General features: G+C 67.0%; 56 protein-coding genes, 1 tRNA gene, 1 pseudogene and 1 riboswitch (2 of these 59 cut by a window edge). Of the genes and pseudogenes, 27 read left to right on the forward strand and 31 right to left on the reverse strand.

Features of this window, described 5'->3' with window-relative positions:
* Nucleotides 1-335 carry the 3' portion of a phosphate ABC transporter ATP-binding protein PstB gene (gene pstB, locus E3T48_RS09380; protein ID WP_134523800.1) on the forward strand. 445 nt of this gene lie to the left of the window's left edge, so the window shows 335 of its 780 coding nt (coding positions 446-780); the start codon falls outside the window, past its left edge; it ends in the stop codon at nt 333-335.
* An 8-nt stretch (nt 336-343) separates the two neighbouring features.
* Here pstB and E3T48_RS09385 read toward each other — a convergent pair whose 3' ends face one another.
* From E3T48_RS09385 to E3T48_RS09400, 4 genes are all read right to left on the reverse strand, one after another.
* A complete protein-coding gene (locus E3T48_RS09385; RefSeq protein ID WP_134523801.1) occupies nt 344-1,231 on the reverse strand; it encodes an aminodeoxychorismate lyase in 888 nt (295 codons plus the stop codon).
* Between the two features lie 23 nt (nt 1,232-1,254).
* Nucleotides 1,255-2,139 carry an anti-sigma factor gene (locus tag E3T48_RS09390; protein WP_134523802.1) on the reverse strand — a complete coding sequence of 295 codons (885 nt, stop codon included), beginning with the start codon at nt 2,137-2,139 and terminating at the stop codon, nt 1,255-1,257.
* Nucleotides 2,136-2,732, reverse strand: a complete 597-nt coding sequence (locus E3T48_RS09395; RefSeq protein ID WP_134523803.1) for a sigma-70 family RNA polymerase sigma factor — start codon at nt 2,730-2,732, stop codon at nt 2,136-2,138. The genes E3T48_RS09390 and E3T48_RS09395 overlap by 4 nt, the downstream gene beginning before the upstream one ends.
* Before the next feature lie 251 nt (nt 2,733-2,983).
* The gene (locus E3T48_RS09400) at nt 2,984-3,613 is read right to left on the reverse strand and encodes a DNA-directed RNA polymerase subunit beta (RefSeq protein WP_134523804.1); all 630 of its coding nucleotides are present in this window, start codon (nt 3,611-3,613) and stop codon (nt 2,984-2,986) included.
* 108 nt (nt 3,614-3,721) lie between these two features.
* Here E3T48_RS09400 and E3T48_RS09405 point away from each other — a divergent pair.
* A tRNA-Lys gene (locus E3T48_RS09405) sits at nt 3,722-3,794 on the forward strand.
* 54 nt (nt 3,795-3,848) lie between these two features.
* Here the strand turns inward: E3T48_RS09405 and E3T48_RS09410 are convergent.
* Nucleotides 3,849-5,129, reverse strand: a complete 1,281-nt coding sequence (locus E3T48_RS09410; protein WP_134523805.1) for a GAF domain-containing protein — start codon at nt 5,127-5,129, stop codon at nt 3,849-3,851.
* 207 nt (nt 5,130-5,336) lie between these two features.
* On the opposite strand from E3T48_RS09410, the gene E3T48_RS09415 reads away from it, so the two are divergent.
* The 3 genes from E3T48_RS09415 to E3T48_RS09425 all read left to right on the forward strand — a co-directional run bounded on the left by E3T48_RS09415 (nt 5,337) and on the right by E3T48_RS09425 (nt 7,513).
* Nucleotides 5,337-5,720, forward strand: coding sequence for a hypothetical protein (locus E3T48_RS09415; protein ID WP_134523806.1), 384 nt, complete (start codon nt 5,337-5,339; stop codon nt 5,718-5,720).
* A gap of 19 nt (nt 5,721-5,739) precedes the next feature.
* The gene (locus E3T48_RS09420) at nt 5,740-6,912 is read left to right on the forward strand and encodes a cation:proton antiporter (RefSeq protein WP_134523807.1); all 1,173 of its coding nucleotides are present in this window, start codon (nt 5,740-5,742) and stop codon (nt 6,910-6,912) included.
* A gap of 148 nt (nt 6,913-7,060) precedes the next feature.
* Nucleotides 7,061-7,513: a hypothetical protein gene (locus tag E3T48_RS09425; RefSeq protein ID WP_166789685.1), complete on the forward strand. Its 453-nt coding sequence runs from the start codon at nt 7,061-7,063 to the stop codon at nt 7,511-7,513.
* A gap of 7 nt (nt 7,514-7,520) precedes the next feature.
* On the opposite strand, the gene E3T48_RS09430 is transcribed toward E3T48_RS09425, so the two are convergent.
* The 3 genes from E3T48_RS09430 to E3T48_RS09440 all read right to left on the reverse strand — a co-directional run bounded on the left by E3T48_RS09430 (nt 7,521) and on the right by E3T48_RS09440 (nt 12,469).
* Nucleotides 7,521-8,750 (reverse strand): GAF domain-containing protein, encoded by a 1,230-nt coding sequence (locus tag E3T48_RS09430; RefSeq protein ID WP_134523809.1) that lies wholly within the window; start codon nt 8,748-8,750, stop codon nt 7,521-7,523.
* Between the two features lie 129 nt (nt 8,751-8,879).
* Nucleotides 8,880-10,169, reverse strand: coding sequence for a DUF445 domain-containing protein (locus tag E3T48_RS09435; protein ID WP_134523810.1), 1,290 nt, complete (start codon nt 10,167-10,169; stop codon nt 8,880-8,882).
* 356 nt (nt 10,170-10,525) lie between these two features.
* Entirely contained in the window at nt 10,526-12,469 is a 1,944-nt protein-coding gene (locus E3T48_RS09440; RefSeq protein WP_134523811.1) for a primary-amine oxidase, read from the reverse strand.
* A 153-nt stretch (nt 12,470-12,622) separates the two neighbouring features.
* Here E3T48_RS09440 and E3T48_RS09445 point away from each other — a divergent pair, with 153 nt between their 5' ends.
* The 3 genes from E3T48_RS09445 to E3T48_RS09455 all read left to right on the forward strand — a co-directional run bounded on the left by E3T48_RS09445 (nt 12,623) and on the right by E3T48_RS09455 (nt 15,989).
* Nucleotides 12,623-13,219: a TetR/AcrR family transcriptional regulator gene (locus E3T48_RS09445; protein ID WP_134523812.1), complete on the forward strand. Its 597-nt coding sequence runs from the start codon at nt 12,623-12,625 to the stop codon at nt 13,217-13,219.
* Nucleotides 13,220-13,333: 114 nt separating this feature from the next.
* The gene (locus tag E3T48_RS09450) at nt 13,334-14,302 is read left to right on the forward strand and encodes an AraC-like ligand-binding domain-containing protein (RefSeq protein ID WP_134523855.1); all 969 of its coding nucleotides are present in this window, start codon (nt 13,334-13,336) and stop codon (nt 14,300-14,302) included.
* Between the two features lie 187 nt (nt 14,303-14,489).
* Nucleotides 14,490-15,989 carry an APC family permease gene (locus tag E3T48_RS09455; protein WP_134523813.1) on the forward strand — a complete coding sequence of 500 codons (1,500 nt, stop codon included), beginning with the start codon at nt 14,490-14,492 and terminating at the stop codon, nt 15,987-15,989.
* A gap of 38 nt (nt 15,990-16,027) precedes the next feature.
* Here E3T48_RS09455 and E3T48_RS09460 read toward each other — a convergent pair whose 3' ends face one another.
* Nucleotides 16,028-17,026 (reverse strand): aldose 1-epimerase family protein, encoded by a 999-nt coding sequence (locus E3T48_RS09460; RefSeq protein WP_134523814.1) that lies wholly within the window; start codon nt 17,024-17,026, stop codon nt 16,028-16,030.
* 9 nt (nt 17,027-17,035) lie between these two features.
* Nucleotides 17,036-17,890: a DeoR/GlpR family DNA-binding transcription regulator gene (locus tag E3T48_RS09465; RefSeq protein ID WP_134523815.1), complete on the reverse strand. Its 855-nt coding sequence runs from the start codon at nt 17,888-17,890 to the stop codon at nt 17,036-17,038.
* 85 nt (nt 17,891-17,975) lie between these two features.
* Between E3T48_RS09465 and galT the strand changes: the two genes are divergently transcribed.
* Together galT and galK are read left to right on the forward strand one after the other, a co-directional pair.
* Nucleotides 17,976-19,199: a galactose-1-phosphate uridylyltransferase gene (galT, locus tag E3T48_RS09470; protein ID WP_134523816.1), complete on the forward strand. Its 1,224-nt coding sequence runs from the start codon at nt 17,976-17,978 to the stop codon at nt 19,197-19,199.
* Nucleotides 19,196-20,356, forward strand: coding sequence for a galactokinase (gene galK / locus E3T48_RS09475; RefSeq protein ID WP_134523817.1), 1,161 nt, complete (start codon nt 19,196-19,198; stop codon nt 20,354-20,356). The genes galT and galK overlap by 4 nt, the downstream gene beginning before the upstream one ends.
* Before the next feature lie 10 nt (nt 20,357-20,366).
* Here the strand turns inward: galK and E3T48_RS09480 are convergent, their stop codons facing one another.
* Entirely contained in the window at nt 20,367-20,843 is a 477-nt protein-coding gene (locus tag E3T48_RS09480; protein WP_134523818.1) for a YbaK/EbsC family protein, read from the reverse strand.
* A gap of 174 nt (nt 20,844-21,017) precedes the next feature.
* Between E3T48_RS09480 and E3T48_RS09485 the strand changes: the two genes are divergently transcribed.
* From E3T48_RS09485 to E3T48_RS09510, 6 genes are all read left to right on the forward strand, one after another.
* The gene (locus E3T48_RS09485; protein WP_134523819.1) at nt 21,018-21,911 is read left to right on the forward strand and encodes an alpha/beta fold hydrolase; all 894 of its coding nucleotides are present in this window, start codon (nt 21,018-21,020) and stop codon (nt 21,909-21,911) included.
* Between the two features lie 324 nt (nt 21,912-22,235).
* Nucleotides 22,236-22,682 carry an OsmC family protein gene (locus E3T48_RS09490; protein ID WP_134523820.1) on the forward strand — a complete coding sequence of 149 codons (447 nt, stop codon included), beginning with the start codon at nt 22,236-22,238 and terminating at the stop codon, nt 22,680-22,682.
* Complete coding sequence (locus E3T48_RS09495; protein WP_134523821.1) at nt 22,682-23,056, forward strand: hypothetical protein; 375 nt, start codon at nt 22,682-22,684, stop codon at nt 23,054-23,056. The genes E3T48_RS09490 and E3T48_RS09495 overlap by 1 nt, the downstream gene beginning before the upstream one ends.
* Nucleotides 23,053-23,754, forward strand: coding sequence for an ArsR/SmtB family transcription factor (locus tag E3T48_RS17615; RefSeq protein ID WP_134523822.1), 702 nt, complete (start codon nt 23,053-23,055; stop codon nt 23,752-23,754). Before E3T48_RS09495 ends, E3T48_RS17615 begins: the two co-directional genes overlap by 4 nt.
* Before the next feature lie 148 nt (nt 23,755-23,902).
* A complete protein-coding gene (locus tag E3T48_RS09505; protein WP_134523823.1) occupies nt 23,903-24,499 on the forward strand; it encodes a recombinase family protein in 597 nt (198 codons plus the stop codon).
* Nucleotides 24,500-24,506: 7 nt separating this feature from the next.
* A complete protein-coding gene (locus tag E3T48_RS09510) occupies nt 24,507-25,163 on the forward strand; it encodes a helix-turn-helix domain-containing protein (RefSeq protein WP_241986751.1) in 657 nt (218 codons plus the stop codon).
* Nucleotides 25,164-25,351: 188 nt separating this feature from the next.
* Here the strand turns inward: E3T48_RS09510 and E3T48_RS09515 are convergent, their stop codons facing one another.
* Nucleotides 25,352-26,260, reverse strand: a complete 909-nt coding sequence (locus E3T48_RS09515; RefSeq protein WP_166789686.1) for an NADP-dependent oxidoreductase — start codon at nt 26,258-26,260, stop codon at nt 25,352-25,354.
* Between the two features lie 108 nt (nt 26,261-26,368).
* On the opposite strand from E3T48_RS09515, the gene E3T48_RS09520 reads away from it, so the two are divergent.
* Together E3T48_RS09520 and E3T48_RS09525 are read left to right on the forward strand one after the other, a co-directional pair.
* Nucleotides 26,369-26,782, forward strand: coding sequence for a winged helix-turn-helix transcriptional regulator (locus tag E3T48_RS09520; protein ID WP_134523825.1), 414 nt, complete (start codon nt 26,369-26,371; stop codon nt 26,780-26,782).
* 49 nt (nt 26,783-26,831) lie between these two features.
* A pseudogene (locus E3T48_RS09525) lies at nt 26,832-27,104 on the forward strand (helix-turn-helix domain-containing protein); the annotation flags it as partial.
* Between the two features lie 262 nt (nt 27,105-27,366).
* On the opposite strand, the gene E3T48_RS09530 reads toward E3T48_RS09525, so the two are convergent.
* Nucleotides 27,367-28,215 (reverse strand): type II toxin-antitoxin system HipA family toxin, encoded by an 849-nt coding sequence (locus E3T48_RS09530; RefSeq protein WP_134523827.1) that lies wholly within the window; start codon nt 28,213-28,215, stop codon nt 27,367-27,369.
* Nucleotides 28,216-28,392: 177 nt separating this feature from the next.
* Entirely contained in the window at nt 28,393-28,662 is a 270-nt protein-coding gene (locus E3T48_RS09535; protein WP_134523828.1) for a helix-turn-helix domain-containing protein, read from the reverse strand.
* A gap of 215 nt (nt 28,663-28,877) precedes the next feature.
* Here E3T48_RS09535 and E3T48_RS09540 point away from each other — a divergent pair, with 215 nt between their 5' ends.
* Complete coding sequence (locus E3T48_RS09540; protein ID WP_166789687.1) at nt 28,878-29,384, forward strand: DUF4395 domain-containing protein; 507 nt, start codon at nt 28,878-28,880, stop codon at nt 29,382-29,384.
* A gap of 792 nt (nt 29,385-30,176) precedes the next feature.
* The gene (locus E3T48_RS09545; protein ID WP_134523830.1) at nt 30,177-30,728 is read left to right on the forward strand and encodes a GNAT family N-acetyltransferase; all 552 of its coding nucleotides are present in this window, start codon (nt 30,177-30,179) and stop codon (nt 30,726-30,728) included.
* Between the two features lie 384 nt (nt 30,729-31,112).
* Here E3T48_RS09545 and E3T48_RS17620 read toward each other — a convergent pair whose 3' ends face one another.
* Nucleotides 31,113-31,271 (reverse strand): tyrosine-protein phosphatase, encoded by a 159-nt coding sequence (locus E3T48_RS17620; RefSeq protein WP_134523831.1) that lies wholly within the window; start codon nt 31,269-31,271, stop codon nt 31,113-31,115.
* A gap of 91 nt (nt 31,272-31,362) precedes the next feature.
* On the opposite strand from E3T48_RS17620, the gene E3T48_RS09555 reads away from it, so the two are divergent.
* On the forward strand, nt 31,363-31,950 hold the full coding sequence (locus E3T48_RS09555) for a helix-turn-helix domain-containing protein (protein ID WP_134523832.1): 588 nt from the start codon (nt 31,363-31,365) through the stop codon (nt 31,948-31,950).
* 12 nt (nt 31,951-31,962) lie between these two features.
* Entirely contained in the window at nt 31,963-33,246 is a 1,284-nt protein-coding gene (locus E3T48_RS09560; RefSeq protein ID WP_134523833.1) for an MFS transporter, read from the forward strand.
* A gap of 99 nt (nt 33,247-33,345) precedes the next feature.
* Here the strand turns inward: E3T48_RS09560 and E3T48_RS09565 are convergent, their stop codons facing one another.
* Together E3T48_RS09565 and E3T48_RS17245 are read right to left on the reverse strand one after the other, a co-directional pair.
* Nucleotides 33,346-33,753: a RidA family protein gene (locus tag E3T48_RS09565; protein WP_134523834.1), complete on the reverse strand. Its 408-nt coding sequence runs from the start codon at nt 33,751-33,753 to the stop codon at nt 33,346-33,348.
* 147 nt (nt 33,754-33,900) lie between these two features.
* Entirely contained in the window at nt 33,901-34,677 is a 777-nt protein-coding gene (locus E3T48_RS17245) for a GNAT family N-acetyltransferase (protein ID WP_241986752.1), read from the reverse strand.
* Nucleotides 34,678-34,880: 203 nt separating this feature from the next.
* Between E3T48_RS17245 and E3T48_RS09575 the strand changes: the two genes are divergently transcribed.
* Nucleotides 34,881-35,357 carry a hypothetical protein gene (locus E3T48_RS09575; protein WP_134523835.1) on the forward strand — a complete coding sequence of 159 codons (477 nt, stop codon included), beginning with the start codon at nt 34,881-34,883 and terminating at the stop codon, nt 35,355-35,357.
* A 201-nt stretch (nt 35,358-35,558) separates the two neighbouring features.
* Here E3T48_RS09575 and E3T48_RS09580 read toward each other — a convergent pair whose 3' ends face one another.
* From E3T48_RS09580 to E3T48_RS09590, 3 genes are all read right to left on the reverse strand, one after another.
* Entirely contained in the window at nt 35,559-36,443 is an 885-nt protein-coding gene (locus E3T48_RS09580; RefSeq protein WP_134523836.1) for a hypothetical protein, read from the reverse strand.
* Between the two features lie 385 nt (nt 36,444-36,828).
* A complete protein-coding gene (locus E3T48_RS09585; RefSeq protein ID WP_134523837.1) occupies nt 36,829-37,779 on the reverse strand; it encodes an aldo/keto reductase in 951 nt (316 codons plus the stop codon).
* Between the two features lie 303 nt (nt 37,780-38,082).
* Nucleotides 38,083-38,451 (reverse strand): hypothetical protein, encoded by a 369-nt coding sequence (locus E3T48_RS09590; protein WP_134523838.1) that lies wholly within the window; start codon nt 38,449-38,451, stop codon nt 38,083-38,085.
* 219 nt (nt 38,452-38,670) lie between these two features.
* Here E3T48_RS09590 and E3T48_RS09595 point away from each other — a divergent pair, with 219 nt between their 5' ends.
* The 3 genes from E3T48_RS09595 to E3T48_RS09605 all read left to right on the forward strand — a co-directional run bounded on the left by E3T48_RS09595 (nt 38,671) and on the right by E3T48_RS09605 (nt 41,014).
* On the forward strand, nt 38,671-39,300 hold the full coding sequence (locus E3T48_RS09595) for a class I SAM-dependent methyltransferase (RefSeq protein WP_134523839.1): 630 nt from the start codon (nt 38,671-38,673) through the stop codon (nt 39,298-39,300).
* Between the two features lie 117 nt (nt 39,301-39,417).
* On the forward strand, nt 39,418-40,152 hold the full coding sequence (locus tag E3T48_RS09600) for an NYN domain-containing protein (protein ID WP_134523840.1): 735 nt from the start codon (nt 39,418-39,420) through the stop codon (nt 40,150-40,152).
* 313 nt (nt 40,153-40,465) lie between these two features.
* Nucleotides 40,466-41,014 carry a gamma carbonic anhydrase family protein gene (locus E3T48_RS09605; RefSeq protein ID WP_134523841.1) on the forward strand — a complete coding sequence of 183 codons (549 nt, stop codon included), beginning with the start codon at nt 40,466-40,468 and terminating at the stop codon, nt 41,012-41,014.
* 31 nt (nt 41,015-41,045) lie between these two features.
* On the opposite strand, the gene E3T48_RS09610 is transcribed toward E3T48_RS09605, so the two are convergent.
* From E3T48_RS09610 to E3T48_RS09660, 11 genes are all read right to left on the reverse strand, one after another.
* Nucleotides 41,046-42,743: a flavin monoamine oxidase family protein gene (locus E3T48_RS09610; RefSeq protein ID WP_134523842.1), complete on the reverse strand. Its 1,698-nt coding sequence runs from the start codon at nt 42,741-42,743 to the stop codon at nt 41,046-41,048.
* Nucleotides 42,740-44,242, reverse strand: coding sequence for an amino acid permease (locus E3T48_RS09615; protein WP_134523843.1), 1,503 nt, complete (start codon nt 44,240-44,242; stop codon nt 42,740-42,742). Before E3T48_RS09615 ends, E3T48_RS09610 begins: the two co-directional genes overlap by 4 nt.
* A gap of 423 nt (nt 44,243-44,665) precedes the next feature.
* A complete protein-coding gene (locus E3T48_RS09620) occupies nt 44,666-45,568 on the reverse strand; it encodes a nitrilase-related carbon-nitrogen hydrolase (protein ID WP_134523844.1) in 903 nt (300 codons plus the stop codon).
* Between the two features lie 146 nt (nt 45,569-45,714).
* Nucleotides 45,715-46,599, reverse strand: a complete 885-nt coding sequence (locus E3T48_RS09625; RefSeq protein WP_134523845.1) for a bifunctional methylenetetrahydrofolate dehydrogenase/methenyltetrahydrofolate cyclohydrolase — start codon at nt 46,597-46,599, stop codon at nt 45,715-45,717.
* A gap of 175 nt (nt 46,600-46,774) precedes the next feature.
* Nucleotides 46,775-48,073 carry a serine hydroxymethyltransferase gene (gene glyA, locus E3T48_RS09630; RefSeq protein WP_134523846.1) on the reverse strand — a complete coding sequence of 433 codons (1,299 nt, stop codon included), beginning with the start codon at nt 48,071-48,073 and terminating at the stop codon, nt 46,775-46,777.
* Nucleotides 48,074-48,115: 42 nt separating this feature from the next.
* A riboswitch (ZMP/ZTP riboswitch) is annotated at nt 48,116-48,205 on the reverse strand.
* A gap of 6 nt (nt 48,206-48,211) precedes the next feature.
* Nucleotides 48,212-48,568: a monovalent cation/H(+) antiporter subunit G gene (gene mnhG / locus E3T48_RS09635; RefSeq protein WP_241986753.1), complete on the reverse strand. Its 357-nt coding sequence runs from the start codon at nt 48,566-48,568 to the stop codon at nt 48,212-48,214.
* A complete protein-coding gene (locus E3T48_RS09640; RefSeq protein ID WP_134523847.1) occupies nt 48,565-48,828 on the reverse strand; it encodes an MrpF/PhaF family protein in 264 nt (87 codons plus the stop codon). Before E3T48_RS09640 ends, mnhG begins: the two co-directional genes overlap by 4 nt.
* On the reverse strand, nt 48,828-49,418 hold the full coding sequence (locus tag E3T48_RS09645; protein WP_134523848.1) for a Na+/H+ antiporter subunit E: 591 nt from the start codon (nt 49,416-49,418) through the stop codon (nt 48,828-48,830). Before E3T48_RS09645 ends, E3T48_RS09640 begins: the two co-directional genes overlap by 1 nt.
* Nucleotides 49,415-50,974 carry a Na+/H+ antiporter subunit D gene (locus E3T48_RS09650; RefSeq protein WP_134523857.1) on the reverse strand — a complete coding sequence of 520 codons (1,560 nt, stop codon included), beginning with the start codon at nt 50,972-50,974 and terminating at the stop codon, nt 49,415-49,417. The genes E3T48_RS09645 and E3T48_RS09650 overlap by 4 nt, the downstream gene beginning before the upstream one ends.
* A 5-nt stretch (nt 50,975-50,979) precedes the next feature.
* Nucleotides 50,980-51,426 carry a sodium:proton antiporter gene (locus tag E3T48_RS09655; protein ID WP_134523849.1) on the reverse strand — a complete coding sequence of 149 codons (447 nt, stop codon included), beginning with the start codon at nt 51,424-51,426 and terminating at the stop codon, nt 50,980-50,982.
* Nucleotides 51,423-54,377 (reverse strand): Na+/H+ antiporter subunit A, encoded by a 2,955-nt coding sequence (locus E3T48_RS09660; protein WP_134523850.1) that lies wholly within the window; start codon nt 54,375-54,377, stop codon nt 51,423-51,425. Before E3T48_RS09660 ends, E3T48_RS09655 begins: the two co-directional genes overlap by 4 nt.
* Nucleotides 54,378-54,602: 225 nt before the next feature.
* Here E3T48_RS09660 and E3T48_RS09665 point away from each other — a divergent pair, with 225 nt between their 5' ends.
* A protein-coding gene (locus tag E3T48_RS09665) for an amino acid permease (protein ID WP_241986756.1) crosses the window boundary here: on the forward strand, nt 54,603-55,195 show its start. The gene runs 925 nt beyond the window's last position; only the first 593 of its 1,518 coding nucleotides appear in the window; its start codon is at nt 54,603-54,605; the stop codon falls past the right edge of the window.

Consider the following 55,195-nt stretch of genomic DNA (forward strand, 5'->3'; position numbering starts at 1 on the left):
GCCTCTCCGGCGGGCAGCAGCAGCGCCTCTGCATCGCTCGCGCGATCGCGGTGCAGCCCGACGTCATCCTGATGGACGAGCCCTGCTCGGCGCTCGACCCGATCTCGACCCTCGCGATCGAGGACCTGATCGAGGAGATGAAGGCCGACTATACGATCGTCATCGTCACGCACAATATGCAGCAGGCCTCGCGGGTCTCGGACCGCACCGGGTTCTTCAACATCGCGGGAACCGGCAAGCCGGGCAGGCTGATCGAGTACAGCGACACGACGACGATCTTCTCGAACCCGAGCATCCAGGCCACCGAGGACTACGTCTCCGGCCGCTTCGGCTAACCCGCCGGTCAGGCTGTGCGGGCGAGGAGGTAGGCGTTGAGGGACCGGGTCAGGTCGACGTCCGTCCGGCACGGCTGGTCGTCTATTGCTGTGACGGCCACGGCCAGGCGCACGCTGGAGACCAGCCAGACCGACCCGGCGTGCCTCAGTTCCTCGACCGTGACGTCCCGGTACTCGGTCTTCTCCCCGGCCCCCTCCAGATACTCGAACACGCTCTGCTGGGTCGTGCCGTGCAGGATGGCGCCGCTCGGCGCCGGGGTGACGTAGACGCCGCCGGACCGGATGATCACACTCGACGTCGGCCCCTCCATCACGTAGCCGTCGTGGGTGGTGAAGATCGTGTCGTCGGCGCCGCGACGCCTGGCCTCGCGGATCGCGGCCATGTTGATGGCGTAGCTGAGCGTCTTCGCGCCCATCAGCAGCCACGGCGCCTGCTCGGCCACCCCGCGGGGGTAGCCACGGTCGAGGGTCACGACGCGAACGCCCCGCTCCCGCACCGCGCGGTAGTCGGGGGCAGCCGTGGCGTGCAGCCACGCCGTCGGGGCCGGCCCTGACTCGACGCCGCGGCTGAGCACGAACTTGAGCGCGAGTTCGCCCTCACTGGGGATCCGGTCGACGGCATAGGCGATCGCCGCCCGCCACTGTGCGGCGTTGGGCACGGGCAGTTCGCAGATCTCGGCTGAGTTGCGCAGCCGGCTGATGTGCGGTTCGACCTCCTGCGGGTGGCCGTTCACCACGCTGAGGGTCTCGAAGATGCCGTCGCCGCGCTGGGTGCTCAACTCGCCCACCCGCAGCGCCGGTGCGGTCGATTCCATCTCGTGGAAGGTCTCGGCGAAGTCGGTACGGGTGGAATCCGCGGGAACCGGGTCGATCAGCAGGGTGAAAGGCAGCGTCATACCCCGAGCCTACTTCGATCGAATCAGGAACTCTGGATGGCGATAATCGGGTCGGTCGTCGGCTGCCTGGAGCCGCCCTTGGGCTCGACCGTGACCCCGATGAGGTCGCCGAACGTCATGCTGCCATCGAGCACGCGCCAGACCGTTCCGGTGCCGGAGGAATCGAAGGTGCCGGCCGACACCGGTCCTTTTCCGCCGATGTACCAGAGCTGGTAATCCTTGTCGGAGGGCAGCGCCGGCAGGTCGTCGACCAGCAGCGCGGAGAGCTTGCGTTCGACGGACCAGACCAGGGTGGCCTTGTGGCCGTCTGCGGTGGTGGTCGAGGCGCGCTTGGAGTCCGGCGCCGAGTTGATCTGGGCCAGCCCGGCCGCCTGCTGCTGCTGGAACTGGTCGGAGTTGAACGCCTGGCCGGCGAACGCGCCACCGACGAAAAGTGCTGCGGCCGCGGCGGCCGCCGCGAGCATGCCGACCGGTCCCCGGAACCACCGCTGCCTGGCCCGCTCGGACGCGGTGCCGCGTGAGGGCGACACCGTGGGCGTGACGGAGCCGGCGGATGCCTCGGCAGGGGTCTCGACGGCATCCGGCGGCACCGAAGCGGGCCCGGCAGCGGAGGCGGCCGGGGCGGCCGCCGGAGCCTGAAGAAGGGGAAGTTGCGGGGTCGAGGCGAGCCGAGCCATCAGCGACGCCTTGACGGCGGCGGACGGCTGGACCGGCGCGGTGGCCAGACCGAGGGCCACGGCGGTGTCGCTGAGCTCCGCCGCCTCGATCCTGGCCTGTTCCGACGATGCGAGGTGGGCCTCGTAGCGGGCAGCCTCGTCGGGGTTGAGCGCGTGGAGGGCGTAGGCGCCGGACAGTTCGCCGGGGTTCTCGCCCCCGTTGTCGACGCGGTTGTTTCCTGAGCCGGTCATGATGCCACGCCCAATTCGTCCCTCAGGCGGATCATGCCGTCTCGAAGGCGGGTCTTCACGGTGCCGAGCGGGATATGCAGGCGTTCGGCGACTTCGCTGTGACTGAGACCACCGTAGTACGCGAGGCTGATCGCCTGGCGTTGCAGTTCGGTCAATCGGGACATCGCCTTTTCCACCCTTTCATGCTCGATTCGTGTTTCGACGGTTTCGGACACGTTGTCGTACTCCACCGCGAGATCGCGGATGCCGATCTTCGTGTCCCGGTCGCGGCCGGCCTGGGACGACCGGATTCGGTCGACCGCACGCCGGTGCGCCATGGTCAGGATCCAGGTCGAGGCACCGCCACGCTGAGCCTCGTACCGCGACGCCGACTGCCAGATCTCCAGGAAGATCTCCTGGGTCACTTCTTCCGACTGCGCGTGGTCGACCAACAGGCGTTTGACCAGACCGAGCACCCGAGGGGCCATCTGGTCGTACAGGTCTCCGAAAGCCGCTTCGTCTCCCCGGGCCACGCGGCCCAGCAGCTCCTCCTTGGAGGCAGGAGCAGTCGACTCAAGGTCGAAGTCGAAGTCAGCAGTCATGAGACCTAGCATGTCAGGTCTTTTCCCGTTCCATGACTAGGGTTCGGTGCCGAACCCGGCTCGGATTGGTGGAAAGACGAATCAACGGCGAAGTGAACTCGGAGTGAAGGCCGGGCCGCAGAACGCCTCTCGGCGCGAGGCCGCTCGGAGCGGCGAATATTGGAGCCCGGGGTTACTGCGGCCCGACCAGCATCCAGTGTAAACGACGACCCCGGATGTTTTGTTCCCCGCATCCAGAGACCGCCGACCCGGTCACACCCGAATCAGTCGAGGGACTGGCTGCGCCACAGCCGGGCGCACGAGCCGAACTCCTGGGCCGTGGTGGAGAAGCGGAGGGCGCGGGTGGTGAGCTCGGTGGAACGCGCGGGCTCGGTGTTCTCATAGTCGTCGGCCACGCTCGTGCAGCCGATCGAGACGACCCGGCAGAAGGCCGCCGCGCGGTCCAGGGCCACGGCGAAGTCACCGGTGAACACGCCGCGGAGAATCTGGTCGGCCAGGGCGATGATCTCGGCGGGCCCCGTCGGGACCGCGACGCCGGCCACAACCGGGTCGATCGCCACGGTGACCTCGGTCCCGCGCTGGTAGAGCAGGGCGGTGCCCTGCGGGTCCTGGCGGATGAGGAGCCGCACCAGGTAGATCCGCCAGAGCGCCCCGGGGAGGCTTCGGGGGGTCGCGCTCGCCCACAGTTCGGCGACGGCGTCGATGCCGTGCTCGTCGGTGTAGGCGACCAGCCGGTCGACGACCGCGGGATCCGGGTCGTTGCGCACCCGGGCGAGGAGCGCGTGGGCCGTCTCGTGGGCGACCCGGCTGATCGAGGCCGGGTCGTCACCGCCCTGGAAGGACTCGAACTTGCTTCCCGAGAACTGGGTGGGCTTGTGAAAAGCGTCGGCCATCTCATCCTCCTGCGGTTCAGATCGGCACCGCTGCCCCGACGTTCGCGGGACGCAGTTCAACGGTACCCAGAAAACCCGCGCGTGAATCCACGCTAGATTATTAACCGCGGGCCTCTAGCTCAGTTGGTAGAGCAAAGGACTTTTAATCCTTGGGTCGTCGGTTCGAGCCCGACGGGGCCCACTTGTGTCGCGGTCGGGGTGCGCGAACGCCGGATGCCACCGGCACCCGCGTGAATCAGGCGTGGCTGGCCTGCCGGGCCAGCTCGCTCTGAACCGTGAGAGCGAGTTCGCGAAGCAGAACCAGGTTGACGTCCGCCTCCGCACGCGGCTCCGCCCCGAACACGCACAGGGCCCCGATCCGTTCGCCGGAGGGAGACTCGATCGGGAACCCGGCGTAGAACCGAACCTCCAGCCTGCCTGCGGCAGTCGGACCGGTGCGGAATCGTTCATCCGCCCGGGCGTCGGGGATGACCGTGGCTCCCGATTCCCTGATGACGAGGGTGCAGAATGAGTCGGCACGGGGCAACTCGCCGCGGTCGAGCCCTGCGGTGCACGACATCCTGACCCGCTCGGCGCCTACGATGCTGAAGGATGCCCCGTCCGCGCCGAACGAGGTGAGCGCAAGCTCGACGATCGGGCCGAGGAGTGCCTGATAGTCCGGGTCGGGCCGGTCGAGTTCATCGACAGCGCGTTGCCGCCTCGCCTCGCTCCGCAGTGCGTCAGGCTCCGACGGATCGGCCTCCCCGCTCTCGTGCCGATGCAGCGCCGGATCGAGGGCGGGCGTCAGGACGGCGGCCAGCAACTCGGCCCACTGCTCGTACACCGGGGCCGCCCGGTAGTCCTGGTACTGACTGCGCTCCGGCAGATCGGGCGCGATCGACAGCAGAGTGGCGCGCTGCATCGGCGCGCACACCGCTCGGGTGATTCGGTTCAGGCGCTGCGCGTGCCGCTCGGCGAGCGTGCCCAGCACGGAGTCGAAGATCGGAATGGAACGGATGCCCGAGGCCTCGACGATGTAGACCTGCGTGGTCTGGGAGGTCGAGCGCTCCAGCCGTGCGAGCAGGTCGGCAACGGCGCGCCGCCACAGGCTCGTCGCCGTGTAGAAGACGGCGTCGCCGACGCCGAGGAACACGACGATCGCGTCGTAGCGGCAGAGCCTGGCCCCGTCGAGGGCGCCGACGGCCGACCCGATGAGCATCTGGGGGTCGGCAATGACGTCGACGTCCGCCACGCGGCCGGTCCGCCGGGTCAGCGCCCTGGCGAGTGCCCCCGGTACGCCCAGGTCGTGGCTGAGCACTCCCCAGCCGACCAGCGGCCCGCTGCCGAAAAGCAGCACCCGGTCGGAGTCGAGGCCGGCGGAGTGGGCCTGGGGCGCATCCGAGGGCCGGGGGATGTTCTCCAGGTCGCGGAAGTTCAGGATCACCCAGGCGCGCATCAGCGGCGCCAGCGCGAGTCGGAACGGAGCGGATGCCCAGCCGTCGAACGGGTGGGCCGGCCACCGAGTCATCTTCGCCACTGAGCGTCCCCCGCCTCGGGCCTGTCCAGGCAGTCTGCCCATGTCGCAGTCAACCACTCGAGCCGCTCCCCCGCCAGCCCACCTTCGGGGAACGCGGACGGCCGGATTCCGGCCGGTCCCACTACGCTCGAGCTATCGACCAGATGGTTTCGACCCGGAACGGGCTGGGACGTGCTTCAGAACGACGAGACACGAGGAGAGGTCAGAATGTCCAGAAAAGTGAAGTGGCTCGGCCAGCCCGACGCCGAAGACTTCCCGAAGGCGGCGAACTACCTGCATCTGCTGGTCAATGACGGCGCCGTCGATGCCACCGTCGGCGCGCTTGAAGCGGCCCCGCTCACGCACCAGAAGGCCAAGGACATCCTCCGGGCCAGCGGCCTGCCGCTGCTCGATGCCGCCGACCCGCACGTGGCCACCTACCTGAAACAGATTCGCGACGGCGTGAGACTGTCGCCGATCCTGCTCGTGCGCGGCAATCTGCCCGCCGGGGTGCCCCTACACATCGCGGACGGCTACCACCGGGTGTGTGCCACGTACCTGACCGACGAGAACACCGACATCCCCGTGCGGCTCGCCGACCTGACGCTCTGAACATCGGAACCGGGCCGAGATGACGTTCCAGACCCTGGCGATCATCTCCGTCGTCGCCCTGCTCGGGCCTCTGCTCGCCATTCCCCGCCGCTGGCGCCTGCCGGTGATGCTCGGACAGCTCCTGGCCGGGATCGTCGTCGGGCAGAGCGGCCTCCGGCTGGTGGACTCGACCGACCCCTCGATCACGCTGTTGGCCGACGTGGGATTCGCGTTGATGATGTTCGTCGCCGGAACCCACGTTCCGGTGCGGGACGGTCAGATCCGCTCGGCGCTCGGGAGGGGGGCGGCCAGGGCGACGGTCACCGCGCTGCTCGCCGCCGGGCTCGGGACGGGGATCGCCATGCTCTTCGGCATCAACCACGCGCCGCTCTACATCGTGCTGCTCGCCTCGTCGTCGGCCGCCCTGGTGCTGCCGATCATCGACTCCCTGCGGCTGAAGGGGAGCCCTGTGCTCGAGGTCATCGCGCAGGTCGCCCTCGCCGACATCGCCGCGATCGTCGCCCTGCCGCTGGCGATCGACCCGCCCAACGCCGGACGGGCCGCGGTCGGCGCGGCCGCGGTGGCCGCCGCATCCGTGCTGCTGTATCTGGTGCTCTCCCGACTGGAGTCGACCGGGGCCCGGCTGCGGCTGCACCGTCTGTCGGAGTCCCGCAAGTTCGCGTTGGAACTGCGCATCCAGCTCGGGATCCTCTTCGCGATGGCGGCACTGGCCGTCTACAGCCACGTGTCGATCATGCTGGCCGGGTTCTCGTTCGGGCTGGCCGTCGCCGCCGTCGGCGAACCGAGACGATTGGCCAGGCAATTGTTCGCCATCGCCGACGGATTCCTCGGCCCTCTGTTCTTCGTCTGGCTCGGCGCCTCCCTCAACCTGCTCGACCTCCTGACCCGGCCGCAGATGATCCTGCTCGGCCTGGCGCTGGGGGTCGCCGCCATGCTGGCTCACGCCGTCACGCGCCTCCTCGGGCTGCCGCTGCCTCTCGGCCTGATGTCGGCCGCGCAACTCGGGGTGCCGGTGGCCGCGGTCACGATCGGAACCCAGTCGAAGCTGCTGCTGCCCGGCGAGGCCGCGGCACTGATCCTCGGAGCCCTGGTCACGATCGGGGTCTCCGCGATCGCGGGCGGGCGGTCGGTCACTCCCGCGGAGACGGAGCCGGTTTCCCCGTCGCGGACTCCGGAGGTCACGGCGCCCTGACCTGCCGAGGCCGTATTCGCGGCTCAGGGAGCACAGCCTGAGGAATTCCCGGCGGGCGTACAGCGTTGATGCGGTCAGTGTTCGGGTTTCCCGCTCATACTGCAGAGCAGAACGGGCACGGCCCGGCGACGAACCAAGGAGGTCGCACGTGGAAAGAGTGAATGAAGAGGTAGAGGTCAACACCGGAGTGATCGAGAAGTACCGGCGCCACGGCAACGGGCGTGGACTGGTCTCCCCCGCCGCCCGGGTGCACGCGAGCGCGTTCGTGTCGAGCACGGCCTATGTCGAAAGCGGCGCGCAGGTCAGCGCCGAGTCATGGATCGGACCGGGGAGCTGGATCGATCACGGGGCCGTCATCGGGTCGAAGGTCTTCGTCGGGCAGAACGTGCACGTGGGCGCGGACGCGCAGGTGGGAAACGGAGCCCGGCTGGGCAGTCATTCCCGAATCGGCCGGAACGCCCGCGTCCCGGCCGGCGCCGTTCTCGACCGGGACCTCCGGGTGCCGGACAACGCGGTGGCCGCCGTCACCGTGTCGCGCGCGGCCCACGCCGCGCGCCGACAGGCCGACCTGCCGGGGACCGGGCTCCGCTCGGCCGCCTGATCCGGCGTCAGGTGGGGCTCGGCGGATGCTGCAGCTCGCGCTGGACCATCAGCGCGAGCTCCCGCAGCAGGACCAGGTCCACCTCTCCGTCGGGGCGAGGCTCCGGGTCGAAGACGCAGAGAGCGCCGATCCGCTCCCCCGACGGGGATTCGATCGGGAACCCGGCGTAGAACCGGATGTGCGGCTCGCCGACGACGAGCGGGCTCTCCCGGAACCGATCGTCGAGCAGGGCGTCCGCGACCACCATCGGTTCCGGTCCCTGGATCGTGACCGTGCAAAAGGAACTGCTCCGCGGCACCTCGTCGAGGTCGAGGGAGACCCTCGCCTTGTGCCATTGCCGGTCACGGTCGATCACGGTCACCGCCGCGGAACGGGTGCCGAACAGGATCCGGGCGATATCGGCGATGCGGTCGTACCGTTCCTCCGGCGCCGTGTCGAGGATGCCGAGCCGGTCGACCGCGTGCTGCCGCATGGCCTCGCGGGTGGCAGCATCCCTCAGGACAAGAGGGGTGCCCTCCTGGGCGAACGCAAAACGCTCCGTCTCCAACTCAGGCACCATCGATGTCGCCAACAGTCCCGCCCAGTGGGCGTACACCTCCGGGGAACGATAGCGATCAGAGGTGGGCGGCGGCGCACCGTCGAAGGGCACGAAGGTGGCGCGCGGGACCTCGGCGCAGATCGCGGCCGTGAACCGGTTGAGCCCACGGGCGTGACCGTTGGCCACGTCGCCGAGCGGGCTGTCGAAGATCGGTATCGACCGGATCGGCTGGACTCCGGCAACGAAAACCCGGGTGCTGCCCGAGGAACTCCGGACCAGCTGGTGCAGAAGCCTGCCCAGCTCGAGCCGCCACACCCGTTCGGACGCCAGGGTGACAGACTCGTTCACGCCCAGGGTGACGACGATCGCGTCGAACCGCGTCAGCCTCAGGTCGCCGAGTTCGGCGAGTGCCGTGACCGACGTCATCCGGGGCCGGGCGACAACGTCGACGTCGACTCCTCGCCCGGTTCGCGCCGAGATCGCGCGCGCCAGCGCCCCGGGCAGGGCGAGGTCGTGGCTCATCACGCCACGGCCGACCGCCGGCCCGGAGCCGAAGATGAGGACGCGGTCGGAGTCGACGCCGGCTGAGTGCGCTTGCGGGGCATCCGTGGGCATCGGGATGTTGCTGAACTCCCGCTCGGCGGCCATCGCCCACGCGCGCATCGTCGGCGCCAGCGACCTGCGGATGAGTTCGTGCACCGAGTCCTCTTGCGGGTCAACACACGAGGGAGGTCCACGCGGGTTGGCCCAGTATCCCCCATCGGACGAAATTGTATGCAATTTGTGGCGAGTGTCGCCGCCGGCAGGCCCGGCCCAGTTCAGTTCAGATCAGATCAGGGACACGACGGCTTGCGCGGCCGCGAAGATGGCCAGTCCGGCGAGGGCACCGACGACCGTGCCGTTGATGCGGATGAACTGCAGGTCCTTGCCGACCTGCAACTCGATCTTCTCCGAGGTCTCGGTCGCGTCCCACCGTTCGACGGTCTCGGTGATGACACCGGCGATCTCGTGCCGGTAGCTGCGCACGAGGTGGCTGGCCGAGTCGGCCAGCCACCGGTTGATCCTCGCGCCGAGGGCGCCGTCGCTCTGCAGCCGCGCGCCGACCTCGATCACGGTCGAGCGGATGCCGGCGCGAAGCGCGCTCGCCGGGTCACCGAGGGAGTCGGCCAGGGAGGCCTTGACCGACTCCCACGTTTCCCCGGCGAATTCGCGCAACCGGGCGCTGTCGAGCAGCTCGAGCTTGAGCGTCTCCACCCGCGTGATCATGGCGGGATCGTGCTGCAGGTCAGCCGTGAGTTCGACGAGGTAGCGGTCGATGGCGCCCCGCAGCGGATGGGCGGCATCCGTGCGGACAGCGTCGAGGAAGGCGAGCACCTCCCGGTGGGCCTTGTCGTCGACGAGCTTGTCGACGAAACCGGGCAGCCAGCCCGGCAGGCGCTGCGACACGGCCCGGCCGAAGGCCTCAGGGTGCGCGACCAGCCAGCCCTGGGCGCGCTCCAGCAGCAGATCCACGACGGCGTGCTGCTGCCCGGACTCGACCAGGCGTTCACCGACCCGCCCGATCGGAGGTGCCCAATCGGCCTGCAGAAGGTGTTCGCGGGCGACGGTCTCGATCAGGTCCTTGATGGCGTCGTCGCTGAGCAGTTCGAGCAGCCCGGTGCCGGCCACCGCGACCTCCTGGGTCAGCCGGGCTGCGTTATCCGGTGACGTCAGCCACGCGCCCAACCTCCGGGACACGCCCATCGACTCGAGTTTGCCGCGCACGACGGCCTCGGAGAGGAAGTTCGTCTCGACGAACTCACCCAGGCTCGCGCCGATCTCGTCCTTGCGGCTGGCGATGATGTTCGTGTGCGGGATCCGCAGTCCCAGCGGGTATCGGAACAGGGCGGTCACCGCGAACCAGTCCGCCAGCGCGCCGACCATGCCGCCCTCCGCGGCCGCGCGCACGTATTGCAGCGCCGGGTAGCGGTCCTGAAGCGCGAAGGCCACGGCGAAGACGACCGCCATGAGAAGGAGCAGGCCCACCGCGAGCCGTTTCATCCGCACGAGGGCCGTCAGGCGGGCGGCATCCGACGGGCTCAGGCGTGGTGGCGCCGGCGCCAGGGCGTGTTCGGTCATCTGTGTTCCTCCCCGTCGCGTTGCTGCCGGTCTGGCCATCGTCCCAGCCTGCCCGATCAACCCCAGACTGCGAAACCGGCGGTCGGTTCACTCCGGCCGGGCCCGTCGGAGCCCGCCCGAGCCCGCCCGAGCCCGTCGAGCCCGTCGAGCCCGTCGAGTGTGTTCCGAATTCAGGAGAACAGTCCCGATTCGAGGCGGCGGCGGGCATCCGTCGCACTGTTCCGGGCTCTACACCTGAATTCGGGACGAAAACCTCATGGACAGACCCACCCGCCGGAGGGTCGACTTCTGAGGGTCGACTTCTGAGGGTCGACTTCTGAGGGTCGACTTCTGAGACAGGAACAGGCTACCGATGGTCAGCGGTGGCAGTGGTCCTCGCCCGCGGCGGCCGGGGTGCTCGCCGGCACGTCGAGCACCGGGCTGCGGTCGAAGAAGCCCTCCGGCTTGAGCTTGAACCCGGCTGTGTCGACCGGCATGATCGGCCAGTCTTCGATCCGCGGGTAGTGGGTGAGACCGAAGGTGTGCCACAGCACGATGTCCTGCCCGTCCAGGTCACGATCCGCCGCCATGTAGGCGGGAAGGCCGGCGCCACCCGCGTGCTGGTTGACGAAGTCCCCGGTGGGGTAGCGCTCGTCCTCGGCGAAACGGGTGACCCACAGGTCCCTGGTCGCGAACGCCGCCCGGCGCGCCACCGACGAGTCCTCGTCCGCGAGCAGGGTCGGCTGCCCCTGGGGGTAGAGCTTGTAGCCGACCGGCTCGCCGAGGCGGTTGAGCACGTTCGGGTTCGAGACGAGCCAGGTGCGGCCTCGGCGCATCTCGGCCTCGCGCACCCCGTCGGCCTCGCTGGCCAGCACCGTGCGCTTGCGGCTGAAGGCGTTCCCGCGTTCGTTGCCGACTCCCATCGGCACGCGCACCGCCTCCTCTTCTTCCACCCGGTTGGTCAGGCCATCGACGGCCATGTCCAGCCGGGCGCTGAACAGGTGCTGGTGGAACGGGGCGCCGAGCCCCGGGGCCAGCTCGGAGGCATACGGGTAGCCCTTGCCCGGGTACGCGCTGGTGAAGACGATGCCGGTGGCCTTCGCCTCGAACTCGATGGTGCCGTCGAGGTAGAGGTACCAGTAGAAGCCGTAGTCATAGTTCCCGATGGTCGTGAAGAAGGAGATCACCAGGCGACGGTTGCGGCGGGTGTACTCGATTCCGGTCCAGAGATCGCTGTGCTTGGCGAGGATGCTCCAGTCCTCCTCGTGCATGCAGATTCCGTTGCGGATCTCCCGGGGGTTGCCGAAGCCGTCCGTGATGACGGGGCTGAGGTAGGTGATCTCCCCGAGGCAGTCGCAGCCGAGCTCGAGCGAATTGGCGTACTGGCCGACCAGGTACTCACCGGTGTCGAAGTAGTTCTGCCAGGACCGCACGGGCGACGGGTCGCCGTAGGGCACGACCATCTCCGCGATCGACGCCCGGCGGATGATCGACCGGCGCACCCCGGCGTCATCGAAGCCGATGTTGTGCAGCACGACGCCCTCGCGCACGTCGAAGCCCACATCGAGGCTCCATTTCTCCCACTCGACGTGGTTTCCGCCGGTGACGGTGAAACTCGGGCCTTCCGGCTGGGTGATCTCGATCGGCTTGAGCGTCTCGCGCAGCGGACCGGTGAGCGCGGGGTCGGTGTAGTTGCCGTGCTCGGCGGGGATCGGCACCACGCCGTAGTCGATGACCTGGTCCACGGTCTTGCTCACGATGTCGACGTAGGCGACCAGGCCGTCGATCGGGTGCGCCCACGGGCTGTCCTCCGGGAACTGCTGCACGAAGGCGAGTCCGCGCAGGATGCGACGGCCCTTCTCCTCCGGATACTCGAACACGCCGGCCGACAGCGGGGCGACCCGCACGGTGGCGACGTCCAGCCCGCGCGCGGCGAGCGCGGCCAGCCAGCGCGCGTCGTTAGCGAGGAGCTCCTCGACCGCGCCGAATTCCTCCTCGAGCACGGGCAGCTCCCCCGTGACCGCGGTGTCGAGCTCGATCACGGATTCGACGGCCCGCCGGGTCGCCGAGACCGTGACGTCCCGGGGTGCGGCGCCGGAGATGTCGTGCAGGAACGCCCGGAAGCGCCGGTTCGGCTCGCCGGACTCGGCTCCGCGCGGAGGGTCGAGCAGGCCCAGGTAGGCCACCCGCACGCTCTCGCCGAGCAGGCCGGCCTCGCCCAGGATGTCCCGGACCGACTCGAGTTCGGCGGCCGTGGTCAGCGCGTGCGCACCGTTCAGGGGAGGCAAGGCCGTGGTGGGGTCGGTGGAGGCGAGTGTCATGGGAACCCTTTCGAGGTTGTGGGCCGGGCAGGTGGATGCGCCGGGCATCCAAATGCGTCACTGCATTTATTTCCTATGGTTGTAGAAGAATAAGGCTCACTATGCTCGGGGGCAAGGGTCAATTCCTGCGAGTTCTGTCCGAGAGGGGGAAGCATGCCCAAGGTCGTCGACCACGACCAGCGTCGGGTCGAGCTGGTCAACGCGACCTGGCGAATCATCGCCAGGCACGGCATCGAGGGCGCGACGATGCGCGAAATCGCGGCAGAGGCCGGGTTCGCGAACGGCGCCCTGAAGCCCTATTTCCCGACCAAGGACGACCTGCTCACCTTCGCATTCGGGCACGTCTTCAGCCAGACCAGCGAACGGATGCGCGCGGCCACGGCCGGAAGGACGGGACTCGTCGCGCTGCGGGCCTACTGCCACGAGATCCTCCCGCTGGACGAGATCCGGATCAGCGAGGCCCGGATCGTCATCCCGTTCTGGCAGAAGGCGCTCGGCGACCCGGCGAAGGCGGAGCTGCACGACGCCTCGATGCTCCAGTGGCGCCGGGCCCTGCGCGCCCTCCTCACCGAGTGCCGCGAGAACGGGGAGGTGCGCACTCAGGTCAGCGACGCGGATATCGTCGGGCATCTGATGACGGTCGTGCTGGGCGCCCAGATCACCGCGGCCCTCTCCCCCGCCGACCACTCGCCGAATCAGCTGATCACCCAGCTCGACGGCTATCTCCAGTTGCTGGCGACGGGCCACTGATCCGCGTCGACGTTATTCGACGTACGTTGAAAAAAGAGTGACATTCCCGTCGAATCCGGCTAGGTTACTGCCACAGCGTGTCTGTACGCGACGGCAAAGGAGCCCACCGTGACGATGACCATGGCCACCGCGTCCGCCCCGGCGGGCGGCGGCGACGACCCTGTCCGCAGCGCGGAGGCGAACTCGTTCGGCGAGTGGCGCACCCTCGTCTCGGATTCGTTCGTCCCGCTCGAGGTGCGTTCCGACGCCACCGACTTCCACGGCACGCTCCGTTCACGGGTGCTCGACGACCTCTCCATCGTCGAGGTCACGGCCACCGGGCACCAGGTCCTCCGCACCCCGTCGCTCATCGCCCGGTCCGACCGGCAGTACTTCAAACTCAACCTGCAGCTCTCCGGCAGCGGGATCCTGATCCAGGACAACCGAGAGGCCACCCTGTGCCCGGGCGACCTCGCCGTCTACGACACGAACCGGCCGTACACCCTGGCCTTCGAGCGGGACTTCCGCACCCTCGTGCTGATGTTCCCCCACGACGCGCTCGACCTGCCGGCGGATGCCATCGCGCAGCTCACCGCGGTGAGGATGGCCGGCGACGCCGGCCTCGGCCGGATGATCAGCCCGTTCATGGTGCGGCTGGCCGAGAACCTCGACGCCCTCTCCGGCGCGACCGGCCACCGGCTCGCCTACAATGCCGTCGACCTGGTCGCGACGATGTTCGAGAGCGAGCTGAGCATCCGTCGCGACCCGGGGCCCGCCACCCGCGGCGACCTGCTCACGAGCATCCACCGCTACATCGAGGCCGAGCTCGGCGACCCGGAGCTGTCACCGGCGGTGATCGCCGCCGCCCACTTCATCTCCCTCCGCCAGCTGCACAATGTGTTCCATGCGGCCGGCAGCACCGTGTCCGGCTGGATCAGGTCGCGGCGGCTGGAACACTGCCGCCGGGATCTCCGGGACCCGATCCTGTCCCCCCGGTCGGTCGGCGTGATCGCCGCGCGCTGGGGGTTCATCGACGCCGCGCATTTCAGCCGGATCTTTCGCACGGCGTTCGGCGAACCCCCCAGCAGCTACCGCCGCGGCTGACCGGGAGACCGGGCATCCGTTTCGTCGCTGGTCGTCAACTGGCGTACCCGGAATGGCAACTCCACCCGCGTGCACTCGGGCAGAGTCGTCACACACGCACCGCCGGCGACACCGGATGCACCCCGCACCCGTTGGCCGGCGCCGTCACCCCCCGATTTACGTTGTCAACTCGATGAGGAGTACACCCATGACGACCACCCACACCGAGGCCGAACCCGAGACCACCCTGCACAAGGGCCGGCTCGGCGTGATCGGCATCGTCTTCTTCGTGGTCGCCGCCGCGGCCCCGCTCGTGGGGATGACCGGCGCGGTTCCCGTGGCGATCGTGCTCGGCAACGGGGCGGCCGCCCCGGGGGCCTATCTCATCGTCGGAATCACCCTGCTGCTCTTCAGCGTCGGCTACGCGGCGATGAGCCAGCGGGTGACCAACGCCGGCGCCTTCTTCGCCTACGTCGGCCGCGGCCTCGGCAAGCACCTGGGCACCGCGTCGGCGTTCGTGTCGATCCTCGCCTACCTGGCCATCCAGCTCGCGATCTACGGCTTCTTCGGCGGGCTCCTGGCCGCCCAGGTCGGGCTGCTCCCCTGGTGGGCGTGGACGCTCCTCGCCTGGGTCCTGGTCACCCTGCTCTCCCTGCTCAGCGTCGACGTGGGCGCCAAGGTCCTCGGCGTGCTCATGCTCCTGGAGCTCGCCGCCCTCGTCGTGACCTCGGTCGCGATCCTCGCCGACGGCGGACCGGAGGGCATCAACGTCTGGGCATCGTTCAACCCGACCGCGATCCTCGCCGGCGGGCTCACCGGATCGGCCGGGATCGCGTTCGCGTTCGCGTTCGCCTCCTTCATCGGGTTCGAGGCCACGGCCATCTACGGCGAGGAGTCCAAGGACCCCAAGAAGGTCGTGCCCCGGGCAACCTACCTGGCCGTCGGTGTCATCACGGTGCTTTTCGCGCTCACCGCGTTCGCCATGGTCACCGGGATGGGCGCCTCCTCCGTGGTCGAGAGGACCGTGGAGCTCTCGACCCTCGACGGCGTGCCGCTGGCCGACCCGGCCGCCGTGCTCTTCTCCCTCGCGACGCAGTACGTGGGACCGTGGATGGCGACCGTGATGGGCATCCTCGTTCTGTCCAGCCTGTTCGCCGGGCTGCTCGCCTTCCAGAACGCGTCGAGCCGGTACCTGTTCGCGCTCGGCCGCGGCGGGGCCCTGCCCGCGCCGCTCAGTCACGTGAACCTGCGCGGCGCGCCGAGCACGGCATCCGTGGTCACGTCGGTCGTTACCGGGCTCGTCATCGCGGTTTTCGCGGTCTTCCAGCTAGACCCGGTGCTGAACATGTTCTACTGGTTCAGCGGCCTCGCCGTCGTGGCCATCGTGCTGATCGAGGTCCTGGTTTGCGTCGCGATCATCGTCTACTTCAGCCGGAACAAGGGCAGCGAGAACCTGTTCCAGACGCTCATCGCCCCGGTCCTGGCCACGATCGGCCTCATTCTTGGCGAGTACCTGCTGATGAGCCGATTCGGGCTCCTCGCCGGCACGGTGGCCGAGGGCGTCGACCCCACCACGACCTCGTGGGGGCTGAGCCCGATCGGCTGGGTGCTGGTGGCGCTGCCGTTCGCGCTGCTCGCCGCCGGCTACGTGCTCTCGCTCATCTCCCACAGCGAGAACGAGGAACTGGTCATGGACGTCCTGTCCTGACTGCGGACGCCCAGATCAGCGGTCGCCCACCGGGCGTCTCACCCTGCCAGGCCGGTGTGTCGGATGCCCCAGCGCACCGTCCAGGTCTCGCCGGGTTCCAGCCAGCGCAGGCCGGCCCCCGTGTTGAAGGCGTTCGCCGGAGCGGTCATCGGTTCCACGGCGACCGCTCGCCCCAGGGCCGGCCCGCCGGGGGTGTCGACCGGGAAGTTGCGCGGGGTGAAGACCTGCACGTAGCGCATGTTCTCGTCTCCCCAGAGGATGACGCTGCGGCCGTCTGGTGCGGTCAGCGAGTGCTCCACCGCACCCTTGGAGTCGCCCCGCGGGTCGTCGTCAAGCTCGTCGCCGTGACCGCGCGGGGCGGCCTCCCGCATCGTGGCGGTGAAGCCGTCGTCGAGATCGAGGTCACGCACCGGCCGGCCCCCGCGCAGGTCATAGTCGGTGCCGTCCACGGCCGTCTCGCCGACCGGGTTCAGCCGTTCGTCGACCTCGATGCGCGTGCCGACGGCCGCTGTCAGCGTGAGGTCGTCGGTGGGAACGCCGCCGATCTTAAGGTAGGGGTGGGCGCCGATGGCGACCGGGGCGGCATCCGTGCCCACGTTGCGTACCGTGTGGGTGACGTCGAGCCCGTCGTCGGTGAGGGCGTAGCTGACCGTGGTGTCGAGCTGGAACGGGTAGCCGAGCCGGGGGAACACCATCGCGGCCAGGGTGACGGCGGCCGTGCTGCGGTCCAGCAGCCGATAGGGCGAGACGCTGAGCAGCCCGTGGATGGCGTTGCGCTCCTCGGGCTCGTTGAGTGGGAGCTGCCGCTGCACGCCGTCATACAGCCACACGCCGTCACGGATGCGGTTCGGCCACGGAACAAGCACGATGCCCGCCGACTTGGGCGGGATCGCCTCGGCGGGGAAGGGCTCGACCAGGTCTATGCCGTCAACGGAATACACCCGGAGTCCGGCCGCGACCTCGGTGACGATAGCCAGGGCCGGTCCGCTCGGGGTGGCCGCCCGCAACTCGTACTGTATGCCTGTCGCTGCTCGCATGGCTTCAGCCTAGTCCGGCTGGAGAACGGTCAGACCGGCGTCGCGGAGGGGCGCCACGAGGCCGGCGGAGGCGTCGGCATCCGTCACCAGGGTGTCGAAGGCGCTCAGCGCGCCGATCCGGCCGAGGTGCACTTGGCCGAGTTTCGAGCCGTCGGCGACGACGATGGCCCGGGTCGCGGCGGCGAGCATGAGCGTCTTGACGCCGGCCTCCGGGAGATTGATGTTGGTCACGCCGCGTTCCGCGTCCACCCCGTTGCAGCCGATGAAGGCCAGGTCGGCGTGCACCTGGCCGAGCACGGCCTGGACCAGGGGCTCGACCAGGGAATGCTGAAGCGGGCGCAGCGACCCGCCGGTGACGATCACCGTGAAGCGGGGAATGGCCGGTTCGAGCTCGAGCGCGATGCTGAGGCCGTTCGTGATGACGACGACGTCGGTGAGTTCGGTGCGGGCGAGCAGCGCCCGGGCCACCGCGAGCGTGGTCGTTCCCACGTCGAGGATCACGCTCTGGCCGCTCGCGACGAGCGACGCGGCGAGCACGCCGATCTGCTGCTTGGGCAGAACGGATGCGGCCAGCGCCTCTTCGAACGAGGACTCCCGGTTTGGTCTGGCCCCCGTTCCCGCGGTCGGGGCCGGCACCGCCCCGCCGTGCACGCGCTGGAGTGACCCGGCCGCTTCGAGGGCGTCGAGGTCGCTCCGGGCCGTCACTCCGGACACCCCGAAGGCCGCACGGAGTTCGCTGACCCGCACGAACCCCCGCTCGTCGACGAGCATCTGGATGCGTTCGCGCCGCTGGTGCGGCGGGAGTGCCTCGCGATCGGGCCGCGGTTCCGAGCGCTGGTCCTTCGGCTGGTCAATTTCGGACATGAGGCAATCTTCACTTAGTTTGCGTTAGTTTTCAATCTGAAACCTCTAGTTTCGGATACGCAAATTTGTTATCGTGGTCAGTGCCATGAATACAGAAGACTTCGTCGCCGACACCGGCATCATCCGCCACCGCCACACCCTCGCGGATGGCCGCGACCTCATCTACTTCGACGACCCGGACAGCACGCTCCCGCCGGAGCGCGCCCCCGATCTCCGTGAGCTCGACCCCCGTCCCCCCACGGCCCGGATGCGCCAGGACCCGCTGAGCGGGGAATGGGTGTCGATCGCCGCGGCTCGCCAGAACCGGGTGTTCCTGCCGCCGGCGCACCTCGACCCGCTCGCGCCGTCGACGCCCGAGAATCCGTCGGAGGTGCCGAGCAACTACGACGTGGCCGTGTTCGAGAACAAGTCGCCCTCGTTCGGGCCGTTGCTGAGCGATGCCGACGCCCCCACCGGCCTCGACGACCTGGCCGCGATCGGGCTGGGCCGCATCCGCACCTCGGTCGGCCGCTGCGAGGTCGTCTGCTTCAGCCCGGCGACGGAGGGCTCGTTCGGCAGCCTGTCGGTCACCCGGGCGCGCACCGTGATCGAGGCGTGGGCCGAGCGCACCCACGCGCTCTCGCAGCTGCCGGGGATCGAGCAGGTGTTCCCGTTCGAGAACCGCGGCGAGGCGATCGGCGTCACCCTGCACCACCCGCACGGCCAGATCTACTCCTACCCCTACGTCACGCCGCGCAGCCAGCGGGTGATCGCCTCCCTCGACTCGTACGGGCCGACCCTGTTCGCCGACATCCTGGCTACCGAGCAGGCCGGGGACCGGGTCATCCTGACCGGCGAACACTGGACCGCGTTCGTGCCGTTCGCCGCCCGCTGGCCGATCGAGGTGCACATGCTCCCGCACCGCCACGTGCCCGACTTCGCCGGCACAACGCTGGCCGAGCGCGACGAGCTGGCGGTGCTCTACCGCCGGCTGCTGCGCGGGATCGACGCCGTCTACGCCACGCCGACGCCGTACATCGCGGCCTGGCACCAGGCCCCGGTGAACACCCGGCGCGACGAGATCCGGCTGATGCTGCAGGTGACGAGCCCGCGCCGGGCCGAGGACAAACTCAAGTTCCTCGCCGGATCGGAGGCCGCCATGGGCGCCTGGATCGGCGATGTCACCCCCGAGCAGGCCGCCGCGACGATTCGCGCGGCGCTCGAACGCTCCGATGCGGCGGATGCGGCGGATTCCGCGGCGAACGCCGCCGCGGATGCTGTCGGCGAGGCCGCGCAGGCCACCAACCTCCCCGGAAAGGCGCAGTCATGACCGACCTCCACCAGATGGTGACCACCGGTTTCAAGAGCCGCTTCGGCACGGAACCGACCGGGCTCTGGTCGGCTCCCGGCCGGGTCAACCTGATCGGTGAGCACACCGACTACAACGACGGATTCGTCTTCCCGTTCGCGATCGACCGCCGCACCGTCGTGGCGCTCGGGGTGCGCGCCGACCGGCTGATCCGCGTGGCCAGCTCCTTCGCCGAGGAGACCGTCGAGCTGTCGCTGGACGACCTCACCCCGGAGAACCTCGAGGGCTGGTCGGCGTACCCCCTCGGTGTGGCCTGGGCGCTCGGCCAGTTCGGCGCCGACCTGGCCGCGGTCGCCGGCTTCGAGGTGTTCATCGACTCCGATGTGCCCATCGGGGCCGGGCTGTCCTCCTCGGCGGCGATCGAGAGCGCCGTCGCGGTCGCACTCAACGACGTCTGGCAGCTCGGGTTGGATCGGCGCGTGCTGGCCCGGGTCGGACAGCTGGCCGAGAATCGGGCCGTCGGGGCGCCGACCGGCATCATGGACCAGTCCGCCTCCCTGCTCGGCCGGGCCGACGCGGCCGTGTTCCTCGACTGCCGCAGCCTCGATGCCGAGGTCATCCCGCTCGGTTTCGATGCGGCCGGACTCGAGCTGCTGATCATCGACACCCGGGTGAGCCACGCCCACTCGACCGGCGGCTATGCCTCCCGTCGAGCGTCCTGCGAGGCCGGCGCACGGCTACTGGGGGTCTCGTCGCTGCGGGACCTCGAGGTGGACGACCTCGTCCGGGCCCGCGAGTTGCTCGACGACGAGACCTTCCGCCGGGTGCGGCACGTGGTCACCGAGAACCAGCGCGTCCTCGACACCGTTCGCACCCTCCGCGAGCAGGGCCCGACCGCGATCGGCGCCCTCCTCGACGCCTCGCACGTGTCCATGCGCGACGACTTCGAGATCTCGGTGCCCGAACTCGACCTCGCTGTCGAGACCTCACGGGCCGCCGGTGCCATCGGCGCACGGATGACCGGCGGCGGGTTCGGCGGGGCGGCGATCGCCCTGACTCCCCATGCCCTGATCCCGGCCGTCACGGCCGCCGTCACCGCCGCCTTCACCGCCCACGGCTTCGGCACGCCCGACCTCTTCGTCGTGCGCGCCGCCGACGGAGCCGCCCGCGAGGTCTGACCCCGTCGTTTCAGGGGGCGACGACGCTCGGTTCGCCGGCGGTGATCCGCACCAGCTCGTCGAACGTGGTGGGGAAGACGGTATGGGCATGGCCCGCGGCGGCCCAGACCACCGGGAATTCGGCGAGCGCGACGTCCACCAGGGTGCGAAGAGGTGACGGATGCCCCACCGGCGCCACTCCGCCGATCACCTGCCCGGTCGCGCGCTTGACCACGTCCTTCGACGCCCGCCCGATCGTTCCGCCGAGGCGTTCCCCCAGCCAGTCTGTGTCGACCCGGTGCGCCCCGGAGGTCAGGACCAGCAGCGGCTCGTCGTCGAGCGTGAAGACGAGGGAGTTCGCGATCGCGCCGACCTCGATGCCGAGCGCGGCCGCAGCGGCCGGCGCGGTCGTCGCCGCATCGTCGAACCAGCGGATCTCGGGGACGAGCCCGTACCCGCGCAGTGCGTCGCGAACCCGGTCGACGGCGGGATGAGCGGTGTTGACCATGCAGCCAGACTAGACGGCCTCGTCGCCCGGCCAGACCGCCGACTTCGACACGAAGCGATTCTGCAGAGTTCTCGCCCACTCGGGAGTCTTGCTCCTCCCGTTTGACGAACGCTGTGCGGGCGGCTTCCCCTTCGGAAGACCGGGGCGAACAGGTCAGTGCGCAAGAATATAAGTATGAGCTTTACGTCCTTCGGTCGCATCGCGACGCCCGTCCTGGAAATCGGATACGAGTTTTCAGGCGATCCCGGCGGAACGCCGGTCATTCTTTTGCACGGGTTCCCATACGACGTTCGAGCCTTCGACGAGGTCGCTCCGATCCTCGCCGACCAAGACGCATTCGTACTCGCGCCCTACCTTCGCGGCTTCGGTCCCACTCGTTTCCTCGATGACACGACGATCCGCTCAGGACAACAAGGCGCCCTCGGGCAGGACCTCATCGACTTCATGGATGCTCTCAACATCGAGAAAGCGATCGTTGCGGGTTACGACTGGGGCGGCCGGGCCGCGTGCATCGCAGCCGCGCTGGAACCTGGACGTGTCGCCGGGCTCGTCTCCGTGGATGGCTACAACATGCAAAACCTCGCGTCTGCCGGCGAACCTGCCGACCCGGAACGGGAGCGAACCTACTGGTATCAGTACTATTTCCACTCGGCGCGAGGGCGTCGCGGACTCGACCGAAACCGTGACGAGCTGTGCGAGCTGCTGTGGCGCACCTGGTCACCGACGTGGCGTGGCGCATCCCAGGCGTTTCCCGCGAGCGCTCCAAGCCTTCACAGCCCCGACTTCGTTGACGTCGTCATCCACTCCTACCGCCACCGTTATGGACTCGTCGAGGGCGACCCTCAGTACCAGGGACTCGAAGACCTGATCGCGCAAGAGCCGCAGATCACCGTTCCAACCGTCGTGCTCGAAAGCGGGGACGACGGTGTCGGCGGCCCCAGCGCGGGAGAGGACCGAGAGTATTTCACCGGCCCTTATGACCATAGAGTCCTCCCTGGCATTGGACACAACGTTCCTCAGGAGAACCCGAAGGCGTTCGCCCAAGCCGTGCTGAGCCTGCTCGCCTGAGCATTTTCTGCGCGTCCCTGACGCGGCCGCATGTGATGCCCGTAAGCCGGACCCTGGCGGGCACAGAATCCGCCGTTAGGACTTGGAGCCGCCGCAGAGCAGTTGGGGTGTCACTTGAAACCGCCAACCCCTTGTGGGACTGTCACCAAATGGTGGGTTCCGGGTGCCGCGTCGGAGTCAAGTGTGGTTTACGACGATAAACGGCGGTGTTTTATGACTGCAGAATGCCGTGTTTGAGCGCTGGGCAGTCCTGAGCGCGGCTATGGCGACCGAAGAAACGACGCTTCGGTGAGCAACGAAGCGATACGGCCATAACGTTGACTCATGACGACACATTCGTACGCAAGCACGCTTCACTGGGCCGGCCGCACACAGGATTACGACAGCTACAGCCGCCGGCACGACATAACCATGGGCGAGACCAGGGTCGTAGCAAGTGCCGACTCAGCGTTTCGTGGAGACGGCAAGCTGCCGAATCCGGAGCAGTTAGTCGTCGCGGCTGCGAGTTCATGTCAGCTCCTGTCGTTTCTCGCTGTTGCGGCGCTCGCTGGTGTCGAGGTACTCGAATACCACGACAACGCGGAGGGGGTCATGCCCGACGATCAGCGTCCTCTCCGTTTGACGAGAATCGTGCTTCGACCCAGAATTGTCGTCCAGGGCGCAACGGCTGAGCGGGTGGAAAGGTTGCTGCACAAGGCTCATGAGCAGTGCTACATAGCAAATAGCCTGACGACCGAGGTGACGCTCGAACCAGCCATTGAGGTGCGGTGATGTTCGACATCGAGATCTCTGCACCCGACGGCGCGGACTCTCTCGCCCGAATCGGAGGAACGCTCGGAAAGGCAGGGGTCGGACTCGAGGGCGGGGGCATGTGGTCAGGCGTAGCGCACTACCTTGTGGCCGACGCGGTCGTCGCGGCACGTGCGCTCGAAGCGGCAGGCATAGGTCCCGTGGTCGCTCGAGAGGTGGTCCTCGCGGAACTTGACGCTGACGTGCCGGGCGCCCTAGGGCGGATGATGAATACGCTCACCGACGCCGGAATCGTTCTTCTCGGTCAATACAGCGACCATGACAATCGCAAGGTTCTCATCGTCGAAGACGCTGAGGCCGCCCGTACCGCGTTGCGAGAGGCCCGCCCCGCATGAATGGCGAACCGGACATTGCGGTTCCGGCCCGAGCGTTGGGCGACCCTGCGCGCGGTCGAATGGTTACTGCGTTGCTCGGTGGCCGCGCAATTCCGGCAGGTGACCTGGCTCGGGCGGCAAGCGTGTCCGCATCCACTGCGAGCGAACATCTTCGGGTTCTGCTCGCCGCAGGAATCGTGGTGGTCGACCAACGCGGCCGGAACCGCCTCTTCCGGCTTGCGAACAGCGACGTATCAATCGCGATCGAAGCGCTCCAGGCGATCGCCCCGCGAACTGAGGTCCGGTCCCTGCGGCAGCATCACGTCTCGGAGGAACTTCGCTCAGCGAGAACCTGCTACGACCACCTTGCCGGAGACCTCGGGCTACGGATTGCGGACCTGCTGCTGGCGTCCGGGGTGGTGACCGAACTGAGGATCGGTGAGCCGTCCTCTCCACCAGAGCCGTTCCCGGACGGGCCGATCGCAGCCGCGTTCCGTATTCAGCCTCAACAAGGTCGTCGCCCTTGGGCGAGAGGGTGTTTGGACTGGACCGGTCGGCGCGCTCATACTGCAGGCCAGGTCGGTGCACAGATACTCGGGGCCTTGGAATCCCAGGGTTGGGTTACACGGCGGGCCGACAGCAGGGCCATTCGTCTCACCGACCTCGGTGCCGCCCGTCTTCTGGAGCTCGAATCGCTCGTGACTAACCTGTCCCAATAATCTAAAGCATTTCGAGGCACGCAAATGCTCTTCCAAGTCGTGGGGAGAACTGGCGGATTTCCGGGGCTCGATCTGTCTTGGAAACATGTCTTACCGTGAGTTGTCTTTGCTCCACTGCTTCTAGCAGTTTCTGAGGCAGAATGGCTCGGTGAGACATCTCGGGTATACGCGGGTCAGCACCAGGAGCCAAGACGCGAAGTTGCAGGTCGACGCCCTGGTCAAATCGGGTGTGCAGGAGCGGGACATTTTCGCCGACGTCACCTCGGGCAGTCGGACGGCGATCTCCCGCCCGGGGATGAAGAAGCTGCTCGAGTACGCCAAGCCGGGTGACACCGTCGTCGTCTGGCGAGTCGATCGACTCGGACGGTCCCTGATCGATGTTCTCAACACGGTGAAGCTGCTCCGGGAGCGGGACGTGCAGGTGAAGAGCATCTCGGATGGCATCGACCCATCGACGACGTCGGGCCGCCTGATGCTGAACATGCTCGCCACACTGGCCGAGTACGAACGCGAGCTGATCACAGAACGGGTGAACGCAGGAATCACGGCCGCCCGGAAAGGCGGCACCAAGTTCGGCCGGCCCCTGTCAGATCCCGTCGTCGTCGCCGACAAGCTCAAGCTCATCACCGAGGCAAGGGCAAAGGGCCGGACCGCGGAGGACGCGGCGAAACTTGTCGGGTGGAGCCGGGCCACCCTCTACCGGCATCAGCACGCCATCGCGGCTCGCGAGAGCACGACCGTGTAGGTTAATCGTGGACGCGGCGGAGCGGTGGCGTGTTCTTCGGCTGCATGTCGAAAACCATATCCCGCTCGCTGTCCTCCCCCAGGAGACCGGGATCTCCGCTCGGACACTGCAGCGCTGGAACCAGCTCTACCGGGGAGGCGGCGTTTCGGCCCTCGATCCTCATCCACGAACCGATAGGGGTGTCCGCCGGACCTCAGCCGAGACGGTCGCGTTCGTCGAACGGTTGGCACTCACTCGGCCACGCCCGAGTATCGCCACGTTGCATCGCCTAGCCGCCAAAGATGCGCAAGCACGTGAGCTGCCAGCGCCGAGCTATGCGACCGTGCGGCAGATCGCCCAGGCGCTCGATCCGGCCCTTGTCACCCTGGCACTTGAAGGGCCGGTCTCGTACCGGGACAAACACGAGCTCGTCTTCCGCCGCCGCGCGGAACACCCAAACCAAACCTGGCAATCGGACCACACCGAACTCGACATCCTCATCGTCGGCGCCGACGGAAAACCCGACCGCCCGTGGCTGACCACCGTGATGGACGACATCCTCGTCATCGGCAACTGGCGACACGGAGCGATCACAGAACACCGCCACAGAGCGCCAAACTCCACAGAAATTGTGGCTGTTGGCGATTTACGGCGGCGTCCTGTGATCGTCCTATGGTGCATCTAGGAACTGGCCCGTCTGTCGCGTATCCCATGGTTGCGAGACGGCCGGGTTGCAAGACAACGGGGCCGAGCAAGAGGCATGTCCGCGCATCGTCCTGCGCAATCTTGTTGCGTGAGCGGAGCTTGCCCTGGATCCAGACGACTGGATCCAGGGCACGTGGGTCTCGTCGCGCGATTTGCCGGTGAGTGTGACTAGAGGTTGGGGACGAGGACGATCCGGCCCCGCAGGCCACCCGCTTCCATCAGCCGGTGTGCTTCCGGCGCGTCGTTGAGAAGCAGAAGTGAGTGAACACGAGTGCTGATTTCACCCCGCGACGCAGAGTCGAGAAGTCGTGCAAGCAGTGGTCCGTCTGCAGATGCCATGATCGCCTGCGTCGTGATCCCACGCGTCATCGCCGGTACTGCGGGTGGGACGACTCCCACGTACATGCCGTTGTCGCAGATGCTGGCGACAATCGTGTCGCCGATTGCCGCTGCGTCGAGTGCGGCGTCGAAGACCAGTCCGGCCGGCACAGTGTCCATGAACGACGCGCCCGTGTTAAGAACAACGTCGCGGTCGGTCGGGCGGGCGAGTCCCGTGACAGCGAAGCCGCGTCGTACTGCCATCTCTGCTGCGAAGTTGCCGACGGCACCGGCCGCTCCGGTAATGAGCAAGCTGCGGCCGTCAGGAGGTCCGAAGAGATTCAAAGCCTGATGAGCTGTTGTGGCATTGAGGGGGATAGTTGCGGCCCTCGCCGAAGTGAGGGTCGAGGGAACGTGGGCTATGTCTGTTGCGGATGCCAAGATCCATTCCGCATAGGCGCTGTAGGGTCGATCCACTCCACCGATGAGCACGGCCACCCGGTCGCCGGTCGCGACAGTTTCGACGCCAAGGCCAAGCGCATCGACAGTGCCAACGACATCCCATCCGAGGCCGACTTCGGGTACCGTTACCCATCCCAGGTCGTGATAGGTTCCTGCTCGAGTCTGCGCATCCACGGGATTCACCGTCGCGGCCTCGACGCGGATGAGAACCTGCCCTTCGCCCGGAATGGGCATCGGGCGATCCACGATTTGAATGGCCTCGGGTCCGCCGGGCGTTGAAACAACTGCAGTACGCATGAATCTCCTCTGAAGTAGGGAATCTCCCCGTGTCATACTGGCAACTCTGCTCTTCATGAGTAAGTAGGCACCCAAAAGTGCGTTGGTATCCGAAGGAAGGTCTTGGCCATGTCAACGACAACAGCAGAACAGCGGCGACGCATGGCGAAAAGCGAATATGACGCTTACCTCTCAACTTGTCCAAGTCGTCAATTGCTGGCGACTTTGTCCGACAAATGGATCGTCCTAGCGCTGACAGCTTTAGAGACTCAGCCGCTTCGATACTCGGAACTTCGTCGAAAGATTGCAGGTGTGAGTCAGAAGATGCTGACGCAAACGCTCCGTGCTTTGGAACGCGATGGCCTAGTCGAGCGATCGGTGAAAATTTCCGTGCCTATCTCGGTCACATACTCAATGACGCCTCTTGGGCATTCGCTCCTGAGAGTCGTTGCCCAGCTCAAATCCTGGGCAGAAGACAACATCGAGGAAGTCCGCGCCGCGCAAAATACATTCGACGCTCGACCGCCCCAAGGAAAGCTTTAGCAATATAGCCTTGCTCATAGGCCCGTAGGTTGGACTCCACGGCTCGGGCTTCACCATCATGGCTGCGCTCGATCAGATGGAACACGAGATCAAGAGAGAGCAGGTGGTCGACTCGATCGCCAAGCGCCGCGACGCAGGCAAGGACTTAGGCGGCCGCCCGCGGATCATCGCCGACAGCCAAATCTGCAGCGCCCGCCAACTCATCGATGGTGGTGAACCGGTGGCACAGGTCGCGCGCGACCTCGGAATGTCCCGAACGACGTTCTACCGTCGATCGCGCGCCCCCATCCCACTCGCTGAGCCGTCCGGCGGCACACTCTGACGACGACAAGCGCCAAAAAGCGATCACAAAACGCCGCCACAAACCGATGAAAGTCACAGAGTCAAGCCCGTCTTCTCTGCGAGCCCGAAAGGGGAGGTCAGCGGGCATCGCGCGACACACCAGACCGACTTCGACGCCCAACCTCTTCGGGCCGTTCCACCCACGCCTATTCCAGCAGCCTTGCCGGCGTAATCACATTGCTCGTGCGCGCGCGGAACGGTACCCCAACGGTCGATCGTCACTGTGCTCTGAACCCTACGACCTAGTTGATGCCGCCGGTTGGGCGTCCGTCAAGCAGGTTTCTGGTGAACCTGGCAATGTCGTCCCGAAGCCCGGCGTAGGCGTTCGGGGCGGGGTTCTCCGAACGGACGAACATGTCCACTGCCTCAAGCGCTGAGGTGATGATCGCGCGAGGCGATCGAACCTTCCATGTCTGACCTTCTGCGATGAGGTCGTCGATGGTGATTGTCGCGTGCACATACTTCCGGTTGATGGCCAACGCCATTTTTCCGTCGCTGTCGAGGTGAGTTTGCGGCACCACATCATATGCCGGGGCAATTCTCGTGCTGCCGTCGTGCAGGTGGAGCATGCTGATGTTCTTGCCGTGCATGTCGAGGTTGCCCACAGCCTGCGAGACGGTAAGGAGTGTGAGGAGCTGGTCAACAGAGGTCCGGTCGCCGTTGCGTCCCAAGACATCCGCTACGCGCTTGAGTGACACTTTTCCGCCGAACTCCTGGTATTTCTCGTTCTTCGATGCGCCCAGGGCCTGATTCATGTCTTCCTGATGGATGCGTCCCTGCGGCGCGTCCGGTGACCTGTCGTACCGCTCGATCACGAGGCCACGAACCCCGCCGAAGTCTTCGATCCACGCGTCGAACTTGGTGAGGCCAGCGGCCTTGGCCGCACGCAAGCCGTACTCTTCGTCAAACGTGATGGTCGGGTGGCGGACGGACGGCGGCTTGATGATATAGGTGGACGGATAGCCCTCGAGAACCTGGAACCAGTGATCCTCCTTGTGCGCTAGAACGATTTTGTCTTGCACGCCGGCCAGCGAGGTCCGGCCGGACTTCGGCCGGTTTCCGAGGGGGGCGGCCTGCGTGTTGGCGAGCATCCGGCCGACCTCGGCCGCGTCGACCGGCGCCAGGTCAGGCTTGCGTGGCTCGCCCGGCGCCTCCGGGTCATAGATCTGAACGTCTCGATGGCATTCTTGGTCGCGATGAAATCGAAAGTGCGACGGTTTGCGCCCACCAAGTGTCCCACCAGCTCGCCGTAGAGTTCCACGCGCAGGTCAGCCATTGGGTTCTTCCGCGATGTCGTGAGGGGGCTCATCCGGCGCGTCGTCGATCTCCATGTACATCCGGACACCGGTTTCTCGCATGATCGCGAAAATGCGCTCGAAGATGATTGTTTTCTTGCCGGACTCCAGCGCCCAGATGTATTTCTGGTCGGTCTCGAGTCTGTCGGCGAGGTCGCGCTGCGTTAGCCCGCTGACAAGGCGGCCTTGCTGCAGCATCCGGCCAAGAGCCTCGGCGCTTCTGACTTCTCCGCGTGCTGCCATGACAGGTTCCTCCTGACGGTCTTATTGCCTTCACATTACCTGATGGTCTTTTCACCGTCAAGCAATTCGATGGTCTTATTGCCGTCAAGCGATCAATCTCCACCGTTTGGGGTGAACACACATCGCGGCCCGGAGGCATGGGGTTCGATATCCTAGAGACATTGCAGACTTTCAAGAAAACACGAATAGCCCCTGTCTGCAAAATGGGGTTGCCTATGGCCAGCATTAAGGAATTGAAGATGGCGGCACTGAGAGAACTAACGAAGACCAACCTGGATAAGCAGGGATTCGGAGGCCTCGATGATGACGCTAAGTCTTGTTACGCATGGCCCCTACGATTCACACCGGCAGTGGGCACTGTCTTGATCGTTCTCGGATTGATTTTGCAGTCGCCGATTTTTCTTGGATTGGGAGCAATCGTTCCTCTCACCGGGGCACTATTTCCCCGTGGCATGATTCTTGATCTGGTTTATAACTTGGGCGTTCGCCATCTGTTTCGTGCTCCGGCGCTTCCCCCCACGCCGAGTCCACGACGGTTTTCCTACCTGCTGTCCACCGTGCTACTTGCAGGTGCGGCCTTGTCCTTCTATTTCGGATTATCAGCGCTGGGAATCGTGTTGGGAGGAATGGTCGCTCTCGGCGGCACAATCCTCACCACGACCCATTGGTGCCTCGGATCGTGGGTCTACCGACTATTTTTTCCTCACGCAGCGGCAAGGTGAAAAGAACGGGTCAACGCCGCAGAACCACAGCTCGGTCGGATTGCCTCATGAGGAACCTTGACCGGTTCGTTGTATCTAACGCTGTGAGCGGCGCTGAGTTGGGCCATCCGATCGATAGTCTGGCGACATGCCCGTCAAGACGAATGGCACCACCCGCTCACCTGTCCTCGCAGCTGGCGTTATGCTATTGGGATTGCTCATTCTTTGGATTTCGCAGCCAGTCCTACCTGGGTGGGCGTGCTCAGCAAGTCTTCCTGGCGTGTGTTCACCCCACCTATTGCCTGTTCGCGCGTCGCTGATCAGCGCAATACTGCTCTTCGCGCTCCTTGCAACTGTCATAGTCGGGCTGATGTTTCGGCCCCGAGCAGACCGTTGGCTGGGCCGTATGTCTCGCAGCGCTGTTATCGCTGTTCCGGTGATCCTGGTCCTGAATGTCGTTGCGCACTTCGTGATCCCGCAGCCCTGATTTCGCCTTTGCGCACATGTATCACCCGATCGAAACGTGGCGCGAAAGGGCACTGGTCGAAGACTTCGCCAGAAAATCGTGCCGGCCGGGAGCGGTAGCGTTCCCGTATCGCAAGGGGGACCTCCTACGGGCTCTTCTCGGGAGGCCCTGGCGCCGCGTTTTGTGACCCCGATTGGCCGAGATGTCGGTGCCGCACGGGAACCCTCTACGGGACGTTCCTGTCGACCATGAGCGGGCAGGTTTCGTGGCCACCGCGGGCGTTTCTGTCGGCCTCCTATGGCCAATTCGGATTGGCCATGGACATGCCTGGCTGCAATAGTCAGGAGATGATCCAAGTCACCCTTCAGACCAACCGGTTGACTCTCGTTCCGCTGGGAGACGAGCATCTCGAATACGAGATCTTCCTTGACGCGAATCCTGACGTCATGCGTTATCTGGGTGCCGGCAAACCGCGGGAGCGTTCGGAAGTTGAGAAACACCATAAGGAACGCGTCGATGCAGCGCGAAACGGTCTCGGCTTCTGGGCGGGTTTTCTTGGAGCAGACTTCGTCGGCTGGTGGCTCCTCGCGCCGGCGGACGAGGACGAGCGAGGACAAGCAGAACTGGGGTATCGGCTGCTGCCGGACTTCTGGCGCCAGGGATTGGCTTCTGAAGGTGCCGCTGCATTGCTCGCTTACGGCTTCGAAGACGTGGGGCTGACCCAAGTCTTCGCCGAAACGATGGCTGTCAACGCAGGCTCTCGAGCGGTAATGAGTCGCCTGCGCCTGACTTATCTAGGTACTCGCGGCGAGGGGGCTAATGGCCCTGTGCCCGGCTCCGACCAAGGCACTGTCGACTATGCCATCACTAAGGACCGATGGGCTGCGTTCGTCCACTGAAGAGCCCCCGGAGTCAACAGTGCGCTGCAGGGAAGGCGCACGGTGGACCCTTCTCGCTGGTGCCCGAAACGGTGCCTGTACCTCGGCTGCGGCGCGCGCCGAGGTTGAAACGGACGTATTCGTGGCCTAGCCATGGACGCATGATCAGCAGTCGCTGCTGGGGGTTGCTTGTGCTCCGGCATCGCGTCGAGGTGCGGCAGGAAGGAGAGGGCGGTGCCGCTGAGCCCGTTACTCCAGTAGTCCTTCCAGAAAACGGCATCATCGAGACCGTCCAGGTCGACCGTGAGAGCGGTCAGCCATTCGGGCCGAGGCTGGGTGTCCTGCGCCCGTTCGCCAGCCGGGCGGAGGGCGACGATAGTGCGGATGCCGGCCTCGCGGATCTGGTCACCCCGCTGGCGAGACCCAGTCGACATTCTCAGAACGGAAGAAGACGCCCCGGGGCGTCGGCGTTCCATTTCTTCGTGGGAGACCACCGAGATCGCGTGCGTTCACCAAGCCTTCGACATGCAGAGTCCGGCCGTGAAGGTTCAGCTCGGTCACCATGGGCTCAGCTTAGGAGCGAGGGGCAAAGCGAACAACAGTTATTGCGCAACAAATATTGCGCAATAACTGTTGTTCTTATAGGGTCATCGGTATGACCCCCCGCGACGCCTCACGCACCACGCTCAGCTCGGCTGCCTCGATGCGGGTCCTCGCGCATCCGACCCGGCTGCGTCTGCTCGGTCTGCTTCGCGAACGCGGCCCGCAGACGGCCGCCCAGCTCGGCGACATCGTCGATGAGGCCCCCGGCACCATCAGCTACCACCTCGGAAAGCTTGCCTCCATCGCCCTGATCGCGCCCGCTGAGGCTCAGAGAGCCGACCACCGCGAACGCTGGTGGAAGGCCACGACCCTGCTGACCAGCTGGGAGCCCGCCGATCTGCTCGACGACCCCGACAAGCTGGCCGCGTCTTCCGTTCTGCAGAAGTCCATTGCTCAGGCCTACGCCGCCCGTTTCACCGACTACATCGACGCGACTCCTGCCCTGCCGCGCGAGTGGGTCACGGCCGGCGCCAGCGGTGACCGCAGCCTGCGTCTCACCGTCGACGAGCTGGGCACCATGCGAGCCGAGCTCGAAGCCCTCGTCGAGCGCTGGGTCGACGCGAGCGCCGCCCACGACCCCGCCACGGCCGATGGCGGCGAGCCCGTGGTGCTCGTCTACCAAGCCTACCGCCGTCCCTGAGTTAGACCGCCGATGACGAAGCACACCAAGGAGGCGCTGCCTCGCGACCGCCGCGGAACCGGCGCCCTCTCGGCGCTGCTGGCCGCCCACGCGATCTCACAAACGGGCAACGTGATCTCGGCCTTCGCCATCCCCTTCTACGTCCTCGGCCTCGGTGGGTCGGGCGTCGAGGTGGGAATCGCGGCATTCTTCGCCACCGCCCCGGTCGTGGTCGGCGGGGCGCTCGGCGGGGTCGTCGTCGACCGGGTGGGTCACCGGCGAGCGGCGATCGTTGCGGACCTCGTGAGTGGTGCCACCGTTCTGGCCATGCCGGTGCTGGCGCTGACCATCGGGCTGCCATTTTGGGCGCTTCTCGTCCTGGTGTTCGCGGGCGGACTGCTCGACACCCCGGGGCAGACCGCCCGGCGCGTCATGCTGCCCGGGCTGACGATGCGGGCCGGCGTGCGAATCGAGCAGAGTGTCGGGCTCCTCGACGGCTCTGAGCGTTTCGCCAAGCTGATTGGCGCCTCAATCGCCGGGCTACTCGTCGCGCTCCTGGGACCGATCGTGGCCCTCTTCGTCAACGCGGCGACATTCGCCGTCTCGGCGCTGCTGACCTGGGCGTTCGTGGCAGCCGTGCCCGCCGCCGTCAGGCTCAGCAGCGAAAGTGCTGACGCGTCCCGCACCTCCTATTGGGCCGACTTGGCCGAAGGCTTCCGCTTCGTCATCCACGACCCACTGATGCGGTTGGTGGTTGGCCTCGTTCTGGTCACGAACCTGCTCGACGCCGCCCGCGGCTCGACCCTAATGCCCCTGTACGCGAACGATCGCTTGGGCGGCGCGGCCGCTCTCGGTCTGCTGGTCGCGGTCATCGGCGGTTGCGCCCTGGTGGGCAACGTGGCCTTCGGCTTCGTCGCTCACCGTGTGCCCCGCCGCGTGACCCTCGCGGTCTGCTTCGCCCTGGCTGGCGGCCCGTCAAGCGCCGCCTTCGCCGTCGGTGCGCCGCTGCCCGTGCTCGTCGCAACGGCCGCGCTCTCGGGCCTGGCGGCTGGAGCGATCAACCCGATCCTCGGCGCGGTGGAGCTCGAACGCGTCCCCGAACACATGCGCGGCCGGGTGTTCGGCCTGATCAACGCCGGTGCGTGGGCGGGCGTACCATTCGGCGCCCTGCTCGGCGGCATCGCCGCCGACACGATCGGCCTGTCGGTCGCCTTCGGAATCGTCGCGATCGTCTACACGCTCGTCACGCTGAGTCCACTGTCCGGAGGAGCTTGGCGGCAAATGGAGCGGCATCCAGCCGTTATGGCCGCAAACTGAACGACCCGAACGCTCGCCAGTCCACGCCTGGAAACCTGAACCCCGATATGGACAGCGCGTCCGCTAACCGGGAGCGGAACCCTCTGCGGGTTGGTCGTGTCAGTCGATTACTGCCGCGATGGCTTCGATCTCAACGAGCTGATCCTTGTAGCCCAGAACGGTGACGCCCATCAGCGTGCTCGGTGCGTCGTGCTGGCCGAAGGCCGCACGGACGACAGCCCAAGCGTCGACGAGGTCGCTCTGATTGGAGGACGCGACGAGGACTCGCGTGCTCAGGACGTCTTCGAGTTGGGCTCCTGCCGCTCTCAGAGCGGTAACGAGGTTCTCCATTGCCTTGTCGGCCTGCGCTGCAAAATCTCCGACTCCAACAGTGCTGCCGTCGAGGTTCAACGGGCAGGCACCAGCGAGGAAGATGAGGCGCGCCTCGGCCGGAGCTGTGGCCGCGTAGGCATACTGCGCCACGTCGGAAAGGTCAGCTGAGCGAATCAGGGAAACGGTTTGGGACATGCCCTCACCGTATTGGAGGACTCGTCGCGCGGCCAGCCCGATTCAGCCCAGAGCAACCTTGAGCGACGCGCCGAGCGCGAATTGCGGAGGCAGGAGGTCGCCCACCTGGGGTGTCACAAAGGGTCAACTGCTGAGGCGGGCGAGTGGCTAGAGTCCGATCACGCAGTAGCGGCGTTCGATTCCTACGGTGGCGTGACCCCACTCACTGCTGGCGACTCGTTCCTGATGGGCTTCATAGGCGGCTGCGTGCTCGAAGCGCTCCTCGACCTGCCATATCAGGGGATTGCTCGTCGTGGTGACGTTGAACGAACGGCATCCCGGTTCGGCGCGGGTGAGGGCAAGGTGCAGTTGCAGGTGTTCCCGGACAGTGTCCGCTTGGTCCTGGGTGCGACAAACAAGCTGCCCACTCAGGCACACCTCACTGCCGAGTAGCTTCTTTTTCATCTTGTAATTGGTCAGCTGTACGCCGGCCTTTACCGGGTGTTGTTCTGCCTCAACGTTGAATCCGTAGCGCTCAAAGAAGGGGCGGGCTGGGATGCTGACGTCGGCCGACAGCTCTGTCAACTGCTCCTGACGCGCGCGGGCCTCCACGTGGCCGATCAGTTGCCGTGCTACCCCGTGTCGCTGGTAGGGAGGCGCGACGAACATCATGTCGATATGCCCCTCAGCGTCCACGTCGGAGAAGCCTGCCGGCGCACCATCCACGGTTGCCACGTAACTGTTCCGTGCCTGCATCGCCGCATGCCAAGCGGATAGCTCGCGCGCTTCTGGCCGAGCCCACGCCTGAATCTGCTCCGGCGAGTAGTCGGCGGCAGCGGTCTCGGTCACTGCGGCAAGGAAGATCGCCAACGTGACCGCGGCATCTGCGTGACCATATGGCCGAATGACAACGGCGGGCGAATCGGCACCAGTGTTCAATTCCACAGAATCAGCATCCCCCGGCGACTGTTCACGACCGGGCGGCACCTACGGTATCCGGTGGTCGAACCCTCTGTGGAAAAGCGGGCAGGTGTTGAAGCGATGCCCAAGCTGCCTGTGACTCCTCGACAATGGTGCGTGCCTGTCGCACCCCTCGGGACGCGGAAGCTGTGCCAGTATTCAACTCCCGCGTCGAAGGAAGGATACTCATGACTTCTCTAACACCCAGACTCTCTCTGGTCGTACTTGCCGTGTTGGCCTTTAGCGGGTGTTCGGCTTCTGTTGGCGCCGGCGATACAGCGTCCGCTACCGGGGGAACAATCGAGTTGGCGGTATCGGAGACGTGCGCTGATGGGGCGAACCCGCAATGCGTTCTGGTCAATGGCGAGAATGTTGTTCTCCCATCCGCATTTGAGCGGGCCGGTGTTGAGCAGGCCACCATCGCCGACGGTGAGGGGCAGAATGCGGTTGACGTGACGTTCAACGAAGATGGGGCGGTGGTTTTTAACGCGCTCACGGTGAAGGCTGTCCAAGCCGGGGATTCGGCGCGCCTGATTATTCAGATCGGCGGAGAGATACAGGCTGCCGTTGTGGTGATGGAAGCCTTGGAGGGTGATCATGTGCAGATCAGCATCTCTCCAGACGACAGCGCCCAGAAAATCGTAGACCTGATTCACAACGGCTGAAAAGCGTCGGCGCCTGCCGACGACGGAATGGGCAAACTCGTGGTTCCGGTTGGGCCAGGCCGAAACTTCCTCTCGCACTCTGGTTGCACTCGGTGATCTCGAAAGGGCGCATCGAGCCAAATCCGGGAGGGCGCGAAGGATGAGCTGTGCTGCGCCCAAGTCGTAGGGTTACCCCAAATAGGCTTACCCCAAGAGGAACCTTCACCGAATGTGGGTGAATTGCCGGACTTCCAACAGCTCGATTGCTTCGTTCACGGTATTGAAGGCCACTGTCGTTGCCTCCATCGTGTAGCGAAGTGATGCGGTCAGGCGCGCATGAATGACGCCAGAGTCGGATTCCGACAGTGGCTCAAGGTAGGAGTGGCGGGCAGAGCGGCTGGTCGAAGGATGCGAAAGACCGCTCATGATCTTCCACAGACCTGCCGCGTATCCACCGGGAACGCGCACCGATCCAGGCATCGCGGGCACAGTGCATACTTCGCGGATCATGTGAATCCACGGAGGCAGTCCACCCTTCACGGAAGACCACTCGATTCCATTTGCTAAAGCAAGTTCCCTAGCTTTGGCTATGTGTTTGGCATACCGAGCGTCGTCCGCACGCTTCTGTTCCTCAAGATCGGCAGCGGTTGGGGGCTGGTCCATCCCCGCAACTGTCTCGCGTTCTACCTTCGCAAGGTCTGCATCCTGATTGGCGTCGCCGATGCGCGCGCGCAGGAGCCGCCTTATCCGTTCTGGTCGTCCGTCGGGAAGCAGAATCCATTTTGCTTCGACGGCGGATTCCAGAATCGATCGGAGCACCGGATAGTGCGCGTACAGGGGGACGATAAGCCGGTCGCCAGGCAGGAGCATGTCATGGACGGCTCGCATGTTGTCAGTGGCCATGTTGAGCGCTGTCATCACGACGTGACTGAGCTCCATCCACGCGGTGGCGGCGTCATCACGAGCAAGCTCGGAGTTCGACGGTATTGGCAGCCGAGAAATCCGATCGAACCGGTCTCGGATTCTCTCGCCCTGCTCTAGGCGATGAATAATGACACGTGCATGCTCGAGCTCTTCGGGGTCTTCTACCGCATTCGATGTAGCCACAGCCACATTCTCTCCCTTTCATGCGAGTCAACCTCGTAGAACATTGTTGCCATGCTTGTGTGAATTCAGGGCGGGCCTCGCATCGAAGCCGCCAGTGCCCGACCGGAAGCGGAACCCCTAACGTCGCCGCGATTGCTCGGCGACCGGAGACGGGATCGAGCCCTTGCCGTCAATCGGTGACTGTCGCGGCGTCGCCTTGCGCAGCCCTCGCGAGCCGGGACCTTTACCTGCGGCCTCATCGTCGGGGTTGAACAGGGTGCATTTGCCCAGGGACGCGCAGCCGCAGCCGATGCACCCGTTGAGGGAAATTTGCAGTGCTTCGAGTTGGCGGATGCGACGTGCCGCTGTTGCTCACCTGCGGTCGTTCTCGAGCTTCGATGAGGTTCTAGTAGCGAGCTCCGACGACCCGTTCACCGAGACTGTCGAGCGTTTTGAGGGTCTCTGCGTCGAGCTCGAGGTCAACGGCGCCGACATTCTGCTCGAGCCATTTCACGCGCTTCGTCCCGGGGATCGGCACAATCGAGATCCCCAAGCGTCCTCCTTGGGCACCAACCCAGGCAAGTGCGACCTGCGCCGGTGTCGCGCCGATCCGCGTCGCGATTTCGATGACCGTCTCTGCAATCGCCTGGTTCGCATCCCCGGCATCGCCGACGAAGCGTGGGCTCTTGCTGCGGAAGTCCTTCTCGTCGAACGTCGCGCGGTCAACTGTTCCAGTGAGGAATCCGCGCCCAAGAGGCGAGTACGGAACAAGGCCGATGCCGAGTTCCTTCATAACGGGTGCGAGATTCTCGGGGTCGCGTGTCCAGAGGGAGTACTCGCTCTGCACGGCACTGATCGGGTGAACGGCGTGGGCGCGCCGAAGCAGCGACTCATCGACCTCGCTGAGGCCGAGGTAACGAACCTTGCCCTCAGCAACTAGCTCGGCCATGGCTCCAACTGTCTCCTCGATCTCGGCCGTCTGTGACGGACGGTGCAGGTAGTACAGATCGATCGTGTCGATTCCAAGGCGTAACAGCGATGATTCGGCCGCACGTTTCACATACCCATGGTCACCACGGTTGATTCGTTTGTCGTCCCCACCTGAGCGATCGATTCCGAATTTGGTCGCAATCTGCACAGAATCACGGCGGTCGTGGATGGCACGGCCGACGAGTACTTCGTTGTGGCCGTCCCCATAAACGTTTGCCGTGTCCAGAAGCGTCACGCCAAGTTCGATCGCACGATGGACAGTTGCGATGGACTGATCCCAGTCTGCCAGTCCGTACCATTCGCTCATTCCCATGCAACCGAGGCCCTGCGCCGAGACGGTCAGTTCTCCGAGACTATTTTTCTCCATTGAACAATCCTTCACCGTTGATCTTCGATGGACAAATCGCTCCCTTTTTCAGGCTGGCCAGTCGTGACGCTTGATCCTCGTTCGAGACTCCCAGCGGAGCCTCTTCGAAGAAGACAGCGCAGGGGTGGCTCGTTGGCAACCACGATCTTCACAAGAACCGCTCCGGATACGACGGGGCGGCCCGACACCTGTATCGACGCAGATTCATGGCCGTTTGGCCTGGGTCCCGAAGTCTCTGGGGAGTGGCGTTTGGGAACCTGGACCGGGCCGGTGGCCTCAGAGTTCACCCGTGTCAAACGGGGATCACCGTTCGGCGTTGACAATCAGGAAGTCGCCAAGCTTCGTCCACCCTGCCGGGATGATGTCGTTGGCGACCACCACTCTGGCGCTGCCGGTCCCATCGCTACTCACGCGCATTCGGGTCGCGTTGGTGTCCGACCCGCAGCCTGATGCTGAGCCCACCGACGGGTTGGAGAGCACCAGGCAGAAGCCGGGTTGCGCTGAGTCCGGATCGACGTATTTCGTGACGAAGTAGCTGACACCGGCGTACTCACCGACGAACCGGCTCGACTCAGGATCGCTCGTCGCGTCCTCAAGCCCGGGCGGGAGCACATCGTACGACCCCCCAGCGGCAGCCAGGAAACGGCGAATCTGCGAGGTCGAATCATCCATTGCGCACCCGGTGAGGACCAAGGCGGTGTAGAAGAGCGCGCCTGCCCAAACTACTGATCTAAGCATCGCCCACGCTCCGACTCTGTTGTCTGCCCTGAGGGTACCGCGTCCCAGGGCTCAGGGTGATGAACATGACCGGAAGATCGTTTCTCCCGCTGGCACAGGGGTGGGGAGCCGATAGACCAACGTCTACCGGGCTTCTCTCCTAGACTCGGTCCCATGACTGGCAATGTGGTTCTGGATGCATACGCCGGTCGGGCGGAGGAATACACGGCGCTGCTCGGATCGATAGCTAACACGCACGAATCGGATCAGCGGCTTGTCGCCCAGTGGGCGCGCGACCTGCGGGGCGCGGTTATCGACGCGGGGTGCGGTCCTGGACATTGGACCGATTTCCTCAAGAAGCGTGGTGTCGATGCGGAGGGTATCGATCACGTTCAGGCGTTCATCGGGCAAGCGAGAAGAAGATTTCCGGCGGTCCCGTTCCGAGTCGCGTCACTGGGCGATCTCGAGGTCCGAGACGGATACGCAGCTGCAATTCTTGCGTGGTACTCCGTTATCCACCTTTCCCCGAGTGACTTGCCAGCGGTTTTGCGCGAGTTCGCCCGCTGTATTGCCCCTGGAGGCAGCCTCCTCCTCGGCTTCTTCGAGGGCGACACCGTCGAGCCGTTTCCGCACGCCGTTACGACCGCCTACTTCTGGCCTATCGGTGAGATGAGCACACAGCTCGAGGCCGCAGGGTTTCACGTTCACGCGGTGAACACCCGAACCGATCCGGGCAAGCGGTCCCACGCCGCGATCATCGCCCATCGAATCGATGGTTCAGCGCCCTCAGAAGTTCCATGCTAGCCACAAGCTCCGACGCCGATTCGTGCTTCAAAGGTCTAAATCTAAACAGCCTGTGTCATAGGCCGAACCCCGAGCGGGCAGGACCAATTGTTGGGCGTTGACTGCCATGCTTGTCACATGGTGCAGCCGAACGATCTCCTCGCCGTCCTCGTCGACGCTGACAACGTGCCGCCTGCAAAGATCGGCGCCGTTCTCGCCGAGGTCGCACGTTTCGGCACTGCCTCGGTCAAGCGGGTCTACGGCGATTGGACCAAGACGAACTTAAGCAGTTGGAAGCCTGTCGCGAGCGAGTACGTGATTCAGCCCATGCAGCAATTTGCCAACACGATCGGCAAGAATGCGACCGACAGTGCACTGATCATCGACGCCATGGACCTGCTATACACGCGTCGATTCCACGGGTTCTGCATCGTGTCATCCGACAGCGACTTCACCCGTCTCGCGTCCCGCATCCGCGAAGAAGGCGTCATCGTCTATGGGTTCGGAGAGCGGAAGACGCCCGAAGCGTTCCGCAACGCGTGCGATCGATTCACATACCTCGACGTCCTCGACGAGGCCGCTGCGGAGAGCACCGCTGCGGCGCTCACGCGCGTTCCGCCCCCAAAACTGCGCAGCGACACGAAGCTTATCTCCGGGCTACGGATAAGCGTCACCACCGCATCGGGAGAGGACGGATGGGCGAACCTCGCCACGGTAGGCCAGCTGATGCGGAAGCAACAGCCCGACTTCGACTCACGAAACTGGGGCTACACAAAACTTTCCGACCTGGTTCGAGCGACGGAACTCTTCCTCATCGAGACCCGACCCGCCGGCGGACTGCAGGTACAAAACAAAAAGAAGAACGGTGACTGAGCACGGTCGCGACCGGGGCGAGAGCACGAGCACTGCAATCGGTACTCATTCAGGCCGATCTGCTGAGCTCCCAACGTCGCCCGCAAGGGGGACGGTCAGCGGGCAGTAGCAGTAAATGTCCATGTTCCCCAACGCACGCGGGTGCCGACCCGCCCGGATGACCCGCCCACACTAGATTTGCGGACAGGGACGGCAAACGAAACAGCTGCACGGCGGAGGAATCCGGATTCCGGATTGTTTCTTGGGGCGTTCGCTTCATTCATATGCCGTTGGTCAGGCATCACCCGGGCGGCCGCGCACTAGGCTGGCGCGTATGACCGCCGACAGCGCCGCCCGCATCATCACCCTCGCCGACCGCCCCGGACCGAGTGTGGCCGCGACCGCGTTCGTCGCCCCCGGCGCCGTGCTCGTCGGCCACGTCATCCTCGCCGAGCACGCCAGCGTCTGGTACAACGCGGTGCTGCGAGCCGAGGCCGAGCCGATCCGGATCGGGGCCGGCTCCAACCTGCAGGACAACGTCTCCTGCCACGTCGACGACGGCTTCCCGCTGATTGTCGGCCGGGATGTCTCCATCGGCCACGGCGCCGTGCTGCACGGCTGCACCATCGAGGACGACGTGCTGGTGGGCATGTCCGCGACCATCCTCAACGGCGCCGTGATCGGTGCGGGTTCGCTCGTCGCCGCGGGGGCCGTCGTGCTCGAGGGCAGCGTGGTTCCGCCGCGTTCGCTGGTCGCCGGCGTGCCGGCCAAGGTGCGCCGGGCGCTGACGGATGACGAGGTGGCCGGCATCCGTCACAACGCCGACGCCTATCTGGCGCACTCCGCTCTGCACTCCGAGTCCCTGCCCGCGCCGAAGGGCTGATCCGGCGAGGCGAGCACGCACGCCAAGTCGGTCAGTCCAGGACCACCGGCGCCAACTCGTCCCAGACGTCGCCGGGGCCGGGGTTGCCCGGCGACGACCCGCCGCCGAGGTGCCGCACGGTGCCCCAGACCGCGTTGAGCGCCGTGGTCACGGCCCCCTCGGCCCAGCCCGCCGTGAACGAGATGTCGTCGCCGGCGAGGAACACGCCGCGCTGGGCATCCGGCAGATCGCCCTGCATGAAGTGGCCGAAGAGCCGTTCCTGATAGCGGTAATGGCCCGGCAGGTTGTTCTTGAACGCGCCCATGAAGTTGGGGTCGGCCTCCCACGACACCGTGATCGGCTCGCCCACGATGTGCGAGGCGATGTCCACGGTCGGGTAGATCTTCTTCAGCGAGTGCAGCATCAGGTCGGTGCGCTCGTCGGCGCTGAGCGACAGGAATTTCAGCGCATCGTCGTTCCAGGTGTACGACAGCAGGATGACGGCGGGCTTGTCGGGGCCGTCGTCGAGCAGGTAGGTCGCCCGCGGCAGCCGGTCGGTGAGCGTCATGCTCAGCACATGGCGGCCGGTCTCCGGGTCGATGTCATTCCAGAACGGGCGGTCCACCATGACGAACGTCTTGGACGACTGCATGTAGTGGCTGCGCTCGATCGCCGTCCACATCTCCGGCGCGAACAACGTCTCCTCCGTGTCGATCCGGGCGGAGAGCAGCCAGGACTGGCAGGTGACGATGGCCGCCTCGAACTCGCGGGTCGCCCCCCACTTCTCGGTGATCCGGATGCCGCCGCCCTCGCCACGCTTGATCGCGGCGACGGCGCCGCGCGGCACCCCGCCGTTCAGACTCGCGACCGAGGTGCCCTTCGGCCAGTGCACCAGGTCGTCGGGGGCGTGCGACCACAGCCCGTCGGGGAGCCGCTGGGCTCCGCCGAGGATGCGCCGGTGCCTGTCGTCCGCGTCGGTGAACACCACCCGCAGGATCTCGAGGATCGAGTTGGAGAAGTCGGTGTCCCAGCCGCCGGTGCCGAAGCCGACCTGCCCGAAGGCCTCCCGGTGGGCGAAGGATTTCTCCCTGAAGGCGGCGCTGCCGGCGATGAAACCGTAGAACGTCTGCTCGTCGAGCTCGGCGACGATCCGGTTCCAGATCCGCTTGATCGTCGCAACGTCGCGGGTGCGGAGCGCCTCCTGCACGGCGTCGAAGTCGACCTCCTCGCGCAGGGCCCGCCGCCAGGCCTCGGCCACCTCGGTGAAGAACGGCGGCAGGTCGTCGGCCGTCTCCGCATAGTGGGCCTTGCCCTCCAGCTCGATCAGCGTGCTCGGCGTCACGGCGGAGAGCGGATTCGGGAACTCCCGGGTCTCCAGGCCGACCGTGTCGACGTAGTGGTAGAACGCCTTTCCCGACTCGGGGAAGCGCATCCCGCCGAGGTCGGCGACGACGCCGGGTGCGGCGGAGAACTCGGCCGTCTTCAGCCGGCCGCCGATCCGGGCAGCCTCGTAGACGACCGGCTTCAGGCCGAGCCGGAGCAACTCGTACGCGGCGACAACGCCGGACAGTCCGGCGCCGACAACGGCCACCTCGGTGCCCAGCTTGAGGTCGGGCACCCGGCCGAGCCCGGCCCGGTGCCCGAGGTAGTGGTCGTAGCTGAACGGGAAGTCCGGGTTCAGCATGGTGATCGGCGGGCGCGCGGCCTCGCCGGGGACCGGCGGGTGCGGAAGGTCGGATGCCATTGTCATTTGAGTGCCTTCACGATCGACAGGGAGGAATCGGTTGCGTCCGCGTATTCCTCGGGGTTCATGGCGCCGACGACGGAGTGCTTCCGACCGTAGAGGAAATACAGGCCGGTGCCAATGAGCATCCAGATTCCGAAGACCACCCAGGTCGTCCCGCCCAGGGTGACCATCAGCAGAACGCACATGGCGAAGCCCGCGATCGGGACCAGCGGGTAGAACGGCACCTGGTAGGAGCGCCGGAGTTCGGGCCGGGCGCGGCGGAGGTAGATCACGGACAGGTTGACGAGCGCGAACGCGCAGAGGGTGCCGATGCTGGTCGCGTCGGCGAGTTCGCCGAGCGGGATCAGTGCCGCGGCGATCGCGACGACGATCCCGACGATGACGGTGCCGGCGACCGGGGTGCTCGTGCGCGGCGAGATCCGGCCGAACACCGTGGGCACCATGCCATCCCTGGACATGGTCATCAGGATCCGGGTCTGGCCGTAGAGAACGGTCAGCACGATGCTGGCGATGGCGATGACGGCGCCGACCGAGAACAACAGGGCGATCCACGGCTGCCCGGTGAGCTGCTGCAGGATGACGACAAGGGAGGCCTCGCCGCTGTGGAACCAGGTCCACGGCCGCGCCCCGATCGCTGCGACGGCGACCAGGATGTAGATGCCGGTGATGATCAGCATCGACAGGATGATCGCCTTCGGCAGGTCGCGCTGGGGGTTCCTGGCTTCCTCCCCCGCGGTGGAGGCGGCGTCGAATCCGATGTAGGAGAAGAACAGCCGGGACGCGGCCGCGGAGATCCCCGCGACTCCCATCGGGGCGAGCGGTTCGAAGTTGCGGGCGGAGAACGCCGTGAACGCGATCGCGACGAAGATGAGCAGGATGACGATCTTGACGCCGACCATGACCGTGTTGACCCAGGCGCTTTCCTTGGCCCCGCGGATCAGCAGCAGCATCGACAGGAGCACGAGCCCGGCGGCGGGCAGGTTCACGACGCCGCCGAAGCCGGGCGGCTGGGCGATCGCATTCGGCAGGTGCAGGCCGAACGTCGCCAGGCTTTCGTTGATGTACTGGCCGGCGCCGACGGCGACGGCCGCGATCGACACGGCATATTCGAGCACCAGGCACCACCCGCAGATCCAGGCGATGCCCTCGCCCATTGTCGCGTAGACGTAGGAATAGCTCGAACCGGATGCCGGCACGCAGCTGGCCATCTCGGCGTAGGACAGGGCGGAGAGCAGCGCCGCGACCCCGGCGACCAGGAAGGCGATCCAGATCGCCGGGCCGGCGAGGGGAATCGACGCGCCGAGGATCACGAAGATGCCGGTGCCCAGGGTCGCCCCGACGCTGATCATGGTGAGCTGCCAGAGGCCGAGGCTGCGCTTGAGGTCCCCGTGCGGAAGGGGCGACTCATCGGGGTGCGGCAGCTGGTCGATCGGTTTGCGCCGGGCCAGCTGGGTTCGGAGTGAGGTTTTCGCCTGGGTTCGGGGCAGGCTAGTCGTCTCCATTGACAGTCCGTTCCGACGTTGAAGATGGTGGTGTCGTCAGCGTAGGTTGGCGCAACGCCCGGCCCTGCGGGCGGATTGTCCGGCGCCGCCCGGTTCGGTGGTCATTCGCACCAGCGGGCTGCGCGGGGATCAAATTGACGAGGCTCCAATGCTGCAGGCATGATGGCGATGCTGACAGCCTCAACCGACGGGCTGCCGACGATGACCCGTGCCCAGCTGCTCTCATGGCTCGCCGGGCGGGTCAGGGCCGCTCCTGCGACGGCCCCTCCAACCCTACTGCGGTGGGTTGCCGGCAGCGAGTCGGCCGACCCGGCCCCGTTCCTGCTCGGCGGCGAACTGCTCCTCACCGTGCTGCCGGCCTGGCTGTCCCAGAACGGCGACTGGGACGCATCCGGTCGCCTGACCGTTGACGGCGCCGGCCGTCTAGCCGGACTGGCCGCTGCGGTCGTGTTCCGCGTCGGTCCACGACCGGTACAGCTCGGGCCGGCGGTCGGCGAGGTAGTCGACGTCGGGGCCGGGGGCCGTGACCGTGGCGTAGCTGAGGCCCGTGGACCGGCCTGCGTCGGCGATGATGTTGCCGTCCGGTCCGACGATCACGCTGGCCCCGGCCAGGTCGAGCCCGGCCTCGACCCCGACGTGGTTCGCGTAGGCGACCGTGACGGAGTTCTCGAGCGCGCGGGCCGGCACGAGCACCCGGGAGACGTTCTCATACCCGCGGGTCAGCGCCGTCGGCACGAGCACGAGGGAGGCGCCGTGCAGGGCGGCATCACGCACGACCTCGGGGAATTCGACGTCGTAGCAGATCAGCAGGGCGATCTTCAGGCCGAGGAAGTCGACGACCGGCGGCGGCGCAGTGCCGGGCCGGAAGCTCGCCCGTTCCTCCGCCCCGAACAGGTGCGACTTCGCGTACCGCGCCACCACCCGGCCGGTGCGGTCGACGAGGGCCGACGTGATCCGGCGGTCGTCCGCCGGTCCTGGACCCGGTGCGCTGTAGACGAGGGCGATGTCGTGCCGGGCGGCGATGCCGGCAAGATCCCGGTCGAGGTCGGCGACCGCAGCGGCCGAGACCGAGTCGCGGATCAGCCCGGGAGCGTACCCGGTTGCGAAGAGCTCGGGGGTGAGCAGCAGGTCGGCGCCGGCCGCCCTGGCCTCCCTGGCGGCCTCATCGAGCACGGCGAGGTTGGCCGCAAGGTCCAGCGGTTCGGCGCGGCCCTGGAACAGGGCCAGTCGCACGGCCGGGCCGGGAGACGCCCGGACTGTCCGCTCCGGGCCGGTCGTCGGCGAGTGTGCGGGCACCGCACCCCGAATCACTGTCGGCTCTGACATGGCTGACGACCTCCGTGATCTCACGCTCGTTCTCCCGAGCGTAGTTCAGCGCCACTGCGCCCACCAGGACGGGCAGCACCGGAACGGCCGCCCGCTGGTGCAGATCGGCCTGCTCCGCGCACCACCCGCCCCGCCGGGCCAGGCCGTCAGGGGCGCAGAGCCTGTTCGGCAGCCTTCACCACGTTGCTGAGCAGCATGGCGCGGGTCATCGGGCCGACGCCCCGCGGGTTCGGCGAGAGGTGGCCGGCGACGCCTGCGACATCCGGATGCACGTCCCCGGTCAGCCTGCCCGTGCCGGTCTCCGGGTCGGTCACCCGGGTGATCCCCACGTCGAGCACGGCGGCGCCCGGCTTGACCCAGTCGGCCCGGATCAGGTGCGGCACCCCGACCGCCGCGACGACGATGTCGGCGCGGCGCACCTCGCCGGCCAGGTCGACGGTGCGCGAGTGCGTGAGCGTGACCGTGGCGTCCAGGCCCTTGCGGGTGAAGAGCAGGCCGAGCGGACGTCCGACCGTGAGACCGCGGCCGACGACGACGACCTTCCGGCCGACGATCGGCACCTCGTAGCGGCGCAGCAGCTCGACGATGCCCGCCGGTGTGCAGGGCAGGGGCGAGCGCAGTTCACCCTCGATGCCGAGCACCAGCCGGCCGAGGTTGGTCGGGTGCAGGCCGTCGGCATCCTTCGACGGGTCGATCAGTTCGAGCATGGCGTTGTCGTTGTGGCCGACGGGAAGCGGCAGCTGGATGATGTAACCGGTCACCTCGCGGCTGGCGTTGAGGTCTCTGATGGCGGCGCGGACATCCGCGCTCGTCGCCGACCCGGGCAGGTCGATCCGGATCGACTCGATGCCGACCTCGGCGCAGTCGCGATGCTTGCCCGCGACATACGACCGGGAGCCCGGGTCGTCGCCGACGAGCAGGGTGCCGAGCCCCGGCACGACCCCGTGCGCCCGCAGGTCGGTGATGCGGTCGATCAGTTCCGACTTGATCGCGGAGGCGGTCTTGACTCCGTCGAGGGTGAGTGCGCTCATGGGTGATCCAATCGTTCAGAGCTCGCGAGCGCGGCAGACCTCCGCACTCGCCAAACCAATTCGGCCGATCCGCCCGGTCCGATTCGACGGAGATTTTGGCTGAGAACCCTGAATACGGGCTTCAAACCTACGTTTTTCCAAAAATCTCCGTCGAATTTGACCAGGCAGCAGGGGGCTACTGCTGCAGGCCGGGGTAGAGCGGGAAGGCCTCGGTGAGCACCTTGACCCGGGCGCGGAGGGCCTGGATGTCGGCGTCCGGCTTGAGTGCCTCGGCGATCACGTCGGCGACGACGGTGAACTCGGCGTCGTCGAAGCCGCGGGTGGCGAGGGCCGGCGTGCCGATCCGCAGGCCGCTGGTGACCATCGGCGGGCGCGGGTCGAACGGAACGGCGTTGCGGTTGACCGTGATGCCCACCTCGTGCAGCGCGTTCTCCGCCTGCTGGCCGTCGATCGGCGAGTTGCGAAGGTCGGCGAGCACGAGGTGCACGTCGGTGCCGCCGGTGAGCACGTCGACTCCGGCCGCCTTCGAGTCGTCGGCGGTGAGCCGGGCGGCGAGGATGCCGGCGCCGCGGAGGGTGCGCTCCTGGCGTTCCTTGAACTCGGGTTCGCCCGCCAGCTTGAACGCGGTGGCCTTCGCGGCGATCACGTGCATCAGCGGGCCGCCCTGCTGGCCGGGGAAGACGTTGGAGTTGAGCTTCTTCGCGAGGGTCATGTCGCGGGAGAGGATGAAGCCGGAGCGCGGTCCGGCGAGCGTCTTGTGCACGGTGCTGGAGACGACATCCGCGTACGGCACGGGCGAGGGGTGCAGTCCGGCTGCGACGAGGCCGGCGAAGTGGGCCATGTCGACCCAGAGCAGGGCGCCGACCTCGTCGGCGATGTTGCGGAAGGCCGCGAAGTCGAGGTGGCGCGGGTAGGCGGACCAGCCGGCGATGATCACCTTCGGCTTGTGCTCGAGGGCCTTGTCGCGCACCACGTCCATGTCGACGCGGAAGCTCTCCGGGTCGACGCCGTAGGCGACCGGGTTGTAGAGCTTGCCGGAGAAGTTGAGCTTCATCCCGTGGGTGAGGTGTCCGCCGTGGGCGAGTTCGAGGCCCAGGATGGTGTCGCCGGGCGTGGCGATGGCGGCCAGCACGGCGGCGTTCGCGGTGGCGCCGGAGTGCGGCTGCACGTTCGCGTATTCGGCGCCAAAGAGCGCCTTCGCGCGGTCGATCGCGAGCTGCTCGGCCACGTCGACGTATTCGCAGCCGCCGTAGTAGCGGCGGCCCGGGTAGCCCTCGGCGTACTTGTTGGTGAGCACCGAACCCTGCGACTGCAGGATGGCACGGGGCACGAAATTCTCGCTCGCGATCATCTCGAGGTAGTCGCGCTGGCGGCCGAGCTCCTGCTCGAGCACGGCGGCGATCTCGGGGTCGACGACGTCGAGGGGTTCGTTGAACGTGGAGTTCAAGAGGGTGGATGGCACGGAATCGGACACGGGGTCTCCTTAGACGAATTGGTTAACGACGTGATGATTGATCGTCGTGGCCCAGGCGTGCGGCCACTAACCGTGTCAGTCGCTCCCCGATGGTGACCCATCTTTCGTGCTACGCCAGTTGCGACAGGCTCGATCCTATCAGTCACCGCGGGGAGGCTGCCGGTCGGCCGGGGCGAACTCGTCGACGAAGAGCAGGTCCGGTCGCGACTGGCCCTGCGCGTAGGCTGCCCGGGCCACGAGATGGGCGGCCATCGGCGCGGTGAGGGCCTGGAAGGCGACGATGGCGACGACCAGGGTGACCGTGCCGAGACGGAAATCATTCACCGCGATATCGACCGTCACCGCGATCAGGCCGAGGATCTGCGGTTTCGTGGCCGCGTGCAGCCGGCTGAGCACGTCGGGAAAACGGATGACGCCCACCCCGGCCGCGAAGCACATCACGGCCGCCGCGAGCACGAGCACGGCGGTCACGACGTCCCGCAGCGCGTCGTTCACGAGCCGCCCCTGTCGGTGAGGAACCGGGCGACGCTGAGCGAGCCGAGCACGGCGAACAGCGCGAGCACCAGCAGCACGGGAAGGTTGTCGGTGTGGCGGTTGACGGCCATCTCGGCGCCGAGCGCGCAGATCACGGTGGCGACGAGCACGTCGGATGCGACCACCCGGTCCAGCACGGAGGGGCCCCGGATGATGCGGTAGACGGCGCAGAGCGCGCCGGCGCCGAAGAGGACCCCGGCGACGATGACCACGATGGCCATCAGGTGGCTCCGTCACTGTCGGCGGGGGCGGCATCCGCCCCGGCGGGGCAGGCCCTGATCCGTTCGATGTCTTCCCGCGAACCGAAGGCCAGCACGATCCGCTTCTCGGTCGCGAGCACGCTCGCCCGGAACCGTTCGGCCTGCCCGGCGGTGTGCACGTTCAGCACGTGCAGGTAGAGGGTCGAGCTCACCCGGTCGACGTCGACCACGATCGAGCCGGGCACGATCGAGGTGGCCACGGCCGTCCAGGTCAGGATCAGGTCGCTGCGGGTGTTCAGCCCGACGGCGAGGATGGCGTTGCCGGGCCGGTACCGCGGCGAGAGGGCGAGCGCGGCCACCTGCACCGACGCCCGCACGATGTCGGCGAGCAGCCGGAGGAAGAATCGGGCGCCGTGCCACGGGTTCAGCCGCCCGCTCAACTGCACCGCGGGGAGGTAGAACGTGACGGAGACCAGCCCCGCGACCAGCACACCGCTGAGGAGCTCGAGCCAGCCGAACCGGCCCCAGAGCAGCATCCACAGGGCGACGAGTCCGAGGAACAGCGGCGCCTGGTTCACCGCGGCGGCGAGGCGTTCCCGCGGCGTGCTCATGGCGTTCCGTCCGGGAAGACGGCGTCGATGTAGGTGGCCGGCGCCTCGATGTCCGCGGCGGCGCGCGCGGCGAAGGCGAAGACGGGGCCGGCGAAGGCCGTGAGGCAGAGCGTGAGCGCGAGCATGGCCGCCGTGGCGCCGACCATCAGCGGAGACACGGTTTTGGTGATGACCGTCCCCTCGTCGTGCGGGTCGTCGGTGAGCCGGTCGAGCATGCTCGACTCGTAGTTCTCCACCTCTCGCCGGGGACGCCAGAAGGCCATGTTCCAGGCCCGGGCGACCGCGTAGAGGGTGAGCAGGGAGGTGGCGGCGCCCGCGGCGAGGCCGGCGTAGGCGAGGGGGGTGCCCAGCTCGGCGCCGGCCTGGAACAGCGCGAGCTTGCCGAGGAAGCCGGAGAACGGCGGGATCCCGCCGAGGTTGAGGGCGCCGACGAAGAAGAGCACGGCGACGGAGGGGGCGGCCGTGAGCATCCCGCCGAGCCGGGCCAGGGAGGTGGTGCCGCCGACCCGTTCGACCAGGCCCGCGCAGAGGAACAGGGTGGTCTGCACGGAAATGTGGTGCACCAGATAGAAGATGGTCGCCGCGAGGGCGAGCGGGGTGCCGATCGCGATGCCGAAGATCAGGTAGCCGATGTGGCTGACCAGCGTGAACGACAGCATCCGTTTGATGTCGGCCTGGGCGAGTGCCCCGAGGATGCCCACCAGCATGGTGAGCATCGCCACCACCAGCAGCGGAACCGAGAACGGGTTCTCGGGGAAGAGCAGCGTCTGGGTGCGCAGGATGGCGTAGACGCCCACCTTGGTGAGCAGGCCGGCGAACACGGCGGTGACCGGGGCCGGGGCCGTCGGGTAGGAGTCCGGCAGCCAGAACGAGAGCGGGAACACGGCCGCCTTCACCGAGAATGCCAGCAGCAGCATCAGCCCGAGGATGAGTTGCACGCCCGACGGGAGCGCCGGGATGCGTTCGGCCAACAGGGCGAGGGTCACCGTGCCGGTGGCGCCGTAGATCAGGGCGATCGCGCTGAGGAACAGCACGGAGGAGACCAGGCTGACGACGATGTAGGTGACGCCGGCCCGGATGCGCGCTCCCGTGCCGCCGAGGGTGAGCAGCACGTAGCTGGCCGAGAGCAGCATCTCGAACCCGACGTAGAGGTTGAACAGGTCGCCCGCGATGAACGCGTTGAACAGGCCGGCCGACAGCACCAGGTAGCTGGGGTGGAAGATCGACACCGGGGTCTCGCTGTCGCCGTCGACGATGCCCTGGCCGACCGCGAAGAGCAGCACGCCGAGCAGCATCAGCGCCGAGATCAGCAGCATCAGCGCCGACAACCGGTCGACGACGAGCACGATTCCCCACGGCGCCTGCCAGCCGCCGACGTGCACGACGGCGGGGCCGTGCCGGTCGACCAGCACGAGCAGCACCGCCCCGGCCAGCACCACCAGGGTCAGCGAGACGACGCTCACCGCGATCTGCCGGCTGTGCCGCCGGCCGAGGGCGAGGGTGATCGCAGCACCGATCAGCGGGATCGCGACGACGAGGGGCACCAGGATGTTCATCGTGTTCACCTGGCCTCCTCCTCGCCGGCGTCGAGGGACGCCTGCACGGCGGCGTCGTCCTCCGAGGAGGACCGGAAGTTCTCCTCCGACGATGACGCGGTCTCGCCGGCGTGCTCGTCGGCGAGGTCGTCGCCCTCATCGCCGAGCCGGGCCAGCCACCAGGACCGGTAGATCAGGGCGAGGATGAGCGCCGTGATCCCGAAGTTGATCACGATGGCCGTCAGCATCAGCACCTGCGGCACCGGATCGGCCATGCCCGCGTCGAGGGCGGTGCCGGTGATGATCGGCGAACTGCCCGGCCGGCCGCTCATGATGAAGATGAGCAGGTTGGTGGCGTTGCCGACGAGCACGAAGCCAATCAGCACACGGGTGAGGCTGCGCTCGAGCATGATGTAGACGCCCGCCGCGTACAACACGGCCATCAGCACCACGAGGGTCAGGGACGCGCTCATGGCAGCACCTCCGTGGCCGGCGCCGGCGCGCTCGCGGGTGCGGGTTCCGTCTCGCCCGCCTCGGTCGCCTGGCCCGCCTCGGTCGCCTCGCCCGCCTCGCTCTGCCGGTCGATCTCACTGCCGAGGCTGCGGAGGATGTCCAGCGCGAGCCCGATCACGACCAGGTACACCCCGATGTCGAAGATGGTGGAGGTGCCGAAGGAGAGGTGCCCGAGCACGGGCACGTCGACGCCGGCATAGGCCGACTCCAGCGGAACCCCGGTGAAGAAGAGGGACGCGACCGCCGTGCCGACCGCGAGCACGACGCCGAGGCCGAGGAGCTTGCCCGGGTCGATCGGCGCTGCTTCGCCGAGCTCGAAGCGGCCGCCGGCCAGGTAACGGGAGACGAGCGCGAGGCCGGCCAGCAGACCGCCGGCGAACCCGCCGCCCGGCGCGTTGTGGCCCGCGAAGAGCAGGTAGACCGACACGATGATCGCGGGGTGGAAGAGCAGGCGCACCAGCACCTCGATCAGGATCGACCGGTCCCCCTCCGGGATCGTGCGGCCCGCCAGCAGGAACGACTGCCGGCTCACGGCGTGACCGGCGGATGACGCGTGCGGGTCGGCGATGACGCGTCGCCGGTTGCGCGGCAGGCGCTGGCGGCGGGAGCCCTTCAGCCGAGGCAGGGGCACGGCCCGCCCCGAGACGAAGAGCAGGCTGGCGACGCCGGTGGCGACGACGATCAGCACGGCGATCTCCCCCATCGTGTCCCAGGCCCGGATGTCGACGAGCATGACGTTGACGATGTTGGTGCCGTGGGCCTCCAGCGTGAGGCGCGGCAGCTCCGCCGCGATGCCCGGGTCCTGGCGGGCGCCGAGGGCGATCACCGCGATGGCGCCCGACACCGCGCCGACCAGCACGCCGATCAGGGCGCGCCGCCGCCGGTGGAGCGGGCGGTTGTGCTGGGCGATCCGGGTCGGCAGCCGCCGCAGGACCAGCACGAAGACGACGAGGGTCATGGTCTCGACCAGGGCCTGGGTCAGGGCGAGGTCGGGGGCGCCGTGGAGGGCGAACAGGGCCACCAGGCCGTAGCCGGTGACCCCCGCGAGCAGCACCGACGTCATCCGTTTGCCCACCCGGGCGGCCGCGGCCGCCGCGATCGCCATCACCAGGGCGATCAGCACCTGGCCCGGGTAGTCCCAGGGCACGAGCGTCTCCGGCCAGCTTCGGTTGACCGACGCGGCGAAGCCGAGCGCGAGCACGAAGACGACGAGGATCGTGCCCAGGTACTGCGGCAGCCCGCCGTGCTGGGCGAAGTGGGTGACCCGCGCCGCCGAGCGGTCGACGGCGCGCACGAGGGACCCGTAGCCGCGCCCGGCGTCGATCCAGGCCGGCACCCTCGCCTGCGCCCGGGCAACGCGCAACCGCTGCCAGAACAGGGCGGCACCGGCCAGCACGACGACGACGCTGATCAGGAGGGCCGGTTCGAGCCCGTGCCAGAGCGCCAGGTGGTAGTCGCCGCCGCCGGCCACCGTGTCGGCGTAGGACGAGAGCAGCGGATCGAGCAGGCCGCTCAGCGGTCCGAGCAGGAGGGTGGCGACGGCCAGGAGCCCCGGCGCCAGGGCGAAGTCCCACCGGCTCGGGTGCAGGGCCGTCGGCGCCATCGCCGGGCGGGTGCCGAACGCGCCCCAGAAGAATCGGATGCTGTACGCCACGGTCAGCACCGAGCCGATGCCCGTGCCCACCAGGGCGACCCAGCCCCAGCCGTCGCCGGCCAGGCCTGCCTCGAGGAACGCGGTGAACACGGCCTCCTTGGCGACGAAGCCGAGCAGCGGCGGCAGCCCGGCCATCGACAGGGCGGCGATGAGCGCGATCACGGCGAGCGCGGGTTCGCTGCGGCCGAGGCCGGAGAGCCGCCGCAGGTCCCGGGTTCCGGCGCGGTGGTCGATGATGCCGACGACGAGGAAGAGCGCCGCCTTGAAGAGGGCGTGGGCGAGCAGGAGCGCCGCACCGGCGAGCGCCGCGTCCCGGCTGCCGAAGCCGACCACGACCATGATGAAGCCCAGCTGGCTGACCGTGCCGTAGGCCAGCACCAGTTTGAGGTCGTGTTTGCGCAGTGACCGCCACGCGCCGACGAGCATGGTCCAGACGCCGATCGTCACCAGCACCGGCAGCCAGCCGTCGGTGTCGGCGTAGCCGGGTGCGAGCCGAGCAACCAGGTAGAGGCCGGCCTTGACCATCGCGGCTGCGTGCAGGTAGGCGCTGACCGGGGTCGGGGCGGCCATCGCCGCGGGCAGCCAGAAGTGGAAGGGAACCAGCGCCGACTTGGAGAGGGCCCCGACCAGGATCAGCAGCACCGCCCAGCCGGCGATCGGGCCGGTGACGGGCTCGGAGACGAGCAGCGCGAGCGAGGTGGTGCCGGCCTGCACGCTGAGCAGCACCACGCCGATCAGCATGACCAGGCCGCCGAACGTGGTCACCAGGAGCGCCTGCAACGCCGCGCCCCTGCTCTCCCGTTTGGCGGTGTAGTGGCCGATCAGGAGGTAGGAGAGCACGCTGGTGATCTCCCAGAAGATGAACATCACGACGATGTCGTCCGCGGTGACCAGTCCGTACATGGCGCCGGCGAAGGCGAGCAGGCAGGCGGCGAAGCGGCCGAGGGCCGGCTCGTCCGCCCGGAAATAGCGGGCGCAGTAGACGAGCACGAGCGCGCCGATCCCGGTGACGACGAGGGCCAGCAGCCAGGCCAGGGCGTCGACGCGGAAGGAGAGGGCCACGCCGAGCTGCGGGATCCAGGGGATGCGCTCGGTGGCCGCTCCGCCGCGTGTCACGAGCCCGGTTTGACCGAGGGTGAAGACGAAGGCCGCCGCCGGGAGCAGGGCGATCAGGTAGAAGACGCGGGGTCCGATACGACGGGTCAGGGCCGGCGTGAAAAGGGACAGGATCAGGAAAATCAGGAGGATCGTCGCCATGCGGCCTCCCGGCTCTCCCTGTCGAAATGTCAGCACCCAGTGTATCGGATGCCTGCCTCGGGTTCCCCTTCGGGGGCCCCGAAAGGGACCGGACCGTGCCGTGCCGGTAGGGTGAGGAGAAACCGCGCGATCGAAAGTGGCCCGATGACGAGCACCACCCAGGGGCCAGACCGCCCCTCCGCCCCGCACGATTCCGGCCACGGCCGGAAGCACGAGCATCACGGCATGCCGGAGGAGACTCCGCTTGAGCACATCTCCGACGCCCTGAGCGTGCACGAGGACGACGGGCTGCACAAGGGCCTCAAGTCCCGCCAGGTGCAGATGATCGCCATCGGCGGCGCCATCGGCACCGGCCTGTTCCTCGGCTCCGGCGGACGGCTCGCGAGCACCGGCCCGTCGCTCGTCATCGTCTACGCCATCTGCGGCTTGTTCGCGTTCCTCATTCTGCGCGCCCTGGGCGAGCTCGTGCTGCACCGTCCGTCGTCCGGCTCGTTCGTCTCCTACGCCCGTGAGTTCTTCGGCGAAAAGACCGCCTTCGTCACCGGGTGGCTCTACTGGATGAACTGGGTCATGACGGCGATCGTCGACGTGACCGCCGTGGCGTTGTACATGAACTTCTTTGCCAAGTACTGGGCGCCGATCGGCGCGGTGCCGCAGTGGCTGTTCGCGCTGATCGCCCTCGCCGTGGTGCTCTGCCTCAACCTGCTCTCGGTGAAGGTGTTCGGCGAGATGGAGTTCTGGTTCGCGCTGATCAAGGTCGTCGCCATCGTCTCGTTCCTGCTGGTGGGAACCTGGATGGTCATCTTCGGCACCCCCGT

Source organism: Cryobacterium fucosi, from assembly GCF_004403515.1.
Taxonomy (GTDB): Bacteria; Actinomycetota; Actinomycetes; order Actinomycetales; family Microbacteriaceae; genus Cryobacterium; species Cryobacterium fucosi.

Coding starts and splice junctions, on each gene's coding strand:
- E3T48_RS09610 (WP_134523842.1), bottom strand. CDS start 42,743: ATGACAATGGCATCCGACCTTCCGCACCCGCCGGTCCCCGGCGAGGCC.
- E3T48_RS09440 (WP_134523811.1), bottom strand. CDS start 12,469: ATGACACTCGCCTCCACCGACCCCACCACGGCCTTGCCTCCCCTGAAC.
- E3T48_RS09495 (WP_134523821.1), top strand. CDS start 22,682: ATGTTCGACATCGAGATCTCTGCACCCGACGGCGCGGACTCTCTCGCC.
- E3T48_RS09395 (WP_134523803.1), bottom strand. CDS start 2,732: ATGCTAGGTCTCATGACTGCTGACTTCGACTTCGACCTTGAGTCGACT.
- E3T48_RS09620 (WP_134523844.1), bottom strand. CDS start 45,568: ATGTCAGAGCCGACAGTGATTCGGGGTGCGGTGCCCGCACACTCGCCG.
- E3T48_RS09390 (WP_134523802.1), bottom strand. CDS start 2,139: ATGACCGGCTCAGGAAACAACCGCGTCGACAACGGGGGCGAGAACCCC.
- E3T48_RS09445 (WP_134523812.1), top strand. CDS start 12,623: ATGCCCAAGGTCGTCGACCACGACCAGCGTCGGGTCGAGCTGGTCAAC.
- E3T48_RS09540 (WP_166789687.1), top strand. CDS start 28,878: ATGGCCAGCATTAAGGAATTGAAGATGGCGGCACTGAGAGAACTAACG.
- E3T48_RS09590 (WP_134523838.1), bottom strand. CDS start 38,451: ATGGATGATTCGACCTCGCAGATTCGCCGTTTCCTGGCTGCCGCTGGG.
- E3T48_RS09465 (WP_134523815.1), bottom strand. CDS start 17,890: ATGTCCGAAATTGACCAGCCGAAGGACCAGCGCTCGGAACCGCGGCCC.
- E3T48_RS09485 (WP_134523819.1), top strand. CDS start 21,018: ATGAGCTTTACGTCCTTCGGTCGCATCGCGACGCCCGTCCTGGAAATC.
- E3T48_RS09650 (WP_134523857.1), bottom strand. CDS start 50,974: ATGAACATCCTGGTGCCCCTCGTCGTCGCGATCCCGCTGATCGGTGCT.
- E3T48_RS09655 (WP_134523849.1), bottom strand. CDS start 51,426: ATGAGCGCGTCCCTGACCCTCGTGGTGCTGATGGCCGTGTTGTACGCG.
- E3T48_RS17620 (WP_134523831.1), bottom strand. CDS start 31,271: ATGGTGACCGAGCTGAACCTTCACGGCCGGACTCTGCATGTCGAAGGC.
- E3T48_RS09595 (WP_134523839.1), top strand. CDS start 38,671: ATGACTGGCAATGTGGTTCTGGATGCATACGCCGGTCGGGCGGAGGAA.
- E3T48_RS09660 (WP_134523850.1), bottom strand. CDS start 54,377: ATGGCGACGATCCTCCTGATTTTCCTGATCCTGTCCCTTTTCACGCCG.
- E3T48_RS09400 (WP_134523804.1), bottom strand. CDS start 3,613: ATGGCCGACGCTTTTCACAAGCCCACCCAGTTCTCGGGAAGCAAGTTC.
- E3T48_RS09555 (WP_134523832.1), top strand. CDS start 31,363: ATGACCCCCCGCGACGCCTCACGCACCACGCTCAGCTCGGCTGCCTCG.
- E3T48_RS09545 (WP_134523830.1), top strand. CDS start 30,177: ATGATCCAAGTCACCCTTCAGACCAACCGGTTGACTCTCGTTCCGCTG.
- E3T48_RS09415 (WP_134523806.1), top strand. CDS start 5,337: ATGTCCAGAAAAGTGAAGTGGCTCGGCCAGCCCGACGCCGAAGACTTC.
- E3T48_RS17615 (WP_134523822.1), top strand. CDS start 23,053: ATGAATGGCGAACCGGACATTGCGGTTCCGGCCCGAGCGTTGGGCGAC.
- E3T48_RS09640 (WP_134523847.1), bottom strand. CDS start 48,828: ATGGCCATCGTGGTCATCGTCGCCGGGGTCCTCTTCGGCGCCGGCGCG.
- galK (WP_134523817.1), top strand. CDS start 19,196: ATGACCGACCTCCACCAGATGGTGACCACCGGTTTCAAGAGCCGCTTC.
- E3T48_RS09585 (WP_134523837.1), bottom strand. CDS start 37,779: ATGGAGAAAAATAGTCTCGGAGAACTGACCGTCTCGGCGCAGGGCCTC.
- E3T48_RS09480 (WP_134523818.1), bottom strand. CDS start 20,843: ATGGTCAACACCGCTCATCCCGCCGTCGACCGGGTTCGCGACGCACTG.
- E3T48_RS09535 (WP_134523828.1), bottom strand. CDS start 28,662: ATGGCAGCACGCGGAGAAGTCAGAAGCGCCGAGGCTCTTGGCCGGATG.
- E3T48_RS09450 (WP_134523855.1), top strand. CDS start 13,334: ATGACCATGGCCACCGCGTCCGCCCCGGCGGGCGGCGGCGACGACCCT.
- E3T48_RS09385 (WP_134523801.1), bottom strand. CDS start 1,231: ATGACGCTGCCTTTCACCCTGCTGATCGACCCGGTTCCCGCGGATTCC.
- E3T48_RS09520 (WP_134523825.1), top strand. CDS start 26,369: ATGTCAACGACAACAGCAGAACAGCGGCGACGCATGGCGAAAAGCGAA.
- E3T48_RS09625 (WP_134523845.1), bottom strand. CDS start 46,599: ATGAGCGCACTCACCCTCGACGGAGTCAAGACCGCCTCCGCGATCAAG.
- E3T48_RS09565 (WP_134523834.1), bottom strand. CDS start 33,753: ATGTCCCAAACCGTTTCCCTGATTCGCTCAGCTGACCTTTCCGACGTG.
- E3T48_RS09460 (WP_134523814.1), bottom strand. CDS start 17,026: ATGCGAGCAGCGACAGGCATACAGTACGAGTTGCGGGCGGCCACCCCG.
- galT (WP_134523816.1), top strand. CDS start 17,976: ATGAATACAGAAGACTTCGTCGCCGACACCGGCATCATCCGCCACCGC.
- E3T48_RS09605 (WP_134523841.1), top strand. CDS start 40,466: ATGACCGCCGACAGCGCCGCCCGCATCATCACCCTCGCCGACCGCCCC.
- E3T48_RS09560 (WP_134523833.1), top strand. CDS start 31,963: ATGACGAAGCACACCAAGGAGGCGCTGCCTCGCGACCGCCGCGGAACC.
- E3T48_RS09435 (WP_134523810.1), bottom strand. CDS start 10,169: ATGACCGAACACGCCCTGGCGCCGGCGCCACCACGCCTGAGCCCGTCG.
- E3T48_RS09600 (WP_134523840.1), top strand. CDS start 39,418: ATGGTGCAGCCGAACGATCTCCTCGCCGTCCTCGTCGACGCTGACAAC.
- E3T48_RS09615 (WP_134523843.1), bottom strand. CDS start 44,242: ATGGAGACGACTAGCCTGCCCCGAACCCAGGCGAAAACCTCACTCCGA.
- E3T48_RS09575 (WP_134523835.1), top strand. CDS start 34,881: ATGACTTCTCTAACACCCAGACTCTCTCTGGTCGTACTTGCCGTGTTG.
- E3T48_RS09420 (WP_134523807.1), top strand. CDS start 5,740: ATGACGTTCCAGACCCTGGCGATCATCTCCGTCGTCGCCCTGCTCGGG.
- E3T48_RS09490 (WP_134523820.1), top strand. CDS start 22,236: ATGACGACACATTCGTACGCAAGCACGCTTCACTGGGCCGGCCGCACA.
- E3T48_RS09530 (WP_134523827.1), bottom strand. CDS start 28,215: ATGCTCGCCAACACGCAGGCCGCCCCCCTCGGAAACCGGCCGAAGTCC.
- E3T48_RS09645 (WP_134523848.1), bottom strand. CDS start 49,418: ATGAGCACGCCGCGGGAACGCCTCGCCGCCGCGGTGAACCAGGCGCCG.
- E3T48_RS09515 (WP_166789686.1), bottom strand. CDS start 26,260: ATGCGTACTGCAGTTGTTTCAACGCCCGGCGGACCCGAGGCCATTCAA.
- E3T48_RS09455 (WP_134523813.1), top strand. CDS start 14,490: ATGACGACCACCCACACCGAGGCCGAACCCGAGACCACCCTGCACAAG.